Origin of the sequence: Jatrophihabitans sp., assembly GCF_035474675.1 — a bacterium.
GTDB lineage: Bacteria > Actinomycetota > Actinomycetes > Mycobacteriales > Jatrophihabitantaceae > Jatrophihabitans_A.
Window position 1 is genome coordinate 1 of sequence record NZ_DATINC010000158.1, and the last position, 57,671, is coordinate 57,671.

General features: G+C 70.2%; 40 protein-coding genes and 1 tRNA gene (1 of these 41 running past the window's edge). 18 read left to right on the plus strand and 23 right to left on the minus strand.

Going from position 1 to position 57,671, the window contains the following annotated elements:
• From rho to argS, 6 genes are all read right to left on the minus strand, one after another.
• The coding region (rho, locus tag VLJ82_RS18400) for a transcription termination factor Rho (protein ID WP_408664817.1) at positions 1-2,101 on the minus strand (2,101 nt) is incomplete at its 3' end.
• 378 nt (positions 2,102-2,479) lie between these two features.
• Positions 2,480-3,406, minus strand: a complete 927-nt coding sequence (gene thrB, locus VLJ82_RS18405; RefSeq protein ID WP_408664818.1) for a homoserine kinase — start codon at positions 3,404-3,406, stop codon at positions 2,480-2,482.
• Positions 3,406-4,479, minus strand: a complete 1,074-nt coding sequence (thrC, locus tag VLJ82_RS18410; protein ID WP_408664819.1) for a threonine synthase — start codon at positions 4,477-4,479, stop codon at positions 3,406-3,408. Before thrC ends, thrB begins: the two co-directional genes overlap by 1 nt.
• Positions 4,480-4,533: 54 nt before the next feature.
• Positions 4,534-5,874, minus strand: a complete 1,341-nt coding sequence (locus tag VLJ82_RS18415) for a homoserine dehydrogenase (protein ID WP_408664820.1) — start codon at positions 5,872-5,874, stop codon at positions 4,534-4,536.
• Positions 5,871-7,325, minus strand: a complete 1,455-nt coding sequence (gene lysA / locus VLJ82_RS18420) for a diaminopimelate decarboxylase (protein ID WP_408664821.1) — start codon at positions 7,323-7,325, stop codon at positions 5,871-5,873. Before lysA ends, VLJ82_RS18415 begins: the two co-directional genes overlap by 4 nt.
• Before the next feature lie 4 nt (positions 7,326-7,329).
• Positions 7,330-8,982, minus strand: a complete 1,653-nt coding sequence (gene argS, locus VLJ82_RS18425) for an arginine--tRNA ligase (protein WP_408664822.1) — start codon at positions 8,980-8,982, stop codon at positions 7,330-7,332.
• A 175-nt stretch (positions 8,983-9,157) separates the two neighbouring features.
• Here argS and VLJ82_RS18430 point away from each other — a divergent pair, with 175 nt between their 5' ends.
• From VLJ82_RS18430 to VLJ82_RS18460, 7 genes are all read left to right on the plus strand, one after another.
• On the plus strand, positions 9,158-9,898 hold the full coding sequence (locus VLJ82_RS18430) for a DUF3105 domain-containing protein (protein WP_408664823.1): 741 nt from the start codon (positions 9,158-9,160) through the stop codon (positions 9,896-9,898).
• Positions 9,899-9,916: 18 nt separating this feature from the next.
• Positions 9,917-10,612 (plus strand): DUF305 domain-containing protein, encoded by a 696-nt coding sequence (locus tag VLJ82_RS18435; RefSeq protein ID WP_408664824.1) that lies wholly within the window; start codon positions 9,917-9,919, stop codon positions 10,610-10,612.
• 89 nt (positions 10,613-10,701) lie between these two features.
• Positions 10,702-10,776: transfer RNA gene (locus VLJ82_RS18440), tRNA-Arg, on the plus strand.
• A gap of 270 nt (positions 10,777-11,046) precedes the next feature.
• The gene (locus tag VLJ82_RS18445; RefSeq protein ID WP_408664825.1) at positions 11,047-12,291 is read left to right on the plus strand and encodes a hypothetical protein; all 1,245 of its coding nucleotides are present in this window, start codon (positions 11,047-11,049) and stop codon (positions 12,289-12,291) included.
• Positions 12,292-12,376: 85 nt separating this feature from the next.
• Positions 12,377-13,552, plus strand: a complete 1,176-nt coding sequence (locus VLJ82_RS18450; RefSeq protein ID WP_408664826.1) for a hypothetical protein — start codon at positions 12,377-12,379, stop codon at positions 13,550-13,552.
• Entirely contained in the window at positions 13,549-14,301 is a 753-nt protein-coding gene (locus VLJ82_RS18455; RefSeq protein ID WP_408664827.1) for a hypothetical protein, read from the plus strand. Before VLJ82_RS18450 ends, VLJ82_RS18455 begins: the two co-directional genes overlap by 4 nt.
• 924 nt (positions 14,302-15,225) lie before the next feature.
• On the plus strand, positions 15,226-16,518 hold the full coding sequence (locus tag VLJ82_RS18460) for an MFS transporter (protein ID WP_408664828.1): 1,293 nt from the start codon (positions 15,226-15,228) through the stop codon (positions 16,516-16,518).
• Positions 16,519-16,565: 47 nt separating this feature from the next.
• Here the strand turns inward: VLJ82_RS18460 and VLJ82_RS18465 are convergent, their stop codons facing one another.
• The 10 genes from VLJ82_RS18465 to VLJ82_RS18510 all read right to left on the minus strand — a co-directional run bounded on the left by VLJ82_RS18465 (position 16,566) and on the right by VLJ82_RS18510 (position 28,736).
• Positions 16,566-17,282, minus strand: coding sequence for an SDR family NAD(P)-dependent oxidoreductase (locus tag VLJ82_RS18465; RefSeq protein ID WP_408664829.1), 717 nt, complete (start codon positions 17,280-17,282; stop codon positions 16,566-16,568).
• Positions 17,279-18,349, minus strand: a complete 1,071-nt coding sequence (locus tag VLJ82_RS18470; protein WP_408664830.1) for a pyridoxal phosphate-dependent aminotransferase — start codon at positions 18,347-18,349, stop codon at positions 17,279-17,281. The genes VLJ82_RS18465 and VLJ82_RS18470 overlap by 4 nt, the downstream gene beginning before the upstream one ends.
• A gap of 93 nt (positions 18,350-18,442) precedes the next feature.
• Positions 18,443-19,747 (minus strand): APC family permease, encoded by a 1,305-nt coding sequence (locus VLJ82_RS18475; protein ID WP_408664831.1) that lies wholly within the window; start codon positions 19,745-19,747, stop codon positions 18,443-18,445.
• Positions 19,744-21,168: an FAD-binding oxidoreductase gene (locus VLJ82_RS18480; RefSeq protein ID WP_408664832.1), complete on the minus strand. Its 1,425-nt coding sequence runs from the start codon at positions 21,166-21,168 to the stop codon at positions 19,744-19,746. Before VLJ82_RS18480 ends, VLJ82_RS18475 begins: the two co-directional genes overlap by 4 nt.
• Positions 21,165-22,829: a thiamine pyrophosphate-dependent enzyme gene (locus VLJ82_RS18485; RefSeq protein WP_408664833.1), complete on the minus strand. Its 1,665-nt coding sequence runs from the start codon at positions 22,827-22,829 to the stop codon at positions 21,165-21,167. The genes VLJ82_RS18480 and VLJ82_RS18485 overlap by 4 nt, the downstream gene beginning before the upstream one ends.
• Complete coding sequence (locus tag VLJ82_RS18490) at positions 22,826-24,049, minus strand: ABC transporter substrate-binding protein (RefSeq protein WP_408664834.1); 1,224 nt, start codon at positions 24,047-24,049, stop codon at positions 22,826-22,828. Before VLJ82_RS18490 ends, VLJ82_RS18485 begins: the two co-directional genes overlap by 4 nt.
• A gap of 20 nt (positions 24,050-24,069) precedes the next feature.
• Complete coding sequence (locus VLJ82_RS18495; protein ID WP_408664835.1) at positions 24,070-25,167, minus strand: sulfotransferase family protein; 1,098 nt, start codon at positions 25,165-25,167, stop codon at positions 24,070-24,072.
• Positions 25,164-26,141, minus strand: coding sequence for an NAD(P)-dependent oxidoreductase (locus VLJ82_RS18500; protein WP_408664836.1), 978 nt, complete (start codon positions 26,139-26,141; stop codon positions 25,164-25,166). The genes VLJ82_RS18495 and VLJ82_RS18500 overlap by 4 nt, the downstream gene beginning before the upstream one ends.
• Positions 26,134-27,279: a Glu/Leu/Phe/Val dehydrogenase dimerization domain-containing protein gene (locus VLJ82_RS18505; protein WP_408664837.1), complete on the minus strand. Its 1,146-nt coding sequence runs from the start codon at positions 27,277-27,279 to the stop codon at positions 26,134-26,136. Before VLJ82_RS18505 ends, VLJ82_RS18500 begins: the two co-directional genes overlap by 8 nt.
• A 206-nt stretch (positions 27,280-27,485) precedes the next feature.
• On the minus strand, positions 27,486-28,736 hold the full coding sequence (locus VLJ82_RS18510; RefSeq protein WP_408664838.1) for a cation:proton antiporter: 1,251 nt from the start codon (positions 28,734-28,736) through the stop codon (positions 27,486-27,488).
• Positions 28,737-29,538: 802 nt separating this feature from the next.
• Here VLJ82_RS18510 and VLJ82_RS18515 point away from each other — a divergent pair.
• From VLJ82_RS18515 to VLJ82_RS18530, 4 genes are all read left to right on the plus strand, one after another.
• Positions 29,539-32,688 carry a non-ribosomal peptide synthetase gene (locus tag VLJ82_RS18515; RefSeq protein ID WP_408664839.1) on the plus strand — a complete coding sequence of 1,050 codons (3,150 nt, stop codon included), beginning with the start codon at positions 29,539-29,541 and terminating at the stop codon, positions 32,686-32,688.
• A 117-nt stretch (positions 32,689-32,805) separates the two neighbouring features.
• On the plus strand, positions 32,806-39,366 hold the full coding sequence (locus VLJ82_RS18520) for an amino acid adenylation domain-containing protein (RefSeq protein WP_408664840.1): 6,561 nt from the start codon (positions 32,806-32,808) through the stop codon (positions 39,364-39,366).
• A 57-nt stretch (positions 39,367-39,423) separates the two neighbouring features.
• Entirely contained in the window at positions 39,424-40,395 is a 972-nt protein-coding gene (locus VLJ82_RS18525; RefSeq protein ID WP_408664841.1) for an alpha/beta fold hydrolase, read from the plus strand.
• Positions 40,396-40,425: 30 nt separating this feature from the next.
• On the plus strand, positions 40,426-41,067 hold the full coding sequence (locus VLJ82_RS18530) for a class I SAM-dependent methyltransferase (RefSeq protein ID WP_408664842.1): 642 nt from the start codon (positions 40,426-40,428) through the stop codon (positions 41,065-41,067).
• A gap of 6 nt (positions 41,068-41,073) precedes the next feature.
• Here the strand turns inward: VLJ82_RS18530 and VLJ82_RS18535 are convergent, their stop codons facing one another.
• Entirely contained in the window at positions 41,074-41,706 is a 633-nt protein-coding gene (locus VLJ82_RS18535) for a maleylpyruvate isomerase family mycothiol-dependent enzyme (RefSeq protein WP_408664843.1), read from the minus strand.
• 124 nt (positions 41,707-41,830) lie between these two features.
• Here VLJ82_RS18535 and VLJ82_RS18540 point away from each other — a divergent pair, with 124 nt between their 5' ends.
• Both VLJ82_RS18540 and VLJ82_RS18545 read left to right on the plus strand, forming a co-directional pair.
• Positions 41,831-43,396 carry a phenylacetate--CoA ligase family protein gene (locus tag VLJ82_RS18540; RefSeq protein WP_408664844.1) on the plus strand — a complete coding sequence of 522 codons (1,566 nt, stop codon included), beginning with the start codon at positions 41,831-41,833 and terminating at the stop codon, positions 43,394-43,396.
• A gap of 114 nt (positions 43,397-43,510) precedes the next feature.
• Positions 43,511-44,479 (plus strand): hypothetical protein, encoded by a 969-nt coding sequence (locus tag VLJ82_RS18545; protein ID WP_408664845.1) that lies wholly within the window; start codon positions 43,511-43,513, stop codon positions 44,477-44,479.
• 25 nt (positions 44,480-44,504) lie between these two features.
• On the opposite strand, the gene VLJ82_RS18550 is transcribed toward VLJ82_RS18545, so the two are convergent.
• Positions 44,505-45,128 carry a response regulator gene (locus VLJ82_RS18550; RefSeq protein ID WP_408664880.1) on the minus strand — a complete coding sequence of 208 codons (624 nt, stop codon included), beginning with the start codon at positions 45,126-45,128 and terminating at the stop codon, positions 44,505-44,507.
• Between the two features lie 26 nt (positions 45,129-45,154).
• Positions 45,155-46,351, minus strand: coding sequence for a MacS family sensor histidine kinase (macS, locus tag VLJ82_RS18555; protein WP_408664846.1), 1,197 nt, complete (start codon positions 46,349-46,351; stop codon positions 45,155-45,157).
• Between the two features lie 59 nt (positions 46,352-46,410).
• Here macS and VLJ82_RS18560 point away from each other — a divergent pair, with 59 nt between their 5' ends.
• Both VLJ82_RS18560 and VLJ82_RS18565 read left to right on the plus strand, forming a co-directional pair.
• Positions 46,411-46,902 carry a pyridoxamine 5'-phosphate oxidase family protein gene (locus VLJ82_RS18560; RefSeq protein WP_408664847.1) on the plus strand — a complete coding sequence of 164 codons (492 nt, stop codon included), beginning with the start codon at positions 46,411-46,413 and terminating at the stop codon, positions 46,900-46,902.
• 122 nt (positions 46,903-47,024) lie between these two features.
• A complete protein-coding gene (locus VLJ82_RS18565; protein ID WP_408664848.1) occupies positions 47,025-47,471 on the plus strand; it encodes a hypothetical protein in 447 nt (148 codons plus the stop codon).
• A gap of 24 nt (positions 47,472-47,495) precedes the next feature.
• Here the strand turns inward: VLJ82_RS18565 and VLJ82_RS18570 are convergent, their stop codons facing one another.
• Entirely contained in the window at positions 47,496-48,155 is a 660-nt protein-coding gene (locus VLJ82_RS18570) for a hypothetical protein (RefSeq protein WP_408664849.1), read from the minus strand.
• A gap of 203 nt (positions 48,156-48,358) precedes the next feature.
• Here VLJ82_RS18570 and VLJ82_RS18575 point away from each other — a divergent pair, with 203 nt between their 5' ends.
• Together VLJ82_RS18575 and VLJ82_RS18580 are read left to right on the plus strand one after the other, a co-directional pair.
• Positions 48,359-51,799 (plus strand): M36 family metallopeptidase, encoded by a 3,441-nt coding sequence (locus VLJ82_RS18575; RefSeq protein WP_408664850.1) that lies wholly within the window; start codon positions 48,359-48,361, stop codon positions 51,797-51,799.
• A gap of 112 nt (positions 51,800-51,911) precedes the next feature.
• Complete coding sequence (locus tag VLJ82_RS18580) at positions 51,912-52,553, plus strand: hypothetical protein (protein WP_408664851.1); 642 nt, start codon at positions 51,912-51,914, stop codon at positions 52,551-52,553.
• A gap of 86 nt (positions 52,554-52,639) precedes the next feature.
• Here the strand turns inward: VLJ82_RS18580 and VLJ82_RS18585 are convergent, their stop codons facing one another.
• Together VLJ82_RS18585 and VLJ82_RS18590 are read right to left on the minus strand one after the other, a co-directional pair.
• Positions 52,640-54,622, minus strand: a complete 1,983-nt coding sequence (locus VLJ82_RS18585; protein ID WP_408664852.1) for an exo-alpha-sialidase — start codon at positions 54,620-54,622, stop codon at positions 52,640-52,642.
• A gap of 297 nt (positions 54,623-54,919) precedes the next feature.
• Positions 54,920-55,852 (minus strand): FAD-dependent oxidoreductase, encoded by a 933-nt coding sequence (locus VLJ82_RS18590; RefSeq protein ID WP_408664853.1) that lies wholly within the window; start codon positions 55,850-55,852, stop codon positions 54,920-54,922.
• Positions 55,853-55,900: 48 nt separating this feature from the next.
• Here VLJ82_RS18590 and VLJ82_RS18595 point away from each other — a divergent pair, with 48 nt between their 5' ends.
• Positions 55,901-56,164 carry a hypothetical protein gene (locus tag VLJ82_RS18595; RefSeq protein ID WP_408664854.1) on the plus strand — a complete coding sequence of 88 codons (264 nt, stop codon included), beginning with the start codon at positions 55,901-55,903 and terminating at the stop codon, positions 56,162-56,164.
• 41 nt (positions 56,165-56,205) lie between these two features.
• On the opposite strand, the gene VLJ82_RS18600 is transcribed toward VLJ82_RS18595, so the two are convergent.
• On the minus strand, positions 56,206-57,671 hold the 3' portion of the coding sequence (locus tag VLJ82_RS18600; RefSeq protein WP_408664855.1) for a hypothetical protein. Its footprint extends 688 nt past the window's final position; 1,466 of the gene's 2,154 nt are visible here — the last part of the coding sequence; the start codon falls outside the window, past its right edge — the gene reads right to left on this strand; it ends in the stop codon at positions 56,206-56,208.

Genomic DNA, 57,671 nt, shown 5'->3' on the forward strand with positions numbered 1-57,671 from the left:
CGTCGGCGCCCGGCGTGGTCTTGGCGATCTGCATCAGGAACTCGATGTTCGTCCGGGTCTTGCGCAACCGGTCGAGCAGCAGGTCGATGCCCTGCTGCGGGTCCAGCGCGTGCAGCACCCGGCGCAGCTTGATCACCACGGCCAGCTCGTCCGGCGAGAGCAGGATCTCTTCCTTACGGGTCGAGGACTGGTCCACGTCCACCGCCGGGAAGACCCGCTTGTCGGCGATCTTGCGGTCCAGCCGCAGCTCGGCGTTGCCGGTGCCCTTGAACTCCTCGAAGATCACGGTGTCACCGGCGGAGCCGGTCTCGACCAGCGCCGATGCGATGATGGTCAGCGAGCCGCCGTCCTCGATGTTGCGCGCCGCACCCAGGAACCGCTTCGGCGGGTACAGGGCCGTCGAGTCCACGCCACCGGACAGGATTCGCCCGGATGCCGGTGCCGCGAGGTTGTAGGCACGCCCCAGCCGGGTGATCGAGTCCAGCAGCACGACCACGTCGTGGCCCATCTCCACCAGCCGCTTGGCCCGCTCGATGGACAGCTCCGCGACCATGGTGTGGTCCTGCGGGCGCCGGTCGAAGGTCGAGGCGATGACCTCGCCCTTCACCGAGCGCTGCATGTCGGTGACCTCTTCGGGCCGCTCGTCGATCAGCACCACCATCAGGTGGCATTCCGGGTTGTTGGTGGCGATGGCGTTGGCGATCGCCTGCATGATCATGGTCTTGCCCGCCTTGGGCGGGGAGACGATCAGCGCGCGCTGGCCCTTGCCGATCGGCATCACCAGGTCGATCACCCGGGTGGTCAGGATGTGCGGCTCGGTCTCCAGCCGCAACCGCTCCTGCGGGTAGAGCGGGGTGAGCTTGGTGAACTCGACCCGGCTGCGGGCCCGCTCGGGGTCCACGCCGTTGATGGTGTCGAGCCGGACCAGCGGGTTGAACTTCTCCTTGCGCTCGCCCTCGCGGGCCTGGCGCACCGCGCCGGTGACCGCGTCGCCGCGCCGCAGGTTGTAGCGGCGGACGTGGGAGTTGGAGACGTAGACGTCGTCGGAGCTGGCGAAGTAGCCGTTCACCCGGATGAACCAGGAGCCCTTGTCGTCGACGTTGTCGATGATGCCGGCCACCGGGACGAGCACGTCGTCCTCGGAGATGGTCGGCTCGATGTCGTTGCGGCTGCTGGTACCGGAGTCCGCGCGGTCCCGGGACCGGCCGCGCCGGTCGCGGTAGCGGCGGGGACGCCGGCCCTGGCCGTACTCCTCGTCGTCGTCGGAGCCGCCCTGATTGCGGTCGTTGCGGCCGCCGTCCCGGTTGGCGTTGCGGTTGTTGTCCCGGCCGGCGAAGTCGCGGTTGCCGTCCCGGTTCTGGTTGTCGCGGTTCTGGTTGTCGCGGCCCTGGCCGTCGCGGGTCTGGCCGTCGCGGGTCTGGCCGTCGCGGGTCTGGTTGTCGCGGCCGTTGACCTGCTGGTTGTCGCGGGTCTGGCTGTCCCGGTTCTGGCTGTCCCGGTTCTGACCGTCGCGGGTCTGGTTGTCGCGGGTCTGGCCGTCGCGGCCGTTGACCTGCTGGCCGTCTCGGCTGCTGCCCTGCTGACCGTCCCGGTTCTGGCCGTCGCGGTAGCGGCCGCCGTCCCGGGTGCGGGTCCGCTCGGGCTGCCGGTCGCCGCCGTCGGTCCGGGAGGCGCCCTCTGCCGTGCCGTTGCCGGCCGGCGCGGTGGCCGTGCCGTTGCTGGCGGAGGTCTCGGCGGCCGGCGGGGCGGCGGCCGGCTCGATGGTGGTCACGGCGCGGCTGGCGGAGCGGCGGCTGCGGGCAGCCGGCGGTGCCTGGGTGGCGGCCGGAGCAGCGTCAGCGGCGCTCGGGGCCGGCTGGGCCGCGCCGTTGGCGCTGCCCTGCGGGCGCTGGGCGGTCTGGATGGCGGCGATCAGGTCGCTCTTGCGCATCTTGCCGGTGGCAATGCCCATCGAGCTCGCCAGCGCCTGCAGCTCGGGGAGCAGCATCGAGGTGAGCGAGCCGGAACGGCGCTTGGCGCGTTCCTGGGCGGCATTGTTGGCGCTCGCGTCCGCGGACTCGGCGCCGGGCAGGACGATGAGTTGGTCCTGGGTGTCTGTCACAGTGGTTTCGGATCCTTCCGAGTGGTCGTACGTCTCTTTTCGGTCAGACGCACACCGGTGTTAGTTCGGCGGGGACCGCCGGGCCTGATCGAGCTACCGATCAGGGGAACTCGCAGTCGAGGTCGGAGCGGACTTTTCCAGGGGGTGCCCAGCTCGAAGTTCAGTAGGTGCTGACTGAGATTTCGACTTCTGGAGCGTCCGCGCAGGCTCTTCAGGCTGCTTCGTCGCGAGGCTGGACAACCGTGGTCACGCGAGGAATGAGCTAAGAGTAGACGCAAGCTGCTTACTGCGCCAACACGGGGGTGGGTGTGTCGTATTCCGATTTCGTCGCGACCCGCCCCGCCGGATGGCCGCCGGCTCCCTGCGGGGCGGCCGGGCTCACTGTGCGACGGTGCCGGCTCCGGCCGAGACCGGCAGCGCCGTGCACTCCCAGCCGGCCGGCGCCAGCTCGGCGGCCGCCATCGACTGGCCTCCTGCCTCCCCTCCGGTGACCAGCGCGAGCACCGCGGACCCGGCGCCGGACAGGGCCGCGGCGATGCCCCGCTGCCGCAGCGCGGCCACCAGCCCGGCGCTGGCCGGCATGGCCGCGGCCCGGTAGTCCTGGTGCAGCCGGTCCTCGGTGGCCGGCAGCAGCAGCTCCGGGCGGCCGGTCAGCGCCAGCACCAGCAGCGCGGCCCGGCCGGCGTTGAACGCCGCGTCGGCATGGGGCACCCGGTCGGGCAGCGCGGCCCGGGCCACCTCGGTGCGCGACTGCTCGGCCGGCACGAACAGCACCGGGCAGATCCCGCCGGCCGCCAGCTGCTCCGGGGTGGCCGCCTGGACCGCCCGGGCCCGGCCACCGGCCAGCCAGGCAACGCTCAGGCCGCCGAGCAGGCAGGCGGCGACGTTGTCGGGATGCCCCTCGATCGCGGTGGCCAGCTCCAGGGCGTCGGCGTCGCCGAGCCGGGCCCGGCCCTCGACGGCCAGGCCCCGGGCGAGCTCGATGCCGCTGACGATGGCCGCCGCCGACGACCCCAGGCCGCGGCCGTGCGGTATGCCGTTGGCGCACTCCAGCGCCAGCCCCGGCGGCTGGCCGCCGAGGGCGTCGAAGGCGGCCCGCATCGCCCGGACCACCAGGTGCCGCTCGTCGGTGGCCAGCTCGCCGGCCCCGGCACCGCTGACCCGGACCTCCAGGCCGGCGGAGCTGACCTGGGCCCGCACCTGGTCGTAGCGCCCCAGTGCCAGCCCGAAGCTGTCGAAGCCCGGCCCGAGGTTGGCGCTGGTGGCCGGCGCCCGGACGGTGACGGCGCCGGCGACGAACTGCATCAGGCCAGCCCCAGCTCGACCGCGGCGGCGTGCCCGTCCACCGGGATGGTCACCGGCGCCGGCGCCCCGGAGATCGCCCACTCCGGGTCCTTGAGGCCGTTGCCGGTGACCGTGCAGGCCACCAGCGCGCCGGCCGGCAGCCGGCCCTCCCGCGCGGACCTGATCAGCCCGGCGACGCTGGCGGCCGAGGCCGGCTCGACGAACACCGCCTCCCTGCGGGCCAGCAACCGGTAGGCCTCCAGGATCTCCTTGTCGGTCACCGCGTCGATCAGCCCGCCCGAGGCGTCCCGGGCGGCCTCGGCCTGCTGCCAGGACGCCGGGTTGCCGATCCGGATCGCGGTGGCGATGGTGATGGGCTTGGCCACCGGCCGGCCGAGCACGATCGGAGCCGAGCCGGCCGCCTGAAAGCCATACATTGCAGGGGTATTCTCGATCAGGCCGGCGGCCAGATACTCCTGGTAGCCCTTCCAGTAGGCGGTGATGTTGCCGGCGTTGCCGACCGGGATGCAGTGCACGTCCGGAGCCCGGCCGAGCCAGTCGCAGATCTCGAACGCGGCGGTCTTCTGGCCCTCGATCCGGTCGGGGTTCACCGAGTTCACCAGCGCGACCGGGTAGTCGATGGCCAGCTTGCGCGCCAGCTCCAGGCAGTCGTCGAAGTTGCCGTCCACCTGCAGCAACCGGGCGCCGTGCACCAGCGCCTGCGCCAGCTTGCCGAGCGCGATCTTGCCCTGCGGCACCAGCACCGCGCACACCAGGCCGGCCCGGACCGCGTAGGCGGCCGCCGAGGCTGAGGTGTTGCCGGTGGAGGCGCAGATCACCGCCTTGGCGCCGGCCTCGACGGCCTTGGAGATGGCCACCGTCATGCCGCGGTCCTTGAACGAGCCGGTCGGGTTGGCTCCCTCAACCTTGAGGTACACCTCGGCGCCGACCAGGGCCGACAGCTCCGGAGCCGGCACCAGCGGGGTGCCGCCCTCGTACAGGGTCACCACCGGGGTGCGGTCCGAGACCGGCAACCGGTCCCGGTAGGCCTCGATGACCCCGGGCCACCCGCTCGCGTGCTGCCGTCCGGCCATCCCTCGCCCACTCCCCTTGCCGCTGGAACCGTTGCCCGCCCGGGCGAACGCCGCTCAGTCCGGTGGCAGCCCTTCGACCCGCATCACGCTGCGTACCCGGCGGATGAAATCGTAGGACGCCAGCCGGTGCACGGTCGCCGCGAGCGCGGCGTCCGGCGCGAGGTGGGTGACCAGCACCAGGGTCGCGGCGTCGCCCCGGCCCTCCTGGCGCACCGTGGAGATGCTCACCCCGTGCTCGGCGAAGGCGCCCGCCACCGCGGCCAGCACGCCCGGCCGGTCGGCGACGTCCAGCGCGACGTGGTAGCGGGTCAGCACCTCGCCGATCGGCTGGATGGCGAGGTCGGCGTAGGCGCTCTCGCCGGCGCCGCGGCTGCCGCTGAGCCGGTTGCGGGCCACCGCAACCAGGTCGCCGAGCACGGCGCTCGCGGTCGGCTCGCCGCCGGCACCCCGGCCGTAGAACATCAGCGAACCGGCCGCCTGGGCCTCGACGTAGACGGCGTTGTAGGCCTCGCCGACGCCGGCCAACGGGTGGGCGGACGGGATCATCGCCGGGTGCACCCGCACCGCGACCGACTCCCGGCCTCCCGCGCCGGACGGGGAGTCGGTGCCGAGCGAGGAGTTCGGGCCGTGCCGCTCGCAGATCGCCAGCAGCTTGACGGTGCAGTCCATCGCCGCGGCGCTGGCCACGTCCGCGGCGCTGACCTCGCTGATCCCCTCCCGGTGCACGTCGGCGGCGGTGACCCGGGTGTGGAAGGCCAGCCCCGCCAGGATCGCGGCCTTGGCGGCGGCGTCGAAGCCGTCGACGTCGGCACTCGGGTCGGCCTCGGCGTAGCCCAGCGCGGTGGCCTCGGCCAGTGCCTCGGAGAACCCGGCGCCGCTGGCCGCCATCCGGGACAGGATGAAGTTGGTGGTGCCGTTGACGATGCCGATCACCCGGGTGATCCGGTCGCCGGCCAGCGACTCCCGCAGCGGCCGCAGCAGCGGGATGGCGCCGGCCACCGCCGCCTCGTAGTACAGGTCCAGGCCGGCGGCGGCGGCCGCGGCGTGCAGGCTGGCGCCGTCCTCGGCCAGCAGCGCCTTGTTGGCGCTGACCACACTCTTGCCGGACTTCAGGGCGGCCAGCAGCAGGCTGCGGGCGGGCTCGATGCCGCCGATCACCTCGATGACGATGTCGACGTCGTCGCGGGTCACCAGGGCCTGGGCGTCGGTGGTCAGCAGGGCCGGGTCGATGCCCGGGTGCCGGTTCGGCCGGCGGACCGCGATGCCGGCCAGTTCCAGCGGCGCCCCGACCCGGGCGGCGAGCTCGGCGGACTGCTCCGCCAGCAGCCGGACCACCGCGCTGCCCACCACGCCGCAGCCGAGCAGCGCCAGCCGGAGGGGCCGGGGCCGGCTCATCCGGCCCGTCCGGGCACCGGCGCCGGCTCCGGACCGGCCGGGGCGACCGCCCAGCCGACGTCGTTGGCCATCAGCTGCTCCAGGGTCTCCCGGCGCAGCAGCACCTCCGACTCCCCGTCGACCACCGCCACCACCGGCGGGCGCGGGATCCGGTTGTAGTTGCTGGCCATCGCGTAGCAGTAGGCGCCGGTGGCCGCGACCGCCAGCAGGTCGCCCGGGGCGACGTCGGCGGGCAGCCAGCAGTCGCGCACCACGATGTCGCCGCTCTCGCAGTGCTTGCCGACCACCCGGGACAGCTGCGGCGGGGCCTCGGAGGTCCGGTTGGCCAGCACCACGGTGTAGCCGGCGTCGTAGAGCGCGGTGCGGATGTTGTCGCTCATCCCGCCGTCGACCGAGACGTAGTGGCGCACCAGGCCGCCGTCGAGCTCGACCGGCTTGACGGTGCCGACCTCGTACAGGGTCAGCATGGACGGGCCGATGATGGCGCGGCCGGGCTCCACCGCCAGCCGCGGCACCGCGAGGCCGGCCAGGCCGCACTCGCGCTCGACGATCTCGCGCAGCCGGGCCGCCACCCGGGCCGGCGGCTGCGGGTCGTCGCCGTCGACGTAGGCGATGCCCTGGCCGCCGCCGAGGTCGATCTCGGGCAGCTCGATGCCGTGTGAGTCCCGGATCCGGGCCAGCAGGCCGACCACCCGGTGCGCGGCGACCTCGAAGCCGCCGGTGTCGAAGATCTGCGAGCCGATGTGGGAGTGCAGCCCGACCAGCTGCAGCTCGGGATGATCCAGCACCCGGGCCACCGCGGCGGCGGCCTGCCCGCTGGCCAGCGAGAAGCCGAACTTCTGGTCCTCGTGGGCGGTGGCGATGAAGGCGTGGGTGTGCGCCTCGACGCCGACGGTCACCCGGACCAGCACCCGGGGACGGACGCCGAGCCGGGCGGCGAGCTCGGCCAGCCGCTCGATCTCGAGGTGGCTGTCCAGCACGATCCGGCCGGCCCCTGCCGCCAGCGCCTGCCGGAGCTCGTCGACGGACTTGTTGTTGCCGTGCAACGCCAGCCGCTGCGGGTCGACGCCGGCCCGCAGCGCGATGGCCAGCTCGCCGGCGGTGCACACGTCGATGCCCAGGCCCTCCTCGGCCAGCAGCCGGGCGACGGCGGTGCACAGGAAGGCCTTGCCGGCGTAGAAGACGTCGCCGCCGGCGAAGGCGGCTACGTAGTCGCGGGCCCGTTGCCGCAGGTCGGCGGAGTCCAGCACGAACACCGGGGTGCCGTGCTCGGCGGCCAGCTGGCCGGCGGGCAGGCCCGCCACGGTCAGCTCGCCGTCGGCGGCCCGGTCGACGTTGGCCGACCAGATCCGGCGGTTGAGCACCGTCAGGTCGGGCGGCGCGACCACCGGCTCGCCGCCCGGCAGCGGGTGGCCGTGACTGGGGCCGGCGGGATGGGCGGAGTGGCTCACCGGGTTACTTCCGCTCGGGTGCCGACACCCCGAGCAGGGCCAGGCCGTTGGCCAGCACCGTCCGGGTGGCGGCGTCCAGCCAGAGCCGGGTCCGGTTGACGTCGGTGATCTCCTCGTCGCCCTTTGGCAGCACCCGGCAGGTGTCGTACCAGCGGTGGAACTCCCCCGCCAGCGCCTCCAGGTAGCGGGCCACCCGGTGCGGTTCGCGAAGCTCGGCGGCCTGCGCCACCACCCGCGGGAACTCGCCGAGCGAGGTGAGCAGCGCCGTCTCGGTCTCGGCGGTCAGCAGGTCGGGAGCGAAGATGTCGAGGCCGATGCCCACCGCGGCGGCGTTCTTCATCACGTTCACAGTGCGGGCGTGGGCGTACTGCACGTAGTGCACCGGGTTGTCGTTGGTGGCCCGGACCAGCAGGTCCAGGTCGATGTCGATCGTCGAGTCGGCCGACGAGCGGGTCAGCTGGTAGCGGGCGGCGTCCACCCCGACCGCGCCCACCAGGTCCTCCAGGGTGATCACGTTGCCGGTGCGCTTGCCCATCCGGACCGGCTCGCCGTCCTTGACCAGGTGGACCAGCTGCCCGATCAGGATCTGCAGGTTCACCCCGGGGACGTCGCCGAAGCAGGCGCACATCGCCATCAGCCGGCCGACGTAGCCGTGGTGGTCGGCGCCGAGCATGATGATCACCCGGTTGAAGCCGCGTTCCCGCTTGTCGAGGTAGTAGGCCAGGTCGCCGGCGATGTAGGCGGGCTCGCCGTCGCGCTTGATCACCACCCGGTCCTTGTCGTCGCCGAAGTCGGTGGTGCGCAGCCACACCGCACCGTCGGCCTCGTAGATCCGGCCCTGCTCGCGCAGCCGGGCCACCGCCCGCTGCACCGCGCCTGCCTCGTGCAGCGAGTTCTCGTGGAAGTAGACGTCGAAGTCCACCCCGAACTCGTGCAGGCTCTGCTTGATCTCGTCGAACATCAGCTCGACCCCGGTGGCCCGCAGCAGCTCCTGGGCCTCCTGGCGCGGCAGGCTGGTCACCTCGGGGTGCTCGGCGACGATCCGGCCGGCGATCTCGCCGATGTAGCTGCCGGCGTAGCCGTCCTCGGGCACCGGCTCGCCGAGGGCGGCGGCCAGTAGCGAGCGGGCGAACCGGTCGATCTGGGCGCCGTGGTCGTTGAAGTAGTACTCCCGGCTCACCTCGGCCCCGCTGGCCTGCAGCACCCGGGCCAGCGAGTCGCCGACCGCGGCCCACCGGACGCCGCCGATGTGCACCGGGCCGGTCGGGTTGGCCGAGACGAACTCCAGGTTCACCTTCTGCCCGGCGAGGGCCTGCGAGCGGCCGTACTCGGAGCCCTGCTCGACGATGGTCCGGGCCAACGAGCCGAGGCTGGCGCTGTCCAGGGTGATGTTGAGGAAGCCGGGACCGGCCACGTCCACGTGCGCGATGCCCTCGGTGTCGAGCAGCGCCTTGGCGATGGCCTCGGCGATCTCGCGCGGCGGCCGTCTGGCGGCCTTGGCCAGCCGCATCGCGACGTTGCTGGCGTAGTCGCCGTGCGCCCGGTTCTTCGGGCGGTCCACCACGATCTCAGCGGGCGGTTCGGCGTTGAAGGCACCGGAGTCGACGGCACGCCCGATGGCGGCGCGGAGGGCTGCGCTGAGGTCGGCTGGCGTCACCGGGCCCATCCTAGTGCCGGGGAGCTACCGGGTTTCCCTGCTCGCCCCGGCCCGGCAGCCCCCGGCCGGGGCCCGGCTTGTCCGGCTACCGAAGCAATCCACAGCTCGGAGACCCTAGACTGGGCGGCAAGGACGCCAGCGTGCGCTGCGCGCCAGAGAGAACGAAAGCGACTCGATGACCAATCCGACGAAGCCGGCGGCCGGTGGCCCGAAGCGCAACCAGCCGGCGGGCAGCGCCGCTGCTCCCAAGGTGAGCACCGGCAAGACGGCTGCCGGCAAGCCCGCGCCCAACCGCGCCCAGTCCAAGAAGATCGTCAACCAGCGGCAGACGCCGTGGGGGCTGATCATCGCCACCGTGCTGATCGTGGCACTGGCCATCGGGGTGATCGGCTACGCGGTGAGCCAGAACAAGAAGAAGAGCGACGCCTCCAACCCGGACAAGATCGCCGGCATCGTGCACAAGGAGTTCTCCAGCGGCGAGCACAAGACCGAGGTGATCTCCTACGACGAGTCCCCGCCGATGGGCGGCCCGCACTCCCCCATCTGGGCCGACTGCGACGGCACCGTGTACCCCAACCAGATCGCCAACGAGAACGCCGTGCACGACCTGGAGCACGGCGCGGTCTGGATCACCTACAAGCCCGGCCTGCCCGCCGAACAGCTCGACGTGCTGACCAAGCTGGTGTCCGGGCAGCCGTACACCCTGCTCACCCCGTACGAGGGGCTGAAGACCAACGTGTCGCTGCAGGCCTGGGGTTACCAGCTGTTCGTGGACTCCGCCTCCGACCCGCGGGTGGAGCGGTTCATCACGGCGCTGCGGGTCAGCCAGAAGAACACCCCGGAACTGGGTGCCAGCTGCAGCAACCCGACCTTCAAGGCCAACCCGAGCACGCCGGGCCACCCGACGGTGTCCTGACGATCATTCGGAGCTGACATGGTGGTGAGTACCGAGCCGGCGAGCGTGGTGGTCTCCGACGAGCCCCAGCGGCCGGCCGGCCGGTCGCTGCGCACGCTGCTGGCGGCGGTGCTGTGCCTGGCCGCCCTGGTGGTGGCCGGCGGGGTGGGCTACGTCGCCGGTCACCGGGCCGGTTCGGCCACCCCGGGTGCCTCGTCGGTGGACGCCGGCTTCGCCTGGGACATGTCGACCCACCACCGGCAGGCGGTGATCATGGCCAGCTACGTCCGCGACCACAGCACCGACGGGGTGGTCCGGACGCTGGCCTACGACATCGAGACCAGCCAGTTCAACCAGGTCGGGCAGATGCAGGGCTGGCTGGACGCCTGGGGGCTGCCGCCGGAGAACCCCGGCACCCAGATGAGCTGGATGTCCGGCGGTCACGACATGAGCATGATGAGCTCCGGCGGCCTGATGCCCGGCATGGCGACCCAGGCCGAGGTGGACAAGCTGCAGACCATGACCGGCAAGGCGATGGACGTCTACTTCCTGCAGCTGATGCTGCGCCACCACCAGGGCGGGCTGCCGATGGCCCGGTACGGCGCCGAGCACGCCTCGGAGGCCTACGTGCGCAACTTCGCACAGAAGATCATCAACGGCCAGAGCGCCGAGGTGGTGCTGATGGAGCAGCTGCTGCGCGAACGGGGCGCCAGCCCGCTGCCGCCGCCGGCTTGACGGGTGCCGGCCGGGGCGTTGCGCCGCGGCTGATAGCATTCTCGACGGTCAGCGGGCGGCGTTCGCCGCATGCCGGCCAGGGCCGTACGGCCCCCGTAGCTCAGGGGATAGAGCGCTACCCTCCGGAGGTAGAAGCGCAGGTTCGAATCCTGCCGGGGGCACCAGCACAGCGATCCTTACTGGTCTTAGGTGCCTCAAGTGGTGTCATTGCGGCGCCTCCCCCACAACGACAACGCAACACAATCGTGCCCTCAAACGCAGATCAGGTAACGCTGTCTCATGCGCCTACTTAGCAGCCGCAGCTAACAAAGATTTTAACTTCACATCGATTTGATACCGGTCGATCCTCTTCCCCACAAAGCTATCCCTCCGCCTTGAGTGCCAGGAGTATGGTATGCGCCAAATGGGGGGAAGCGTTGAGTTCACTAAGCCGGGTGCATAGAACGATTACTACCAAAAAGAGGGGATCTTCTAGCAGTCCCAGCAAGCTATTTAGGATTGCGCTGACCCTGCTTCTCTCTTCAATAGCTACTCTGACGGGCTGCGACTCAGGCTCTACGCCATGCTGCAATTCAACGCCTCCAGAGTGCGCGAATAGAGTTGCCATTGTCGCTGCACAACGTGCCAATCAGCCTAAACTCGAAGTTAAGGGTAAACTGTCTACAATCATCAACTGCGCAGTTGAGCAGCACTCTACGGTCGCTTTTTTCCTTGCAGACGGTAATCCTGACGGGCCCTACAAAATTATTCATTTAACTAATAACGGTAACAATAGTGGCAGTCGCGACACAATCGATGATCAGAATCGCACCAACGTTAGGCAGGTCTTACAAATTTTAAAAGCCAAAATAAGCCAGTCAAACCCGCTTCAGGCCATAAACCTTGCCGCTGATTGGTTGGCCGAAGAGGACGCGACAAAACAATTAGTTATTCTAGACTCTGGCCTGCAAACAGTTGCGCCTTTACGCTTCGAGGACAATCTTCTGAATCCGAAGACTAACGCCAAGAACGTAGTCTCAGCAATAATCGCTGCGCAATCGATTCCCCATCTTGAAAATATCGACGTCATATGGTTGGGGATGGGGCAATCGACACCACCCCAGCAGACATTAACAAGTAGCGCAAGAAACAAAGAGCTCGAAATTTGGCGTGGCATTCTGAGTCAAGGCAATCCCAAAAGTTTAGATCTTAAGCATCAAATAAAACAACAGCCATCCGTAAGTGGGTTACCTGAAGTATCAACTGTTCCAGTAACATTTGATGCGTCTGCGACAGGACCATCATGTGCCCCCTTCACAAGCACAGTTACTTGGAAAGATGTCAGCTTCAAGGGAGAGACTGCGGAACTGGTCGATCCAGCAGCAGCAAAGAAACGGATCACCAAGCTTGCTAGCGAGCTAGTTACAGGAAATTATCACTCAATTAGCCTTAAGGGAACTACTGCTGACTGGGGCGATTTACCGGGACAAAAATCACTGGCACGGCTGCGCGCCATCGTAGTTGAGCGCTTATTGACAATCAGTGGCGTTCAACCAAAATACATAGCTTCTGTTGAAGGCTTGGGATCCGAATTCGCTGGTCACGTAAATGAGTATGACTCGCATGGGAAATGGAATGAAGAGCTTGCTGCGCTGAACCGCCAAGTCATTGTCCTGGCTACCGCTCAGCGGTGCCAATGAGGTCCCTGAGAGAGGCCTGATGTCACTGAGTCGCTGGTATGCGCTTCGTTTCCGGAGCCGTCGAGAGGATGATGTCTGGGATTTCGTGGCCAAGCTCGCCAAGCAATCTGCGGTATCAGACCAAACTCTGGCCCTTTCACAGGCAATTGAGGAAGCACGTCTAGATGCAGGCAGTTACGACACTTTTACCATGGGCGTCGATCAGCCTTTAGCATACCGGATAGAACTTGAAGCAAAAAGCCGCAAATGGTTGGCCGACCTACATTTGCAGGAGTCTTGGAGGCAAATTCGAACGGAACGGAAGTGGGCTCAAACCATTGAAGAAATCGTCGAAGAGCGCGAAAGGGCTGCCAATTTCGAGACTCAGCTTAGCGACGCGAATATAATCGCAACAGAACAAAAAGAAACGCTTCAAGGGGACGGACCGTATGCCGACCCGGCGCGAGTATACGAATCTGCTGCTATATCGTTACTGAAAGAGCTAGCACCTTCAACTGTTGTAGGCTCTTCGGAAGTAAGCCTTAACTACCTAGTTTTTGAAGGTTTTAACTTTACTACATTCGAAACCTGGGTGCTATCTATAACAATCAGCATTGCATGCGTATTCGGCGCACATTTGATTGGAGTATGGTCTCGAAAGCGGCGCGGTGTGGCAGATAATTGGCGACAGAAGGCACTGCGCTTCTTACTTCCCGCGGCACTGGCAAGTCTTCTATCTCTCGTACAAGTTATGGTTGCAGTTCTCCGAGGCGGTTTCCTTAATAAGCCGCAAACTAATGACGATGGTGATCAACTCCCATCTCTTCTTGCTGGTATGCATATTCCTCTATGGTTAATAATTGTCGGGTGGTGGGCTTTACAAGCGGCGCTCACGATGTATATTGCCTCACACGTTGAGGAAACCCACAATCCTCATGTGCAAGCCCATCGCAAGGCACTTCGCCAAACGGAATTAGCGTCACAGACATTGACGCGCAGTCGTTCGCGTATCGCCAGCTTGGAAATGACGGAGATCACGCTTTCCAAGGACCTCGAGCGTATTTCATTGGCATTCGCGGAACAAAGAAACGCCATGGATGCATTCACGGATCAGCTGATGGCCGTATACATTCGGGCTCTGAGCCGCACTAAGCTCGATCCAGAGTTCACTGCGGTTGCCGAACAGCGATTAGCCCGCGACCATCGCGCTTCATCTCCACCCGAGGTTCCCACTGAACTACACTCAGTACCTCCGGAATATGACGAGGAAAAACCCGCATGACGCGGATCGCGAAAGGGGATGCAGCGGCCAGCGCAGACTTCATCCTCAGGGTTCCCACGGCACGCCCTGTGGACTTTTGGGCATTATTTAAAGCGACCCGTGCGGGACGACGAGACCGGAAAAGTTTTTTTATAGATGAATCTGGACGCGCCCCTTATATTGCGTACCTTGAAGGTATTACTGCCATCTCCGAAGCCACTGTAGGACAAGCTTTATATGGAGCCGTCTCTAAGCTCGATCAAGAATTCGTTTCATTATGTGCCGCGATCGCACAGCACCGGCAAAAGCTCACGCGAGCCGCTCCTAATAGTGATGACGCCTCCCCAAATGCCCCTACCTTAATGTTGCCATACACTATCAGAACAGCGACCATAGCTCGCCGGCATGCATTGGTCGACTTGCAGCTACAAAACGATACACAGCGCATAGCCGAGCTAATCGAATTGTTACCGGCTAAGCTAGTAGCGCGACGGTACCTTATAGACAGAGCTAGAGCTATTGTTGCCGGTTATATCGGCCGGTTTTCTTCATTAGCAGCCGCGCACAGCCGCGGCTTACTTACTCCGACACGCCGCGGAGCATCGCCTAGAGGCCACTTAACTAACATCTCTCTACCTCACTATACGCCTATTTCTCCATGGATGAACGGTGACCTCCCTATCCTTGTGGCACGCATTGATTTTGCAACCCAAGAGGTTATTACCTGGGCTGTGCAGAAGTTTGACCGCTCCGACAGCAGCAAATTGTAGCCAGTCCGGAGTTAGAGTGTTCGTGAACCAAGGTTGGTATGGTTGATGCGCGTGCGACGCCCTTGAGGTGATTGAAGCCCGTCTGCACCTCTTAATCCGGAACACGACAGGGTTAGGTGCTGGCTTGGGCGACGTTCTGTGGAAGTCGCTATTTTGTGTTCGTGCTAGCCGAGCCGTGGGGCGTGCTGTAGGGCTGGCCGAGGCTTTCGCATTTCATATCGCGTACGGGTGGGTTCGCCCGTCCTGTATAAATCGGGATAGGGTGGGACTCTGACAACGAGCTTTCCTATTATCTAAGATCAATCAATCATCCGCGGCAGCCAGGCACTCGACCGCCTCATGCCCAAGTTGCCCGCGAGGTTTGGGCGACTAGGACTCCCGTACAAGTCGTGCCGCGTCCCGGTCGCAGGCATTACGGAGAGGCTTCGCCGCGGTTCAAAGATGTGTTGTACTGTAGTGACTTGTCCAGAAAAAGTATTATTCGTTTAATTGATAAGTTTGTAAGATGCGCGATCAAGGGCTCCGAAGTACTCATCGGTCCCCGACCGGCTGCGACGCGGCAGTGCCGGCCGAACTTCCCGAACCCGATTGGCTTCGACAACCGCCCAAACGGCCGAAGGCCGCCCTGGAGCCGGAGACCGCCCGGGAACCAAAGGCGCGCCCGGGAGGGTCGGTAGCGTGGCGGGGCCGGGTGCGATAGCCTCCCCTCCGCCTCAAGGCACCGGCACCGCGTAGGCAGGCGGTATCCGCGATCGCGAATACCACTGAGGGCGCTCGTGCGCCCGCTGCCGAAGCGGCGCTCGGAGATCAACCCGCGGCTAGCATCGTCGACCGTGGCGCCATCGGACGGACGGAGACAGTCCCATATCCAGTGACACGCAGCCGCAGAGTGCCGGCATCTGGCAGACCTTCAGCGAATCGCCGATGGCGGTCAAGGCCATCTTCGCCGGAGCGTTCGTCAACCGGCTCGGCGCCTTCCTAAGCATTTTCCTGGTGTTGTTCGTGGCATCCAAGGGCCACTCGGCCGCCGCCGCCGCGGCCACCCTCGGCGCCTACGGGGTGGGCGGGGTGATCGGCACCCTGATCGGAGGGGTGCTGGCCGACCGGCTCGGCGCTCGGACGGCCACGGTGTTCAGCATGGCCAGCTCGGCGGTGCTGACCGTGTCGCTGCTGTACCTGCCGAACTACGCCCTGCTGTTCGCCGTGACCGCGGTGCTCGGCCTGGTCAGCCTGGTCTTCCGGCCGGCCTCGGCCACCCTGCTGTCGGAACTGACGCCGGAGAGCCGGCAGGTGATGGTCTTCGCGATGTACCGGTTCGCGGTCAACGTGGGCACCACCGCCTCGCCGCTGCTCGGCTACGCGCTCTACGCCGCCGGCGGCCACCGCTACACCCTGCTCTTCTGGGGTGAGGGGCTGGTCGCGGTGGTCTACGGCATCCTGGCGCTGTACGCACTGCCCCGCAAGGAGCGCGCGCCCCGCACGGACGCCGCAGGCGATGCCGAGCCGGCCGACAGCTTGCTGGACGTGTTGCGCAACCGGCGCTACGTGATGTTCCTGATCGCGGTCTTCTTCAACACCGTGGTGTACATGCAGTACCTGAGCACGCTGCCGCTGGACATCAAGGCCCAGGGCGTCGCGTTGATCTGGTACACCGTGGCAGTCGCGTTGAACGGGGCGATCGTGATCGCGTTCGAACTGCCGCTGACCAAGATTTCCCAGCACTGGCCGGTCAAGGTCTCGATCTGCTCGGCATGCGTGCTGGTCGGGTTGGGGATGGCCAGTTACGGCCTGCCGCTCGGCCCCGCCGTGGTGGTGCTCGGCACGTTGATCTGGACGACCGGTGAGATCGTCGGCGCGCCGGCGATGTTCGCCTACCCGGCAATCGCCGGGCCGGCTCAGCTGAAGGGCCGCTACATCGGCACCTTCCAGTTCATGTTCGCCGCGGGCTCCGCGCTCGGACCGGTGATCGGTGGCCTGCTGTTCACCGCCCTGGACCACCGGGTCTGGCCGGTGGTCTCGGTCGGTTCGTTCATCGCCGCGCTGCTGGTGGTGATCGCCGTCCGGCAGCCGGCCGCCGAGGCCGAGCAGGAGCTGGCCGAGGCCGAGCTGGCGGAGGTGCCGACCCCGCTCGTGCCACCGGCCGTCGAGTCACCACCAGCACTCGAGATTCCGCCGGGCACGGCGGCCGGCGAGGTGACCGGCGCCGAGCGCCGGTGAGGATTCCCGCTCCGCGCGCCGGCGGGTGGCGCCGGTCGAACCCGGCGCTAGGCGAGCCCCAACCCGCCGGCCAGGGTAACCACCTGTCCGGTGAGCGACGGTCCGCTGCCGGCGATCAGGTGCCACACGGTGTCGGCCACCTCGTCCGGGGTGACCAGCCGACCGAGCGGCACCCGGGACAGGTACCGGGACAGCGCGTCGTCGAGATCGGCGGCCACCGTGCCGAGCACGTCGTCGCGCAGGCCGGTGTCCACCAGCGCGGGCGCCACCGCGTTGCACCGGATCGGCAGGCCGGCCCGCGCGCAGTGCAGCGCGATCGAGCTGGTCAGGTGCCGCACCGCGGCCTTCATCGCACCGTAGGCAATCATCCCGGGGGTAGCCATCTGCCCCGCCGTCGAGGACACGTTGACGATCGAGAACGGATGCGGCCAGGCCCGGCTGATCACTTCCCGGCAGCCCAACCAGGCCCCGACCACGTGGCTGTCCAGCAGCTCGTGCCAGGTCTGCGGTGAGGTCGACAGCACGTCCTGCGGGGTGTCGCCCAGCCCGCCAGCGGCGTTCACCAGCGCATCCAGTCGACCGTGCCGGTCCAGCACCGCGTCGACCACCTGCCGCCAGCTGGCCGGGTCGCAGACGTTGTGTTCCAGCCCGCCGGGGCCGGGATGGCGGCCGGTGCGTACCGCGGTCGCCCCGGCCTGCTCGGCCCGCGCGGCGATCGCGGTGCCGAGGCCGCCGAAGCCGCCGGTGATCAGGACGACGGTCATGCCGGGGCTCCGGTGCCGAGTCGGGCCTGTAGCCGCCGGCTGGCTTCGGTGAGGGTGTTGGGTTGTTTGCACAGGGCGAAGCGGACCATGCTGGCTGCTTCGGGGACGGGGTGGGAGTAGAACACCGACAGGGGTAGGCCGGCGACCCCGTGGTCGAGGAGCATCCGTTCGCACCAGGCGGTGGCGTCTTGGCCGACGTCGGCGAGCACGTAGAAGCCGGCCTCGGGCACCCGGGTGGGGATGCCGAGGCTGGTCAGGGTGTGAACGAACCCGGTCACCTGCTCCGACAGCGCGGTCACCGTGCTGGCCATCAGGTCGTCGAAGTCGGGGCTGTCCAGCACCCGGGCCACCGCCAGTTGCAGCGGGGCGGCCGGGCAGAAGGTGACGAACTGGTGCGCAGCCCGAATCCGACGGGTCAGGGCGGGCCCGGCCAGCGCCCACCCGACCCGCCACCCGGTCACGGCCAGCGTCTTCGACGCCGAGGAAATCTTGACCCGCAACTCCGGATCGGCCACCCGCTCCAACACCCCCCGATGCGGCCGGCCGTCCAGCACCAGGTGCTCATAGGTCTCATCCGAGACCACCACCACCCCCCGGGACTCGGCCAACTCCACCACGGCCTGCCACTCCAGGTCATCCAGGCACCGCCCGAACGGATTCCACGGACTGTTCACCACGATCACCCGGGTCGCCGGGCTGGTCACCGCCGCCAACACCGCCGCGTCCAGCCGATCCCCCGGCCCGGTCAACCGGACCGGGCGGACGATGCCGCCGAAGCCGGTGATCACCGGCGCGTACTGCTCATACGCCGGCTCCACCACAATCACCTCATCCCCCGGGCGAATCAGCGCCGCCATCGTGCTGTAATACGCCTCCGTCGCACCGGCACACACGGTGACCTCGGTGTCCGCATCCAACGGCCCGTACCGGCCGGCCAACGCCGCCCGCAACACCGGATGCCCGGCACTGGGCGCGTACTGATGCTCCGCCCCCGCCCCCACCCCGGCCAACGCCGCCAACACCTGCGCCGGCGGCCCATGATCGAACACCCCCTGCGCCAAATTCACCGCACCATGCCGCACCGCAGCAGCCGGAATCCGAACAAACACCGACTCCACCGGCACGGCGGCCGGCTGAGCAACGTGCACCATCAACACTCCTTACGAGGCGGAAGCTGCCGAGGCAAGCCGGCGGCGGCGGACGAGTTGCACGGCCAGGGCCACGGCCAGCACCGCCACACCGTAGACGGCCCGCCAGCCCGACTGGAACAGGCTGACCACCATCACCACCAGCAGCAGCAGGTTTGCCGCCGAGCGCAGGGTCAGGCCCCTGATGCGGACGTAGGACACGATGCTGAGCAGGTACATCAGCAGGAAGATGGCGCTCGCGGTAGCCACCGCATCCACCAGCAAGCCGGGGTAGCCCACCAACACCGCGGTGCTCACGGCGAACAGCGCCGCCAGCAGCAGCACGGCCCGGCGCGGCACCCCCTTGGCGGTCGTCCTTGCCAGGCCGGCCGGCAGGATCTGGTGGGTAGCCGCCTCCGCGACCAACCGAGACACCCCCCAGATCCAGGCCACCGCGTTGAGGGTCATGGCGAACAGCGCGATGGCCGTCACGCAGTAGGTGACGAGCCGGTGCGGCCTGATGGTGCCGGCCAGCTGCAGCAACCCGGCGACCTGGTCGACGTCGGCGCGGTTCACCCGAACCGCGATGGCGACGGTGAGCAGGATCGTGAACAGGCCGTACGCGCCCAACGCGATCGCGCTGACTGGCAGGAAGTCCCGCTCCGGCCGCCGGAACTCCCGGCTGAGGAAGGTCAGGTTCTCGAACCCCGCGAAGGTCCAGAACGCCAGCACCACCGCGGGCAGCACCGGGCCCGGGTTGCCGAGGTCCGGGCTGAGCATGTGCAGTCCGGACCGCGCGGTCGGCAGCGCGAAGATCAGCAACACCGTCGCCATCGCCACCAGCGCCCAGGTGGTGGCACCCTGCAGCCGGGTGTTCGTCTTGACCCCGAACAGGTTGGAGGCCAGCGCCGCCAGCAGCACCACGATCGCCGCGACCACCTCGGCCGGCCGGCCGGCCTCCAGCGCGTTGCCGACGTAACGGCCGGCCACCAGCGCACCGGCTGGCAACCCGATGATCACCAGGGCCAGGAACAGCACCGGCACGCACCGGGCCACAGCATCTCCCAGGCCGTGCCGGATGAAGGCCTCGATACCGCGACCGTCGGGATGGCTGCGCACCATGTCCTCGAACATCAGCAGCATCGGCAGGCACAGCAGGGTCGCCAGTATCCACACCAGCAGGCTGTTGCGGCCGGCCGCGACGTAGACCGCCGAGGGCAGGAACAGGATGCCGGAACCGGCCACCGAGCCGATGGCCAGCGGGATCGCCTGGCGCCGGGTAAGCCCGATCCCGGCCGGCCGAGCCTGTCGTTCCCGCTGCCCGCGGTCTGAGCTCATGCCGGATCGGTCTCGTTTCCCCAGGTCAGCACCCGCCCGCGGTTGAGGATGCCGGCCGGGTCCAGCAACGCCTTCAGCGACCGCATCAGTTCCATTTCCTCCGGCGAGCGGGTGTAGCCGAGATACGGCCGCTTCTCGAACCCGATCCCATGCTCTGCCGAGATTGAACCAGAGCTCCTGGACACGCACCCATACACGATGTGCTCGACTTCGGCCTTGCGCTTGCGGGTCTGTTCCCCAGTGACCACCGCGATGTGGACGTTGTCATCGCCCAGATGGCCGAACACCAGCAGCTTGACCTGCGGCCACCGCTCGGTGAGTTCGGCACGCATCCGCTCCAGGCAGTCCTGCAGGTCGCGAGCCGACACGCTGACGTCGAAGCCGAACAGCGGCTGCATCCGCAGGATCTCGCTCGGAATGCGCTCGCGGGCCTGCCAGAACACCGCCAGCTCCGCTGCCGTGTCGGCCACCGCCGAGTCCAGCAGCACGTGCTCGATGCTGGCCAGGCAGGCCAGCAACGCCTCGCTGTCCGCCTCGGGCCGGCCGCCCTGCACCTCGGCGAGCACGTACACCGGATACCCCATCGGCAGCGGCAGCCGCAGGTCCAGCCCGTCCAGGACCGCGTAGGCGTCGGCCCAGACCACTTCGAAGGCGGTCAGCATGCCGGGCAGCTGGGCCCGGATGGCGGTGAGCAACTCCAGCGCCCCGGCGACGTCGGCCACCGCGCAGAATACCCCGGTCCGGGTGCGCGGCGCCTGGCGCAGCGCGAGCGTCGCTGCCGTCACCACCCCGAGGGTGCCCTCGCTGCCGATGAACAGCTGCTTGAGGTCGAAGCCGGCGTTGTCCTTGACCAGCGGGGTGGACAGCTCCAGCAGCCGGCCGTCGGCCAGGGCCACCTGCAGCGACCGGACGTGCTGGCGGGTCATGCCGTAGCCCACCACGTTCACCCCGCCGGCATTGGTGGCCACGCACCCGCCGATGGTGGCGCTGCCCTTGGACGCCAGGTCGATCGGCACCACCAGCCCGTGCCGGGCCGCCTCGTCCTGCAGGTCGGCGAGCGTCACCCCGGCGCCGGCAGTCACCGTGGCGATCGCCGGGTCGATCTCGCCGATCGAGTCGAGCCGCTCGGTGGACAGCACCACCTCCTCGGGGCCGGGAACCCCGCCGGACACCAGCCCGGTCATGCCGCCCTGCACCACCACCGGCTGCCGGTGTTCGGCACACAGCCGCAGCACCCGGGCCACCTCGGCCGGCGTGCCGGGGCATACGACGACGCTGGCCACGCCCTTGCGGTCGCTGCCCCACAGGTCCTGGACGTGCCGGGCCGGCACCTGCTCGCCCACCAGCACATGCTGGCGGCCGACGACCTCGGCAAGCGCGTCGACGTGCCGGAGCACCTCGGGTGCGGCGGGCGCGGTCATGCCTGCCGGTCCCGGGGCAGCTCGTGGTTGGCATGCACCGCCTGCAGGCTGGTGCGCACGTGCACCAGGTAGCCGTCCGGGCTGTCCAGGGCCCGGCCGAGCGCCGGACCGACCTGCTCGGGCCGCTCGACCCGCTCACCGGGGACTCCGAAGGCACCGGCCCAGGCCACGAAGTCGGGATTGGCCAGCCCGGTGCCGCAGTCGGAGTCCGGGAAGTAGCGGGCCTGGTGGTCGCGGATGGTGCCGTAGCTGGCGTTGTCGGCCACGATCACCACCGGCGCCCGGCCGGCCGCCCGGGCCACCGCCAGCTCGTTGCCGGTCATCAGCAGGCCGCCGTCGCCCACCACCGCCACCGCCGTCGCGGCGGGGTCGCGCAGCACCGCCGCGACGGCGGCCGGCACGCCAAAGCCCATCGCGCCGCTGGCCAGTGCGAGCAGCCGCTGGCCCGGACGAAGCCGGACGTAGCGATGGACCCAACTGCTGAAGTGGCCGGCGTCCAGGGTGAGCACGGCACCGTCGGGCAGCCGGGCGTCCAGCTCTCGGGCCACCAGGGCGAAATCCAGGCCGTCGTCGGTGGTCCGGATTCGGGGCGTCGCCAGGTTCGCGGCCAGCTCCTGCCAGCCGGCCTGCCAGTCCCGGGAGGCGGCGGGCCACTGGTGGCCGGCCAGCTCGCGCAGCACCGCCAGCGGGTGCTCGGCGTGGACGGCCAGCTGGTGGCCGGCGTACCAGTGGGCCAGCTGCACCTCGTCGGGGCGGCCGCCCAGGAAGACCACCAGGTCGGCCTGGGCCAGCCTGTCCCGGAGCTGCTGCGGGGAGCCCAGGTGCAGGTGACCGGCGTAGCCGGGATGCCGGTTGTCCATCAGATCCTGCTGCTTGTTGCCGGCCAGCACCGGAACCGCGCTGTGCTCGGCGAACCGGGCGAGCAGCTCAGCCACCTCGGGCCCCGGCCCGCCGGCCACCCGCAGCAGCTGCCCGGCGATCAACACCGGACGCTGGGCCGCGGTCAGCGCCCGGACCAGGTCACCGGCTCCGGTGCCGCCGGGTTCGGTGCCGCCGGCGGGACGGCCGGCCACCGGTTCCCGGTCGCCGTCCGGTTCGGGCACCTGATCGGCGAAGACGTCCTCGGGCACGATCAGCGACACCGGGCTCGGCTCCGGCCGGGTCAGCAGCGCGGCCACCTGCTCGAGCACACCAGCCAGGCCCGGTCCGTCGGGCACCGTGAACACCGGGGCCAGGCCGCCGAGGAAGCCGGTGAGGTCGGTGCCCTGGAATCCGGTCACCGGATCGGTCCCCCGCCGCGGGCCACCGACGATCAGCAGCAGCGGCGTCGGGTCGGCCCGGGCGGCGTCCAGCGCGATGCTGGCGTTGGTCGCGCCGGGCGACCGGTTCACCGCCACCACCGCCGGCCCGCCGCGCAACCGCGCATCGGCCACCGCGCACAGCGCGGCGCCGGCCTCGTGCCGGGAGGTGACCAGCTCGACACCGGCCCTGCCGGCGTGGCCGAGCAGTGGCAGGAACGCCTCGCCCGGCACCGTGAACAGCCGGTCACAGCCGAGCGTGTCGTGCAGGAACGTCAGCAGCTGCTCGGCCACCGTCCGGCCGGCGGAGCCGGCCGCCGGAACGGGCGTGGTCGCCACCGCCGCGGCCGCGCCGGAGGTCATCGGCCGCCTCGGGGGTCGAGGTACTCGCCGGTTGCGGCCTCCGGCGGCCAGACGATGACCGCGTCGTCGGCGCTGTCGCCCACCGCCCGGTAGTGCTGCAGCACCAGCTCCGGCGGCTGGTGGTACCCGTCCTGCTCGGACCAGCCGAAGCTCACCGGGCCCCGCCAGGTGTCGAAGGTGCCGCTGGTCAGTGCCGCGTGCAGCGCGGCGCGCTCGCCGGTGCCGGCCGTCTTGGCGGCCTGGGCCAGGATGGTGACGTCGGTGAAGGAGTTCAGGGTGTTGTCCGGCGGGTAGCTGCCGAAGTCGCGGTGGTAGGTCTCGACGAACCACCGGCCGATCGGGGTGAGGCCCTCCCAGCTGGGACTGAACCGGGTCGCCGGCCACACCACTCCGGCCCCGGCCTCGCCGGCCAGCCGCCAGTAGTCGGCCGAGCGCATCGGGAACGGGAAGCACACCATCATCGGGATGCCCGGCAGCAACCCGGCTGCCCGCGCTCCGTCGATGACCAGGTAGTTGGTGCGCACCACGCCGGCGTTGAGCAGCAGGTCCGGCCCGAACTGCGCGGCCTCGCCCAGCTGGGCGTCCAGGTCGGCCACCCCGTCCTGGGCGAAGTCGATCCGGTGCAGCTGCACTCCGGGCACCGTGCTGGCCAGCTCGTCGCACAAGGTGTCGGCCAGCATCTGCCCGAACACCGTGTCGGCCGCCAGTACCGCCACCCGCCGCCAACCCCGGCTGGCCACGAACGCCGCCATCATCGGCGCCCGGTCGGCGATCGAGAAGTAGGTGCGAAACACCTGGCGCCGGCCGCGGGTGACGGTGTTGTGGCCGTTCTCGACGAAGATCGGCAGGCCGATCTCCTCGGCCACCTCGGCCACCACCGGAGCGGTGCGCAGGTGCCACTGGCCGACCACCGCGCTCACCCGGTCCAGGAAGGCGAGCTTGGCCAGCCCGCCCACCGCCGAGCGGGACATGTGCTCCACCGTGGCGCTGCGCTGGTCGTTCTCCAGCAGCAGCCGGACCTCGACGCCGAGGTGCTCGGCGGCGTACCGGGCGCCGAGCACCGCGCCGCGCACCACCAGTTCACCGGCCACCGGGTCGCCGGGTCCCGACAGCGGTGTCAGCACCCCGATCGGCAGCGCCGACTCGCCGGCGTCGCGGTTGTGGGTCGCGACCAGCTCCCGGGCGCGGGTTTCCTCATCGGTCAGGACGGCACCGGACAACTTCTGCTCCTCCTGGGTGTCTAGACGCCGAAGCGGCTGCGGTAGTCGGACGTGCTGGCCAGGATGCCTTCGGCGGTCAGGCCGAACTCCTCGGGGGTGTAGCGGTGGGCACCGTGCGCCCCGGCCCGGTGCCGCTGCAGGTGGCCGGAGATCGCCGCGTGGTACTGCTCGGTGTAGGGCAGGTCGAGGAACTCGCAGGCCCGGCGCATCGTCGCGTGCGGGTCGGCGACCAGCTCCCGGTAGCGCACGTCCAGCACCGGACGCCCCGCCACCAGCTCGTCCCTGGCCTCGGCCAGCTGCCGGGACCGGGTGGTGATCCGCCGCTGCCACAGCTCGCCGATCTCGGCCAGGTCCTGGCTGTCGCTGCGGGCGCCGCGCACCGTCCGGCACAGGCTCGCGGTGGAGACCACCGACTCGACCGGATCGCGGTGCAGGTGGATGAACCGGGCCTCGGGATAGGCCCGCACCAGGTCGGACAGGAACCAGGTGTGGAACGGGCACTTGAGCACCGGCACCGGCACGCTGCCGTCGTCGCGGCGGTGCGCCGACATCAGCGCGTTGAGCTGCCGGCGGTGCCAGCGGTAGGGCTCGGTCAGGTCCTGGGCATGCAGCCACTCGCCGTAGGAGGGCACCCGGTAGCGCATCTCCAGCACCATGCTGGAGAAGGTGTTGGCCAGCAGCCGGTGGCACTCGTCGGGCATCCCGGCGTCGATGAAGTGGATGCTGGGCAGGCTCGGCGCCAGCCGGAAGTACTCCTCGACGTAGGCCTGGGCCTGCTTCTCCAGCAGCACCCGCTCCTCAGGCCCTGCCAGCGCCGTCTCCACCGGGTTGGCCAGCTCCCACAACAGCGGGCTGTGCACGTCCGGGTGCAGGCCGAACAGGTTGTGCACCAGGGTGCTACCGGTCCGCAGGAAGCCGATCACGAAGACCGGCGAGCCGAGATCCAGGGCGGCGATGTCGGGCCGGCTGTGCTCCAGCGCCTCGGTGTCGGCGATCACCTGCAACCCGCGCAGCAGCGAGCGCCGCACCGGTTCGGCGTCGGCCGGCCGCAGCCGGGCCTCGGAGTCCAGGGCGGCGCAGAACTGCTGCAGTCCCGCCAGGAACGGCAAAGTGGTCAACCCAGGCTCCCTTCCAGCAGCCAGCCGGCGCGATCCCGGGGGGCTTGGCCGCGGCGCAGGTCGTCGAGATTGTCGAGGAAGGCGGCGGCCACCGCGGCCGGCTCACCCGGGAAGCGGAACGCGCAGTGCGGCGAGACGACCAGCCCGGGCACCTGCCAGGCCTCATGGTCGGCCGGCAGCGGCTCGACGTCGTGGACGTCGAGGAAGGCACCAGCCAGCCGGCCGGCCCGCAGCGCCTCGTACAGCGCCTCGGTGTCGACGGTGCTGGCCCGCCCGACGTTGACCACCCGGGCGTGCGCCGGCAGCCCCGCGAGCACCTCGCGGCTGAGCGCGTACACCGTGCCGGGACCGCCCGGCAGGCAGCCGATCACCGCGTCGAGGCCGGCCGCCTCGGCGGCCAGGCCTGCCAGGCCGATGGTGCGAGCGGCTTCGGCCACCGGGCTGGCGCCGTCCCGGGTCACCGCCACGGTGCGCGCACCGAGTGCCGACAGCCGGCTCAGCACCGCACGGCCGATCCGCCCAGCTCCGAGCACGCCGACCGTGCTGCCGGCCACCAGGGTGGCCGCGGAGGAGAACCAGGCCCGCCGCTGGCCACTCGCCAGCCCGGCCAGATCCTTGGTGAGCAGGAACAACCCGGCCACGGCGTACTCGGCGACCGCCGTGACCGGCACCCGGCTGGAGGTGGTGACCAGCACGTCCGGGCCCAGCCCGGCTGGTTGCAGGTGATCGACCCCGGTGCCGGTCAGGTGCAGCCAGCGCGGCCCGGCCAGCCCGCGCAGGCTGCCCGGGCCGAACTGGTAGCCGATCACGGCATCCGGGCGGTAGTCGCCGAGGCCGGCCGCCACCGGGTCGGCAGGCTCGGCGCCCTCGACCACCCGCAGCCGCAGGCCGGCCTGCCCGTCCAGCGCCGCGACCAGTTCGCGAGCCATGCCGCAGTGCGTGACCAGGACATCGAGGCAGTCCCAGTCAGACACCCGCACTCTCCGCACGGCGAGCCGCGAGCAGTTCGGGCACCGGGTCGGCGCCGTGCTGGGAGGCGATCTCGAGGACGTCGGAGGTGTTGCGCCGAACCTGCTGGCCGACCCAGTCGAACATCCAGCGCACCAGTTCCTCGGTGGGCACGTCGGAGGGAGCCAGCCCGGTCAGGATGCAGCCGGTGACGGCGGCCCCGCCCACATTGGCCACCACGTCGGGCACCACCACGGTGCCGGCCGACCGCAGCGCCTCCTTGGCGGCCGCGGTGCAGCACAGATTGCCGCCCTCGACCACCACGTCGGCGCGCAGCCGGCTCAGGTTGTCCTCCCGGATGGCGCCGCCGCCGGCGGCCAGCACCAGCACCTCGGCATCGACGTCCAGCCATCCCTCGGGCTGGTTGAGCACGGTGACCGACTGCGGCAACCGGGAGCGGTCGATGGTGCCGGCCGCGTCGGTGATCTCCAGCAGCTCCGACACCGGCAGGCCGTCGGGATCGCTGATCGTGCCCAGCACGTCGGCCACCGCGACGATGCGGTGCCCGTATGCCTGCAGGTTCTTGGCCACCGACCGGCCCACCGTGCCGAAGCCCTGGATGGACACCCGGCGCTGCCGCTCGTCCGAGCGCAGCCGCAGGGCCGCGATCGCGCTCTCGGCCACCCCGTAGCCGGTGATGTCCTTGAGGTGTCGCCACAACTCGGTCCAGTCCGCGCGCATCTCGGTGATGCCCGGCCGGCGCCGCACGTCGTAGCCGGCCTCGACGAAGAAGACGTCCCGATCGTCGTGGGTGGTGCCCTGGTCGCACCCCAGGTACACCCCGCCGTGCAACAGCGGCGCGACCGAGCGGCCGAAGGCACGCAACACCTCGTCGCGATGCTCGGGTACCGCGACGATGCCCGCCTTGGCACCACCGATCCGCAGGCCGACCAGCGCCAGCTTGACCGTCATCGCGGCGGCCAGGTCGCACACCTCCTGCTCGGTGACCGAGGCGGTCATCCGAGTACCTCCCATGGCCATGCCGTCGACGAGCGAGTCCACGACCACCCACCCGGTCAGGTGATGGGCCTGGTCGCGGATAGCAGTCGACAGCAGTGGCGAGTGCTTGGCTGAATGCAGCCGGTCGTCAAGTAGCTGGGTCACGCAATCCCCCAACGTCGATGAGTAGGGCGATTCTCCCTATCGTGGGTAGCCTCGGGCAAGGCGCACACATTCTGGCAGATCAGGCGGTCGCTGTTGACTGCCCCCCGGCCCATTTGCGGTCTCGCAGTCGCCTCGTCCCGACCGCAAAACCGTGCTCGGGTCAGCCCGTGCGGCTCGTCGCCCGCGGCTGACCCGCAGTCCTTGGCCTAGCTCGGGCTGGCGGTGGCGGCGAACTCGGCGGCGTCCTGCTCGACCTGCCGGCGGGGGTAGAGCCAGGCCAGCAGCGGGCCGGCCATGGTGGTGGTGATGACGGCCATCACCACCATCAGGGAGTACAGCTGTCCGTCGAGGAAGCCCAGTTGCAGGCCGACGCTGAGGATGACCAGTTCGGTGAGGCCGCGGGTGTTCATCAGGGTGGCCAGCACGGCGGCGTCCCGGTTGCCGGCTCCTTGCACCCGGGCGCCCAGGTAGGCGCCGACGGTCTTGCCCAGGATGGCGACCAGCATGATGAGCACCAGTTCGCCCCAGGCGGCCGCTCCCAGGTCGGACAGGTCGACCTTGAACCCGGCGACGATGAAGAAGATCGGCAGCAGCACCAGGGTGGTGACCGGTTCGATCCGGGCCACGATCTGGCGGCGGGCGCCGTGCAGGCCGTCGCGGGGCATGACCGCGCCGAACAGGAACGCCCCGAAGATCAGATGCACGCCCATCCATTCGGCGGCCCAGGAGGACAGCAGTAGGCCGACGACTACCGGTACCAGCAGCTCGGCCGGCGGGGTGCCCCGGTTGCTGCAGGCCGTGACCAGCCAGGCCAGCAGTGGCCGGATGACGGTGAACATGATCACCACGAAGACCGGCAGCAGCAGGGTGCGCCACTGCCCGGACCCGCCGCCGCTGACGGTGACCGCCACCGCCAGCAGGCCCCAGGCCAGCACGTCGCTGATCGCGGCGCTGGCCAACGCCACCGCCCCGAGCCGGGTCTGGGTCATCCCCCGGTCCGACAAGATCCGGGCCAGCACCGGAAACGCCGTCACCGACATGGAGGCGGCGAAGAACAACACGAAGCCGAGCCGGCTGCCGTGCTGGTGGTCGGTGTAGAGGTAGAGGCCGAGGCCCGAGCCGAGCAGGAACGGCAGTACGGTCGAGCCGACCGACACGCTGATCGGCATCAGCTTGCGCTCGACCACGGTGGCGTGTTCCAGCTCACACCCGACGATGAACATGAACAACGCCAGCCCCACATTGGCCAATGCGGCCAGCAGCGGGCGGATCTCGGTGGGGAACAGCGTCGAGGCGATCTGGCCCCCGAACAGCGTTGGGCCCATCGCGATCCCGGCAATGATCTCACCGATCACCGGCGGCTGACCCAACCGGGCGGCCAGCCAGCCCAATACCCGAGCCAACACCAGAATCGCGGCCAAACCCAGAAACAGCGCCTGGATCTGATGGGTGGGCACAGGCAACTCCTTCGTCGCCGCGGGTAGAAAAAGACATTAACCCATCCTCGGCGCACCCGGCGGAACTCCTAATCCGGGCGCTCGGTCCGGCACCGAGCCGAGCCGGCAGCCCGGGAACCGGCTCGGCCGGCCCCGCGGTGCGGCTGCCCGGCGCGCCAAAGCCCGGACGGGCTCCGGTCGCAGACACCGGACTCGCAGACACCGGACTCGCAGACACCGGACCTCTTCGAAGCCATTACCGATCCGCGGCGCCGCGATACCGGCAGCGCCTTTCGGGCCGCACTGAATTATCTGGTCCCGTCAATTCGCAGGAATCGAATTTCGAAATACCACTCACTATGTGCCGTTCCCGTCGCGGCCGGAACCGCGGCAGGCACCGGCCGGCATTTCCGGTACCGGTTCCACCGGACGCCGGGCGAGGCAGCCCGTCGGCCCGCGCGACGAGCCGGGCCGGGCCGCAACCCCGCTTCCAGGGCAATCCTGGAGTGGCATCGCGGGCTGAAGGCTGCTACCGGACGAGGCTGTCGAGCGAGGTGAGGGAGGCAGGCACGCCGCCACCTCTTGCCCTTCGGGATATTCTGACCCAAAACCTTGTTCCACCCATTTCCGCAAGCGGATGGCGAGTGCACACCTGCCAGGTACGCATTGTGGGTCCCGCGGCCGGCGTACCGCTATTCGGGAATTTCTCGGCAATGGCCAGGAGGGTCTGCCACCGTGTCCGGGGCAGTTTGAACGCTATACGATGCTTCGGCCCGGTCCCTTCGTCCGCCCCGGTCGCCGGTTCTTCTAGGAGCGCAAGCCTGTGTACGAGACCAGCAGCAGCACGCTGTCGGCGAGCCAGGAGCGGCTGTGGTTCATCGATCAGTACATCCCCGCGCCGGTCAACACGCTGGCCGGTGAGTTCCGGGTCAGCGGACCGCTCGACCAGCGCCTGGTGCAGGACGCCTTCGGTCAGGTCGTCGACCAGCTCCCCGGCCTGCGGCAGGTGATCGGCTCGGTGGACGGCCGTCCGGTGCCGGCGATCGCCCAGCATCCGGGCCTGCAGCTCATCGATGTGAGCGAGTTGCCGCGCGCCGAGCTGACCGGCCGGCTGGAGGCGCTGCGGGACGAGGCGGCCGGCCACCGCTTCGCGATGGGCGAGACTCCCATGGTGTCGGCGACGCTGGTCCGGCTGGCCCCGCAGGAACACGTCCTGCTGCTCAGCGCGCACCGGGCGGTCCTCGATGAGGCCAGCCTGTTCCGGCTTCCCGAACTCATCGCCGACAGCTACCGCGCGCTGCGATCCGGTCAGCGGTGGCAAGCCCCGCCCAACGACCTGGAGCCCTGCTACGCAGCGGTCGCGGAGTTACGGACCACGCCGGCGGTCCAGCAGCGGCTGGCCGAGCTGCAGGCTCAGCTCGTCGACCTGGCGCCCCTGGAGCTGCCGACCGACCGGGCTCGGCCCGCCCAAGCGGGCTATGCCGCCGGATCGGTCAGCCAACCGCTCGGTCGCAGGCTTGCCGACCGGCTGCGGCAGGCCTCCGACGAGCTGCAGGTTCCGGCCGCCACCTTGCTGCGCTCGGCGTTCCAGGCCTTGTTGCATCGCTATACCGGCCAGCGCGAGCTGGCCATCGGCACGCTGGGCGGCCGGCCGCGGCCGGGATTCGCCGAGCTCCTCGGCCCGCTGAACTCCTGGCAGCTCGAGCTCTCCGGGATCGGGGACCGGACCACCTTCCGCGACCTCGCGCTCGCCCCGCCGGCGCAACCGGTCGCCTTCGAGTGGCTGGTGGAAGCCGTGCAGCGGCCTCGCGATCCCGGGCGCAGCCCCCTGTTCCAGGCGTGCCTGCGCCAGTTGGACGGCACCCCGGCGGCGGACTTCGAACTCGCTCGGCTCACCTCGGCGCGGCTGCTGCCGCCCGCGGCGACCCAGTTCGACCTCGACCTGCTGGTCGAGCCGGATCCCGCCGAGCAGTCGCTCACCCTGAGCTACCGGCAGGACCTGTTCGACCCGGCCACCGCGCGGCGCATGCTCGGCCATCTCGTCGGAATGCTGGCCGCGGGGCTCGATCAGCCGGACCAGGAGGTGCTGTCGCTGCCGTACCTGGATCCCGACGAGCGGCTCCGGATCGAGGTCGACCTCAACCGCACCGACGTGCCCTACGCCTCGACCGCCACCATCCAGCAACTGTTCGAGGAGCAGGTGCTGCGCAGGCCGGATGCCCGCGCGCTGACGATGGAGGGCAGGCATCTCAGCTACGCCGAGCTGAACCGCCGGGTGAACCGGCTCGCGCACTTCCTGCGCGGTCAGGGCGCCGGCCGGGGAACGCTGATCGGGCTGTGCCTGGACCGCTCGTTCGACATGATCATCGCGATGCTGGGCGTGGTGAAGGCCGGAGCCGCCTACGTGCCGCTGGATCCGGGCAATCCGCCCGACCGGCTGCGGTTCATGATTGAAGACACCGAGCTGCGGCTGATGCTGACCAGCGAGAAGCTGGACGGCACCGTGGCGCTGCCCGAGGGCGGCACCGTCGTGGTGCTGGACCGGGACAGCGATCAGCGCGCCATCCAGGCCCAGCCCGAGAGCAACCCGGCGAACCTCAACCAGCCCGAGGACCTCTGCTACGTCATCTACACCTCGGGCTCGACCGGACGACCGAAGGGCGTGCTGACCCCCCATCGCGGCATCGTCCGGCTGGTCAGCAACACCGACATCCTGGAGCTGGACGACCAGACCAGCTACATGCAGACCTCGCCGCTGTCCTTCGATCCGAACAGCCTGGAGATCTACGGCCCCCTGCTCAACGGCGGCCGGGTGGTGCTGCTGCCGCCGGGCGTGCCGACACCGGCACTGGTCGGCCAGACCGTCCGGGAGCAGGGCGTCGACACGCTGTGGCTGGCAGCGCCGCTCGCCGCGCTCACCATCGAGACCAACCTGGCCGACCTGGCCGGGCTGCGCCAGTTCATGGCCGGCGGCGATGTGGTGTCGCTGCCGCACATGCGCCGGATGCTCACCGAGCTGCCGCACGTCCGCCTGGTCAACGGGTACGGGCCCACCGAGGTCGCCGCGTTCAGCGTCAGTCACAAGATCACCCACCTGGATCCGGACTGGCCCTCGGTCCCGATCGGGCGACCGTTGCACAACACCACCGCCTACATCCTCGACGACCGGCAGCAGCTGGTACCGGTGGGCGTGTGGGGCGAGCTCTACCTGGGCGGCCCGGGGGTCGCCGTCGGCTACCACAACCGGCCGGAGCTCGACGCCGAGCGGTTTATCGCCGATCCGTTCCGGCCGGCACCCGGTGCTCGGCTGTACCGGACCGGTGACCGCTGCCGCTGGCTGCCGGAGGGCCTGATCCAGTTCCAGGGCCGGCTCGACACCCAGTTCAAGATCGACGGCGTGCGCATCGAACCGGGCGAGGTGGAAAGCCTGATCACGGCCGACCCCACCGTCCTCGCCGCCGTCGTCGCCGCCCCCGTGATCGAGTCGCGGCGGTCCCTGGTCGCCTACATCGTGCCGGCCGGGCCGGACTTCGACGTGGCCGCGCTGCGCGGCAGGCTGCGGTCCGGCCTGCCCGCCATCATGGTGCCGGCGCACTACGTGCTGCTCGACGCGATTCCGCTGACGCCCAACAACAAGGTCGACTACGCCCGGTTGCCGACGCCGGCGGCCGTCCGGGGCAGCGGCCACGCACCGAGCACCCCCACCCAGATCCAGCTGGCCGAGATCTGGCGCGAGGTGCTGGGAACCGAGGAGATCGGCGAGGAGGACAACTTCTTCGACCTCGGTGGCCAGTCACTGCGCGCCATCCCGGTGCTCGCCGCCATCAGCGCCCGGTTCGGAATCGACCTGTCCGTCCAGGACGTCTTCGAGATGCCGACGCTGGCCGGGCTCGCGCAACGGATCGAAGACCGGATGCTGGCCGCGGTGGACCCGCAGGAACTGGCCAGGTTGCTCAGCCAGGCCCTCGACTGAGCCGGTGGTCGCGGCGTCCCTTCCCGGCCGCCGCGGCCGCCGTCAGCCGGACATCCCGCAGCACCGCAGTAGACCACCAGCCGGCGCCGACCCGCCGGCTCTTGGAGGAGGAGAGAGATGGAAGACCTCGCGCAACGGCTGGCAGGCCTGTCCGCCGACCAACGCGCCGCCCTGCTCGCCCGGCTCAGCCGCAAGCTGACCGAGGAGCGCCAGCCGGCCGCCGAGATCCCGCGACGGGTCCAGGACTCCTCCCCCATCCCCCTGTCCTACCAGCAGGAACAGCTCTGGTTCCTGGAACGGCTGGCACCCAGCCAGCCGACCTACAACATCCCGATCGCCTTCCGGTTGACCGGCCCGCTCGACGAGCCGGCGCTGCGGCAGGCGCTGCAGCACATGGTGCGCCGGCACGACGCGCTGCGGACCCGGTTCGCCGAGGTCGACGGCGTACCGCAGCAGATCGTGGAGCCCCCGGAGGACTGCCAGCCGGAACTGGTGGTCGAGGATCTGCGCGGCACCGATCCGGAGCTGGCCTACCGCCGGCTCTCCGAGGACGTCCAGCGGCCGTTCGACCTGCACGCCGGGCCGCTGTTCCGGTCGCTGCTGCTCCGCCTGACCGACGACGAGCACATTCTGGCGATCACGATGCACCACATCTGCTCCGACGGCTGGTCCTCGGCGATCGTGAAGGCCGAGCTGTCCAGCTGCTACAACGCGTTCCGCGAGGGACGGCAACCCGAACTGGCGGAGCTGCCGGTGCAGTACGCCGACTATGCGAGCTGGCAGCGCGAGCAGTTCGGCAAGGACGCCTTCGAAGAGCAGCTGGACTACTGGCAACAGCGACTCGCCGCACTGTCGACGCTGGAACTGCCGACCGACCGGCCCCGGCCGGCGACGCTGTCCTACCGGAGCAAGTCGGTGACCAGCGTCGTGCGTCCGGAGCTGCTTGCCGAGCTGCGGGCGCTGGCGGCCAGCCGCAACGCGAGCTTGTTCATGGTGCTGATGGCGGCCTACATGACGGTGCTGGCCAGGTACAGCGACGCCGAGGAGATGGTGGTGGGAACGACCACCACCGGCCGCGACCAGGCCGAGCTACGGCCGCTGATCGGCTACTTCGTGAACATGATCGTGCTGCGCACCGAGGTGGGCGGCGACCCGTCGTTCCTGGAGCTGCTGGACCGGGTGCGCACCACCGTGTTGGAGGCGTGGCGGCACCAGCAGGTGCCCTTCGACATGGTGGTGCAACGGGTGCAGCCGCCTCGCGAGGCGTCCCGCAACCCGTTCTTCCAGGTCGCCTTGCAACTGCTGGGCAGCGAGACCGAGGGCAGCGAGCCGGCGCTGTCTGGCCTGGACGTGGAGTCCGTCGAGATCAATCCGGACGGGCACCCCTTCGACATGTCGATCACCGCCTCGGAGAGCCGGGACCAGCTGCGGCTGCTGCTGGAGTACTCGACCGACCTGTTCGACGAGCCGCGGATGCGCCGGCTGCTCGGCCACCTGGAGACGGTGCTGGCCGCGGTGGTGGCCGAGCCGGACACCCCGCTGTCGGCGATCCCGCTGCTCACCGAAGCCGAGCTCGGCTGCCTGCTGGACAGCTGGCAGGGGCCGGCGGCGCCGCGTTTTCCCGATCCGGTGCACGTGCAGATCCACAACTTCGCGGTCAGTCATCCGGACGTCATCGCCGCCAAGGTGGGCGATCGGGAATTCAGCTTCGCCGAGCTGGACGACCGCTCGCACCAGCTCGCGCTAGCGCTGCGGGAGCACGGCGTCGGGCACGGCGACATCGTGGCGCTGTTCGTCCAGCGCGGCTTCGACCTGCTGGTGGGCCTGCTCGGCGTGCAGAAGGCCGGCGCGGCCTTCGTGGTCCTGGACATCACCCATCCGAGCAACCGGCTGGAGTACATCCTCGACGACACCGCCGCCAAGGTGGTGCTGACCAACGGCGAGCTGGTCGACCGGTTGCCTGCCGAGCAGGGCTGGCACCGGCTGCTGTTCGAGCAGGTGCGGGCCACCGATCACTCCGGAGCCGAGCTGGTCGAGCTGGCCGACCAGCACAGCCTCGCCTATGTGCTCTACACCTCCGGCTCGAGCGGCCGGCCCAAGGGCGTTCTGGTCGAGCATCACGCGCTGAGCACGTTCATCCACTGGCTGCGTGGGTTGTTCGACTTCGGCCCGGGCGTCCGGATGCTCCAGCACATGGCGCCGGGCTTCGACTTCGCGGTCGGCGAGTTCTTCACCTCGATGGCCTTCGGCGTGACGATCGTTTTCGTGCCGGAGGGACACCGGGTCAATCCGGAGGTCATCGGCGAGCTGCTGGACAGCGAACGGATCAACTACCTCGGTGGCCCGCCGACGATCCTCGGCCGCATCCCGATGCGCGAGTACCCCGACCTGCGTTTCCTGATCGGCGGCGGTGAGGCGCTCACCGGCGAGCTGGTCAACCGGTGGAACACCCCGCAGCGCCGATTCATCAACGGCTACGGCCCCACCGAGGCGACCATCGGCTGCAGCTTCTACGAGTGCGAGCACCGGGTGTGGACCGGCCAGCCGCCGATCGGCCGGGCGATGCCGAACCGGGTGGCCTACGTGCTGGGCCCGTCGAACACGCTGCAGCCGGTGGGAGTGCCCGGTGAGATCGTGGTGGGCGGCGAGGGCCTGGCCCGTGGCTATCTCAACCTGCCCGAGCTGACCGCGGAGAAGTTCGTGCTGAACCCGTTCCGGCCGGGCGAGCGGATGTACCGGACCGGGGATCTGGGCGTCTGGACCGAGAGCGGCCAGATCCAATTCCTCGGCAGGGTCGACACCCAGGTGAAGCTGAACGGCCTGCGGATCGAGCTGGAGGAGATCGAGTCGGCGCTGACCGCGCACCCGCTGGTCAGCGAGGCAGCGGTCGCCGTCCGGGACGGCGCCGGCGGGCTGGCGACGCTGATCGGCTACGTGGTCCCGGCCGGCTCCGAGGAACCGGCCGGCGAGCAGTTGCGCGAGTACCTGCTGCGCGAGCTGCCTCCCTACATGGTCCCGCTCACCTTCCTGGTGCTCGAGGAGCTGCCGCTCACCACCGTGGGCAAGGTCGATCGCAAGGCGCTGCCCACCCCGGGCGCCCCCAGTGACGCGGCGAAGCCCTTCGTGGCGGCCGAGACCGCGACCCAGCGGCAGGTGGCCGACATCTTCCAGCAGGTGCTGGGTGTCCCCCTGGTGGGCGCCGGCGACAGCTTCTTCGACATCGGCGGCAGCTCGCTGGACGCCGCCCGGGTGCTGTCCCGGATCACCGAGGCAACCGGCGCGGAGCTCACCATGCGTGATTTCTACGCCAATTCCAGAGTGGACCAGGTGGCGACGCTGCTCGAGCAGCTGGCACCCGCGACCGAGGACGACGAGGTCGACTCCGAGATAGCGGAGCTGGAGGCGCGCCTGGCCGAGGCACGCAACCGCCTTGCCCACCGGAAGAACCCGGCGGCCCGGCCGGCTAAGAGGTTCCAGCCCGGTGAGCATGCCCCGCTCTCGCCGGCCCAGGAACAGCTGTGGTTCCTGGACCAGCTGGCCCCTGGTGAGCCGACGTACAACCTCGGGGTGCCGATCCGGCTGACCGGCCCGCTGGATCTCGAGCTGGCCGAGGCGGCGCTGGAGCGGTTGCTCACCCGGCACGACGCGCTGCGCACCAGGTTCGGCTCCGATGCCGAGGGCCCGTACCAGACGATCGTCGAGGCCCCGCCGGTGCGGTTGCCGGTCACCGATCTCAGCCAACTGGCGGCCGGCGAGCGGGAGGCGGAGCTGGAGCGCGAGCTGCGCCAGGACGCCCGGCAGCCGTTCGACCTCAACGCCGACCTGCCGTTCCGGGCCCGGGTGATCCGGCTCGGGCCGGACGAGCACGTGCTCAGCATGGTGATGCACCACATCTGCTCCGACGGCTGGTCGGTCGGCGTCCTGATGCGTGATTTCGCCGAGATCTACGACGCGTTGCGCCACCGGCGCGCGGTGGAGCTGCCGGAGCTGACCGTGCAGTACGCCGCGGCGGCGGCCCGGCTGCGGGAGCAGGCTCGATCCGGTGAATGGGACGCGCTGGTCGACTACTGGGTCGGCCGGCTGGCCGGTTCGACACCGCTCGAGCTGCCCACCGATCGCCCCCGGCCGCCGATCGCGTCCAACCGCGGCGCCCTGCTGGTGTACCGGATGCCGCCGGCGCTGCTGGATCGGCTGCATGCCTTCAGCAGGTCCGAACAGGTCAGCTCGTATGCCACGTTGCTGACCGGCTTCGCCTCCCTGTTGCACCGCTACAGCGGCCAGGACGACCTGCTGGTCGGTACCAGCAGCAGCGGCCGGGACCGCCCGGAGCTGGAGGACCTGATCGGGTTCTTCGTCAACATCCTGCCGCTGCGGATCGACCTGTCCGGCAGCCCTACCTTCCGGCAGGCGGCGCGGCGCACCATGAGCACGCTGCTGGAAGGCTGGGAGCACCAGGCCGCACCGTTCGAGCAGGTGGTGCAACGGCTCAACCAGCCACGCGACCCGTCCCGCAATCCGGTGTTCACGGTCTCACTGGACATGCTCAACGCCAACCTGATCGACCTCGCGGTCCCGGGCCTGGCCGCCGAGTTCCTCGACGTCGACCCGCTGGTGTCGCGCTTCGACATGGCGATCAACGCCTACGACGGCGCGGACGGCCTCACCTTCCGGGTCGAGTACTCCACCGACCTCTACGACGCCGAGCGGATAACGGCGATGTTCAGCCACCTGGAGCGGCTGCTCGCCGAGGCGCTGGCCGACCCGGATCACCGGCTGGACACGATCGCCCTGCTGACCGAGGCCGAAACCGCCCAGCTGCTGGCCTGGGGCGACGGTGCTGCCGGGCCGGCCGGCGCTGCCGACCTGTGCCGGCTGTTCGCCGAGACCGTCGACCGGTACCCGGATCGGGTCGCGGTCCGGCAGGACGGCCAGGACTGTACCTACCGGCAGCTTGCCGGACGGGTCGCCGGGCTGCTGGCCGAGTTGCAGCAGGCGGGGGTGCGGGCCGGCGACATCGTGCCGGTGCTGCTGCCGGGTGGGCTGGACGAGGTGGTTGCCCTGCTGGCGATCCAGCACGCCGGCGCCGGTTACCTGCCGCTCGCCCTCGACAACCCGCCGCATCGGCTGGCGCTTCAGCTGTCGGACGCCGGCGCCCGGTCGCTGGTGACCACCTCCGCCCACGCCGGGCGACTGGCCGGGCTGCCGACCTCGCCGGTCCTGCTCGACCGGCTGACGCCGGCCGGCACGGAGCAGGCACCGGAATCGACGCCGGAGGTGGACGGCCGGTCGCTGGCATATGTGCTCTACGTCCCGGGTCCCACCGGCGAGCCGACCGGGCTGCCGATCGAGCACGCCATGGTGACCAACTACCTCGCCTGGCTGGGCCAGGAGATAGGGCTGGGCGCCGAAGACCGGCTGCTGCACTGCGGCGTCCCCGGTTCCGACACCGCGATCGCGGAGGTGCTGGGCGCAGTCTGCACCGGCGCCACCCTGGTCGTCGCCGCGCAGGACGAGCTGGATGACCCGGCAGCGCTGGCCGGGCTGGTGCGTCGCGAGCGGGTGACGCACATCTTCGGCACCTCGACGCTGGTCGGCCTACTGCCGGCCGGCGACTGTCCGGACGTCCGGGTGGTGGTGCTCACCGGCGAGCGGGCCGATCCCGAGGTGGTCAACCGGTGGACGGCCGATCCCGGCCGCCGGGTCTTCACCCTCTACGGCCCGGCCGAGACCACCATCGCCTGCTCCTGGTTCGAGTGCGCCTCCGGCGAGCGGTACCAGACCGAGCCGCCGATCGGCCCGATGATGCCGAACCGGCACTGCTACCTGCTCGACCCGGCGGGCAACCTCGTTCCGCCGGGGCTGCCGGGTGAGGTGGTGATCGGCGGCACCGGGGTCGCCCGCGGCTACCTGAACCGTCCCGAGCTCACCGCGGCGGCATTCGTCGCCGATCCCTTCCGGCCGGACGGCATCGTCTACCGGTCGGGTGACCTGGCGCTGTGGAACCCGCGGGGCCAGCTGGAGTTCGTCGGCCGGCGGGACGGCCGGGTCACGCTGCAGGGGTCGCGGATCGAGCCCGGTGAGATCGAGCAGGTACTGCGCACCCATCCGTCGGTCAGCGATGCCGCGGTCGCGGTGCGCGGCACGGGCACCGGCGAACCCGCCCTGGTCGGCTACGTGGTGACGGCCGAGCCGGTGCCGGAGCCGGCCGTCCTGGGCGAGTACCTGGCCGAGTTCCTGCCGCCCGCCATGATTCCGGGCAGTTGGCTGGTACTCGCCGAGCTTCCGCGCAGCAGCAACGGCACGCTCGACCGCAACGCACTCCCCGACCCGGGGCTCAGCACCGGCTCCGGAACCCGGACGGCGGCCGAGACGGCCACCGAGAAGGTGATCGCCGGGGTGTTCGCCGACCTGCTCGAGGTCAGCGATATCGGCGTCGGCGACGAGTTCTTCAGCATCGGCGGCAACTCGCTGCTGGCGATTCGAGCGGTCAACCGGATCAACGAGGCCTGCGACGTCGAGCTCTCGGTGCGGGAGTTCTACTCCGGCGCGTCGGTAGCCGGGTTGGCCGTCCTGATCGACCAGCGGGCCGACCAGCTGCGGCTGGAGCAGGAGCGCCTGCTGGCCTCGGTGGAGGACATGACGGAGGAGGAAGTGGAGCGGTTGCTCCGCGGCGAGTGACCGGGCCGCGCCGGTTCAGGCACGGGTAGCCGATCCAGACACGGATGAGGGAATCGCATGTCCGAAGAATTCGATGCACGGGTTGCACAGCTCTCCGATCGCAAGCAGGAACTGCTGCGCCGGCTGGCCAGCCAGGCGGCGGCTCGCGGCCCGGCCGGCCAGCCGTCGGCAGCGGGTGGGACACCGGCCGGCCCACCGGCCGCTCAGCAGCAACCGGCCGGGGCGTCACTGGTCCTGCTCAGCGAGGGCGGCAGCGCCGCGCCGCTGTACTGCCCGCACGCCGTCTCGGGTTCGCCGTACTCCTACCACGCCCTAAGCCGGGCACTGCGGACGGAGCGGTCGGTGTACGGCTTCGAGGCACCCGGCCTGGAAGGCGGGGCCGACCTCATCACCGACGTGGTCGAGTTCGCCCGCCGGTACAGCGCGGAGCTGCTGCGGCAGCAGCCGGAGTCATGCCACCTGCTGGGCTGGTCGATGGGCGGGTACGTGGCCTTCGAGATGGCGCGTCAGCTGACCGAGGCCGGCCGGCCGCCGGCCACCCTGATCATGGTGGACAGCCACGATCCCGGACCGTGGGAGATGCCTCCCGAGCCCGAGGTCCAGCTGGCCTTCCTCAACGAGCTCGCCGCGATGGCGGGCCGGCCGGCGATCCCCTGGGAGAGCGCCGCTGACGTGCTCACCGAGCCCGAGCTGGACGGCATGATCAAGCTGGCCACCACCGCCGGGCTGATCGCACCCGACGTACCGGCCAGCTTCGTCCAGAACCGGTACCGCGTCTTCCGCGCCAACATGCGGGCCATGTACGGCTACCAGGCCAAACCCTTCCCCGGCAGGCTGGTCATGCTGGAAGCGGCCGAGGGAGCCGACCTGCTCGGCTGGGCTCCGTACGCCGAAGGAGGATTCGAACGGGTGAGCGTGCCGGGCAACCACTACACGATGTGGGCGGAGTCGAACCTGCCGACGCTCATCGAGGCCGTCCGCACCATCCTGGCCAGGGACAACCCGGCGCCCGGAAAGGATTACCGCTAGCATTCCCGCCCATGACGAGCTGGTTCCGCGATGAGTGAGCTGGCGCAGACCTCCAAGGACCGGTGGGGCAACCTGCCGGTCAGCTACGACGAGCACAATCTGAAGATCTCCCAGTACCACGTGATGGCGGACTGGGAACGGCCCTACATGGAGCGACTGGCCGAGATCGCCACGTCCAGGGGCGGGACCGTGCTGGAGGTGGGCTACGGCATGGGGATCGCCGCGTCCGCCCTGCAGGCCCGCAATGTCGACCTCCACCTCGTCATCGAGTGCCATCCGGACGTGATAGCGCGGTGCGTGAGCGCACATCGGACGGCGCTGGCATCCGGTTCGATGCACCTGCTGACCGGGTACTGGCAGGACGTCACGCCGCTGCTCGCCGCCGCCTCGATCGACGGCATCCTCTTCGACACCTTCCCGGTCTCTGCCCAGGAATGGGTCGGCACGCACATGTTCTTCTTCGAAGAGGCGTACCGGCTTCTCAAGCCCGGCGGGGTGCTGACCTACTTCTCCTCCGAGCCGACCACGCTCGGCGAGCCGCATCTCGAGCGGCTCGAGCAGGCCGGCTTCGAACGCGGCAACATCTCCTTCGAGGTGTGCCCGGTACAGCAGTCCGAGGACTCCAAGTACTGGGACGCTTCCTCGATCGTCGCTCCCATCGTCGTCAAGTAGCCCAGCTCAGAACGGCCAGGACGGGATCTCCGGCAGGTCGGGGCGGGTCGGCCGGCCGACCAGCCAGGCCAGCACCTCGTGGTCGGGCAGCTCGGGCACCGCGACGTCACCCACTGCCTCCTTCAAGGCAGGCAGCTCGGTGGTCAGGGTGGCCGCGACGAACTCGGCCGGCCAGTCCGCCGGGGTGTGACCGAGGTCGAGATCGAGGTGGTGGATCTCCACCTCGCGCCACCGCAGGGTGACCAGGTCCCGGGCCGCCACCGGCTTGCGCCAGCGGACCGGAGTGTCGAGCGCGTCCTCGGGAAGCAGCCGCAGAGTCGCCAGCGCCCGCGACCCGGCGAAGTCGTGGTCGGCCGCCAGCAGGGAGGCCGGCCGGCCGGCGCCCTCCTCGATCGCGGCGTTGCGCGCGTCCGGACCGCCCGGGTACATCTCGGCCGGTTCCCTACTCAGCACCCCCAACGCCAGCCGGCGGATCGCGTCGGCGTTGCGGCACAGGTGGGTGGCGACGTGGCCGCGGCTCCAGCCGGGCAGCCTCGACGGTTGCCGAGCCTGGGAGTCGGTGAGGCCGGCCAGGGTCTCGGCCAGCCGGGCGTGCGATCGTCCGAGCTGGTGCAGCAGCTCGGCATGGTCAGCCGTCATGGCCGAGATCCTAGGCACCGGCGGCGGCTGGCGCGGGCGCCCTGCCGGATGAGCTCTTCTACTCATCCCCGGTCGAGTAGTTGTCGCGATCCGCCCGCGGCACCCGAGGGCCAGGCTCGTCGGCATGGATCTCACCCTCTCCGGCAGCACCGTTGCGACCGTGCGCCTGTCCGGCACCGTCCGCGTCCTGCTGCAGTTCCTCCGGGGCCTGCTGGCCCTCGCGCTGGTCCGCCTCGCCCGGGCCACCATCGGCCGGCGGCCGGCCGGGCTGGCCGTCCTCGGCCGGCACGGCGGCACGCTGGTCGAGCTGGCCGGCCCGGTCGCCGCGGTCCTCACCGCGATGCATGCCCGGCGCACCGTGCCGGCCTACCGGTCGGCGACCGAGAGCGCCAGCCCGTGGCGCTCGGCTCTCGAAACCGGCCGGCTGGCGGGCTACCTCGATGCCCTGCCGGTGCTGGACAAGAGCAGTTACATCGACCGCTACCCGCTGGCCCAGCGGTGCCGCGGCGGCCAGCTCCCGGAGAACGGTGTCGAGCTCGACGAATCCTCCGGCTCGTCCGGCCGTCCCTACCAGTGGCTTCGCTCGCGTGCCGAACTGGACCAGATCGAACGGGGCCTGGCCGTCCAGGCGCGGGGGATGCTGCGCAGCCGCGCGCACGACCGGGTCGTGGTGCTCAACTGCTTCTCGATGGGAGCCTGGGCCACCGGCTCGTCGGTGACGGCCGCGTTGCGGAGCCTCGGCCTGATCAAGTCGTGCGGACCCGACGCCGACAAGGCGCTGGCCGCGATCGAGCTGATCGGCCCGGATGCCTGCTACGTCGTGTGCGGCTACCCGCCGTTCCTGGCCACGCTCCTCGACGCCGCGGCCGCGCGCGGGAAGGACCTGCGCGGCTACGAGCTGTGGGGGTTCGTCGGCGGCGAGGGCATGACCGAGGTGCTGCGCAGCCGGCTCGAACGGGTCTTCTGCCGGGTCCGGTCCGCCTACGGCGCGTCCGACCTGGACATCGGCGTGGCGGGCGAGACGGAGCTGGCGGTGGCCCTCCGGCAGGCAGCGGCCGCGAACCCGGACCTGGCCCAGGCGCTGTTCGGCCACACCGGGCGGTTGCCGATGGTCTTCCAGTACGACCCGTCGACCTATTCCGTCGAGACGATCGGCGGCGAGCTGGTCGTGACCGTCACCCGGCGGCTGCTCTCGCCCCGGGTCCGCTATGCCGTCCACGACGCCGGCGGATCGCTTTCCTACCGCACCGCGCTGGCGATCGCCCGGGCCCACGGCGTGGAACTGCCTCCCGGCGGCGCCCGGCTGCCGTTCCTCTACGTGGCCGGGCGGGCGGACTCCACGCTGTCCTACCTGGGCGCCAACCTCTACCCCGAGGACGTGGACGCGGCCCTCGGCGCGCTGGCCGAGGAGCATCCCGAACTCGGGCTGGGCGCCTTCTGCCTGGAACTGGCCGACGCGGCAGACGGCACCAGCGTGCCCCGGATCCATGTCGAAGCGCGGCACACCGCGGCGGCGGAGCAGATCCGGGCCGGCATCGCCGGCTGGCTGGTCGCCCACAACCGGGACTGGGCGGCCGCCGCCACGGAGAACGCGCACGCCCTGGCCTTCGAGATCCGGCTCGCCGCCCCGGGAAGCGGGGTGTTCCAGGCCAACGCCCACCGCATCAAGCGCCGCTACGTCCTGCACTGACCAGCACCAGCCCACGAACCGCACACTCGAATGACCTTGCGAAGAAAGGCGATTCCGATGACTTCAGCTACCGCCCCGACGACAACCGCCGGACAGACAGCAACCGCCGGGCACATGACGACCGCCGGGCACGCCCTGGCCGCGACGCTGCCGGCCGCTCACCGGCGGGTGCTGAGCGCCGCACTGCGGGCCCCGAGCGCCCACAACGCCCAGCCCTGGCGCATCTCCGTCAGACCCGGCCGGTACGAGCTGCACTACGACCACCACAACTACCTGCCCGCCGACCCCGAGGACCGGGACGCCTACCTGTGCATGGGCGCGTTCTGCGAGACCCTGGTGCTCGCGGCCGTCCGCGAGGGACTGGTTGCCGAGGTGCGCCTGGTGCTGCGACGCACCGGCACCGACCTGCACGTCGCCGACGTCGAGCTGCAGCCGGGCGTGGTCGCCGACCCGCTGGCCGCCAGCGTCGCCGACCGGGCGACGAACCGGTCCCGGTACACCGACGAACCGCTCCCCGCCGCCCTGACCAGCGCCCTGCGCGACCTGCGGTGCGTGCTCGTCCCGACCGGCGAGGTGGCCAGGATCGTCCGGCGCGCCTCGGTGCTGTCCTGGCGCGACCGGCGCTTCGTCGGCGACCTCAGGGCGTGGATCCGGGCCGATGCCGACCGGCCGGACGGGATGACCCGGCGGCAGCTCCGGCTTGCCGGCTACGAATGGCTGGCACTGCGGGCCGCGTTCGTGCTGGGCCGGCTGCCCGCGCCACTGGCCCGCGCCTACAGCGGGCGCGACATCCGGTTGCTCGGCGAGGCACCGGCGGTCGCCGTGCTGTGCGCGGACTCCGACAGCCCCGCCGACCTGGTGGCGGCAGGCCGCCGGCTGCTGCGGGCCTGGACCACGATCTGCGCCCACCGGTTCGGCTACCACCCGATCTCGATCGCCATCGACCGTCCCGAGACCCGGCCGGACGTCGCCGCGCTGGCCGGCGGCCACGGCACCCCGGTCGCGCTGTTCCGGATCGGCCGGCCAACCGAGCCCGCCGGCGAGAGCAACCGGCTCCAGCTGGCCGACGTGCTCCGCGGCTGAGGCGACACCCAACGGGTGCCCAGCGCTACTCGGCCATCCCCTGCTCGATGGCCCACCGGGTGAGCTGCACCTTGTTGTGCAACTGCAGCTTGCGCAGCGTGTTCTGCACGTGGTTCTGCACCGTCCGGTGCGAGAGCACCAGCCGGTCGGCGACCTGCCTGGCGGTCAGCCCCTTCGCCACCAGCCTGAGCACCTCGGTCTCCCGCTCGGTCAGCCGCGCCGGGTCGTCGGCCGGCCCTGCAGCCAGCCGCCGGAACTCGCCGAGGACGAGGGCAGCCAGGCCCGGCGAGAACACCGCCTGGCCGGCCGCCGTCCGGTGCACCGCCTCGATGAGTTCCTCGGTGGCCGCCGACTTGACCAGGTAGCCGCGCGCTCCGGCCTTGGCGGCGGCCAGCACGTCGGCGTCCTCACCGGAGGAGGAGAGCATCAGGACCCGGATCGACGGATCGGCCCGCACCAGCTCAGCCGTCGCCTCGACACCGGTGATGCCCGGCAGCTGGAGGTCCATCAAAACCACATCCGGTCGGGTCGCCGGGGCCAGCCGGACCGCGGCCTCGCCGTCGGCCACGCAGGCAACCACCTCGAAGCCCGCCTCGACCAGGTCACGCTCCACCGCCCGGCGCCAGATCGGATGGTCGTCGACGACCATCACCCGGGCCCCCGCCCCCTCCTCGCTCACCGCGCGGCTCCCCTCGACGTGCCGGCCGGGACGACGATGTCGACCTCGGTGCCCTCGCCGGGTACCGAGCTGATCCGGACCCGGCCGCCGAGCTCGGCGACGCGTCCCCGGATGGACTCGGCCACCCCGACACGGCCCTCCGCGGCGGCCTCGTCCAGCCGGCCCGGCCGCAGGCCGCCGCCGTCGTCGCGCACCGTCACCGCGACCTGGTCGCCGAGATCCTCCAGGAACACCCAGGCCGTGGCGCCGGCTCCCGCGTGCCGTTCGACATTGCGCACCGCCTCCCGGGTCGCGGCCAGCACCTCGTCGGCCACCTGCCCGGCCAGCAGCACCGGCGCGTCCGGCACCGAGACGGTCACCCGCGCCGAGCGCAGCGTGACGAGGTCGGCGGCGACATTGCGCTGCCCGGCCGGGGTCGGCGCCAGTGCCTGGCTGGTGATCAGCGCTCGCAGCGCCGCTTCGGAAGCCGCGGCCTCCCGGGCCAGGTCGGCCCACTCGCCACCCGCCGCGGCGCCGCGGCGATGGACCAGTCCGAGGACCTGCAACACCCCGTCGTGGATGGAGCGGGTCAGCCGATCGCGCTCGGCCAGCCGGGCACGCTCGGCGGCCGCCTCCGCTCGCTCCTGCTCGGCCCGCACCGCCGCCGTCGCCAGGTAACCGACGACCCCGCCGACCAGGACGAGCAACACGCCGTTGGCCAGCGTCCGGCCGTCGTAGCCCTCACGCACCAGCACGCTCGCCCCGAGCTGCAGGAGGCCGGCCAGCACGCCGGCGGCACCGCCGAGCAGCAGCCCGACCTCGATCGCCGGACCGGCCGCCCAGATCGAGGTCAGGGTCGGCATGCTGCCGTGGTACTGGCTCGGCTGCTGGGCCAGCCGGGTCAGGATCGTCAGGCCCGCACAGGCGATCGTGTCGGCCAGCACGAAGCCGAGCCGGTGCGCTCGACCCGGCCACGCCACCAGCACTACCGCCCCGGTCACCAGCACCATCGCCGCACCCACCCCGAACGCCACCGCCGGTTCGGCGTACAGGTCCCGCCAGCGGAGGATCAGGTATCCGCAGAACGCCAGGGCAGCGATCCGGAACACCGCGGCAGCCCGCCACAGCGACAGCAGCACGCCCGTCGCCACACCGGGCCCGACCGCGCCCGGGAGCCGGTGCCACGGCACCCGCCACCAACCCCGATCGGTCATCCGGTTTCCCGCCTGCCCAGCACTGCCTGCCATTCCGCGTCAGAAGCTACTATCCGGCCATGGTGAGCTGGGCCGACTTCGCCGAGGGCGCGCCACGGATCGCGGCGATCTTCACCCGCCGGCACGCGGCGACCGGCAAGCTGTGCATGCTGGCCACCCTGCGCGCGGACGGCTCGCCCCGGATCAGCCCGATGGAACCGCGGATCTTCGAGAGCAGGCTGTGGCTGATCGGCATGCCGGACACCACCAAGTTCCGCGACCTGGCGCGGGATCCGCGGTTCTGCCTGCACACCGCCACCGTCGACACCCAGGTCGGCGACGGCGACGCCAAGCTCTGGGGCGTGGTCCGCCACGATCCCGACCGGGACCTGCACCAGCGCTTCGCCCAGGACCTGTTCGACGACATCGGCCTGGACCTGCGCGGGGCTGAGTTCGACCACTTCTACGAGGCGGACCTGACCAGCGCCTCGGCCGTCGAGATCGTCGACGGGCATCTGGACGTCACCGTCTGGACGCCGGGCCGGCCGGAGCGGGTGATCCGCAAGCACTGATCCCCACCCGGGGGCAGCCGGATTCCGGTTCGGTCACCGACCCGGCTCAACCGGGCGTGGGCCAGACCGATAGAGCTAGAGTCCGGCGCTACCGACGTCGCCTCTCGAAGGGCCGCCCAGCTATGCAGCACCCGACCTACGGGCCGCCACCGCACCCGGCAGCGCAGTGGTATCCCCCGCCGCCGGCTCCGCGTACCGGCGGCCGGGGCCTGGCCATCACCGCCCTGGTGCTGTCCGGCCTCGCGCTGCTCGGCGTCCTGATCGTGGGAGTCGGGTTGCTGGTCATGAACGCGCCGTCCGACGAGGGGGACTCGGTCACCGGACCGCTCACCGGACAGCTGACGGCCTCTCCGCACGGCGGTCGCGTTCTCGGCGCCACCCTGGCCGAGGCGGTCACCGACCGGATCACCCAGGACGGTGGCGAGGTCTCCCGGATGGACTGCCCCGTGACTCCGAAGGCCGGCCAGGGCATCGTGACGGTCTGCCACGGCGTCATCAGCATGTCGGACTGGGCCGTCATCGTGTACTTCGAGGACACCGACGGTCGCTTCACCCTCGAACCGCTCTAGGCGCAGCGGGCCCGACCCGCGGGCTCAGTACTCGTGGCTGAGCAGGTCGGCCAGGATGAGCAGCCGCCGGACGGTGCCGGTATCGCCCCGGGCGGCCTCGGTCGCGTCGACCAGCAGCCGCTGGGTGGTTTTCAGGTCGGCCGTCGCCGCGAGCCTGGCCAGCCGTTCCAGGTCGTAGGGCTGCACCGTGCTGTCCTTGAGCGCCTCGGAGAACGACGCGACCACCAGCACCGGGTCCAGCGCGGTACTGAACTGCCGCCTGCCGTAGGGGTCGGCGACGGTGCGGAACAGCAGCTTGTCCCCCTCGGTGAAGTCGAGCTTGAACTCCCAGTGCAGCTGGTACACCGCGCGTTCGAAGTCGTCGTCGTCGGCGAAGCGGAAGTCGCGCCCGCAGTACGCCTTGCGCTCGGCCCTGCGTTCGGGCCGTTCGAACTCGCTACGCAGCTCGGCCGGCGCGATCGGTCCCCCGCCGCCGGCATGCCGCTCGCGCAGGATCTTCAGCAGCAGCCGCAGCGCGCCGCTCTCGGCCTCCCGGCGGGAATCGCGGCGCCACTCCTTGACGGTCTTGAAGGTCCAGCCGACCAGGCCGGCGACCAGGGTGACGAAGGTGAGGAACATGCCGATATCGACCGTGTGGTCCAAGGTCAGCCCGAACGGGTCGAGACCGGCGGCGAGGCTTGGCATGGCCACTCCCGGCAGCGTCCTGAATCGGACCAGGATAGCCACCGGCGACCGGGCGCGTGCCGGGTTTCACCCGAACTGTGGCGACGCACGGTGCCACCGCGGTCTCTCCGCGTCACCTTTCCGCCAGCTTGACGTTGGTAGGTATTCAGTAAGAGAAATGCTCCCCCGCCTGCACCGCTATCGGTCCCGTCCGTGGAGGCTCCATGACCCAGTACGTCCGCACCAGGCGGCGCAGCGCCGCCGCCCGACTCGGCGCCGGCGCGCTCGCCGCCGGTCTCGCCGTCGCCATGACCAGTGGCAGCGGGGCGTCCGCCGCCCCGGCCGCGGCCCCGACCGCCGCGGCCGGCAGCAGCCTGTCGCTGCTCGGCATCCCGATCGGCTTCTCCGACCTCGACGCCCGGGTCGGGCAGGTCGCCCCGACCGCCGCCCAGCAGGACCGGGTCTCAGCCCTGGGCGCCGTGGCCCGGTTCACCCGGTACGGCACGGTTGGCTCCCTCATCTCCTACGGCGGCTATCTCGGCACCGGCTACTCCGGCGACGCGGTCGCCGTGGCCCGGGCCTGGCTGAAGGACAACGCGTCGCTGTTCCGGATGACGCCGGCCGAGGTCGACGCGCTGCCCCTGCTCAACGACCAGCGAACCGCCGGTGGCGCCGGCCACGCGGTGCTGTTCCGCCAGCAGTACGGCTCGCTGCCGGCCGCCCAGGACGGCCTGATCGACGTCAGCGTGACCGGCGACAAGGTCGTCTACGTCTCCTCCTCGGCGACCGGGCCGCAGACCGCACCGCCGGCTGCCACCCTGTCGGCCACCGCCGCCTGGCTCAAGGCCGCCGCCAACGTCGGTCGCGGCCTGGCCGGCACCGGCCTGTCGGTCCCGACCGTCTCCGACGGCTGGAGCGTCTTCTCCGCACCCGGCTTCGCCCAGCAGCAGCGGGCCCGGCTGGTCGCGGTGCCGACTCCCGCCGGCCAGGCCCGGCCGGCCTGGGAAACCGTCGTGCTGGACGTCCAGGGCGGCGCTGCCCAGGCCTACACGGTGTTCGTCGACGCGGTCACCGGCGACATCCTGATGCGCTACAACCGGGTCCAGCACAGTGCGGCCAGCAACCAGTTCAGCGCCACCTTCACCGAAGCGGCCTGCGGGCCGGCGGTACCGGGCGGCACGGTCGACGCCGCCACCAAGCAGATCGTGGTGGCCGCCACCTCGACGGTGCCGACCAACGACATCGTGGTCCGGCTGGTGTTCGGCGGCATCACCGTCGCCTCCAGCAGCGATGCCGGCGTCGGCCAGGAGGAACTGACCTACGCCCCCGCCGGCGGGGTGCCGGCCGGCGACTACTTCGTGCAGGTCTGCCCGTCACCCGCCCCGGCCGGGCCGTTCGTCGCCCCGCTCACCGCATCGGGTGTCTTCCTGTCCTCCGACACGGCCGATCCCGCGGGAGCCGGCCTGCCCTACCCGCCGAAGTGGAAGTACTTCTTCAACGCCCCGCCGCTGGACTACTCCGCCACCGACAACCGCAAGACCGGCTGCTGGGAGACCACCAACCAGACCGGCTGCGACCGCAAGGAGCAGAACCTGGCATCCCGGGCACCGTGGGACGTCGACCCGCACACCAACCTGCCCACCTTCACCACGTCGGGCAACAACGCGGTGACCGCCGAGTCGTGGCTGTCCCCGCTCACCCCGGGCCCGCTCGGGCAGCGCCCGCTGGCCGCCGACCGCAACTACAGCTTCCCCTGGACCAACACCTGGAACACCTCCAAGTGCAACCCCACCAGCCTGACCGGAACCGCTCGCAACGACATCGACGCGGCGGTGACCAACCTGTTCTCAGGCCACAACCGGTTCCACGACTTCGCCTACTTCCTCGGTTTCACCGAGGGAAACTACAACGCCCAGCTGAGCAACTACGGCAACGGCGGCGCGCAGGGCGACCCTGAGATCGGCAACGTCCAGGCCGGCGCCGTCAGCGGCGGCGCGCCGTCCTACGAGGGCCGCGACAACGCCAACCAGGTCACCCTCAACGACGGTGTTCCGCCGATCACCAACCAGTACCTGTTCCAGCCGATCTCGGGTTCCTTCTACGCGGCCTGCTCCGACGGCGACTACGACGCCTCGGTGTTCGGCCACGAGTACACCCACCTGATCAGCAACCGGATGGTCGCCGGTCCGGACGACGGCCTGTCCGGCCACCAGGCGGGCTCGATGGGTGAGAGCTGGGGCGACCTGGACGCGTTGGAGTACCTGCACGAGTTCGGCTACACCCCGCAGAACGGTGAGAACCCCTGGGCCGAAGGACCCTACGTCACCGGCAACAAGCAGCGCGGGATCCGCAACTACGGCCTGAACACCAACCCGCTGAACTACAGCGACATCGGCTACGACATCACCGGTCCCGAGGTGCACGCCGACGGCGAGGTCTGGAATGCCGTCAACTACGACATCCGCCAGGCCCTGGTCGCCAAGTACAACGCCGCCTTCCCCGAGTCCGACGCCGCCCTGCAGCTGCGCTGCGCCCAGGGGACGCTGCCGGCCGACCAGTGCCCGGGCAACCGGCGCTGGATCCAGCTGGTCTACGACGGCTGGCTGATGCAGCCGTCGGCCGACAGCATGCTCGACGCCCGGGACAGCTACCTGGCCGCCGATCTGATGCGCTTCGGCGGCGCCAACCAGGCAGCGCTGTGGACCGCGTTCGCCAAGCGCGGCTTCGGCAAGAACGCCACCACCAACGGCACCGACGACACCGACCCGCAGCCCAGCTTCGTGGCGCTGACCGGATCGCAGGCCGGCACGGTGAAGTTCACGCTGAGCGCGCAGGACAAGGCGGGCGCACCGAAGGTCGCCGGCGCCCGGATCTATGTGGGCCCGTACTCGGCCGGCGTCACCCCGGTGGCCACCTCGGACGCCAATGGCGTAGCCAGCTTCACCGCTGAGCCCGGCAGCTACACCATCACCGTGGTCAAGCCCGGCTTCGGCGTCCAGAGCTTCACCCAGACGGTGACGGCGGCCAAGACCACCGCTCGCGCGGTCGGCCTGCCCACCAACCTGGCCTCCTCGGCCAGCGGGGCCACCGTCACCGGCGACGCCACCAGCACCAACCTGACCGGGCTGATCGACGACGACGAGGCGACCACCTGGACCGACGACACCGCAGTCCCGGTCAACGTCAGCAAGCCGTCGGTGGTGGTGCACCTGGCCAACACCGCCAGCGGCCCGGTGACGGTCCGGACGGTGCGGGTCAGCGCCTTCACCCAGCAGACCGGCGGCCGGTTCACCGCGTTGCGACAGTTCGCGATCGCGGCGTGCACGGCCAGTGCGGCCAACCTAGGCTGCACCAGCCCGACCGGTTTCCAGACTGTCTACACCAGTCCGGCGAACGCCTTCCCGGCCGGCCAGCCGCGCCCGCTGGCACCCGACCTGCTGGTGCGCACGTTCGACATCCCGGACACGGCGGCGACCCACCTGAAGCTGATCGTGTTGAACAACCAGTGCACCGGCGCCCCGGAGTACCAGGGTGACCAGGACAACGACCCGCTCAACGACAGCGACTGCGTCGCGGGTTCTTCCACCACCAACCCGCTGCTGACGCCGCAGGCGCCGACGGTGAAGGCAGCCGAGTTCCAGGCCTACGCCTCCGCCCTGAAGTAGGCCGGCCGCAGGACCTGAACGGGGCGCTGCCGGGGGTTACCCGGCAGCGCCCCGTTCCGTCCGCAACCGCGCTCGCTGTCGCCGAGGCTGGGTCGGGAGTACCTTGCGCGGCATGTCGGCTGTGTTCGAACCGGCGCACGAGTCAGCGGCACCGGCGCGCTACCGGACCGGTGGGAGCTCTGGGCTGTCCACCGGTGTGGCCATGCTCGTGATCGCCGCCGCTGACCTCCTGCTGCTGAGCCTCTACCTGGTGGCCTTCAACCTCGAGCCCACCGGAGCGCCGGCCACTCTGCTCGCCATCGGGACGTGGACCGGCCTGACCGCCCTGGGGGCTGCGTTCCTCACGGCGGTCGTCTGGAGATGGCGACGGCACCCGGGCGATCCCGGTGGCGGGAACGGTGGCGGTGGCGGGCCGCCGGAGCCCGGCGGCTGGTGGCCGATCATCGCCGTCCTGGTGCTGACCGCGGTGGGCATCGTGGTCGGCTTCGCGGTCGCGTACTGGCTCTGCTACCCGGCGGTTGCCGGGGCACGGGGCTATCCGGGCCGGTTGGACGCATTGCATGCGGTGCACGGCAGCCTCAGCACGCTGGCCACCCTGGGCGAGGGCGTGGACCCCTGCCCGCTGACCGCGTGCCTGAAACCTCCCGGACTGCTGGCCGTCGAGATGATCCAGGCCGTGGTCGGGCTGGTCTTCCTCAGCGGTGCGGTCAGCCTCGCGCTGTCCGCGGTGGCCGACCGGATGCGGCCCGGGTAAGCCACTCAGGCAGAGGGGCGCTGCCGGGAAGTCCCGGCAGCGCCCCTGCCCTGCTATCCGATCAGCTGGTGCCGATCAGCTTCCGATCAGCTGCTGGGCACCGCCACGTTGGCGGTCCGCAGCTCCTGGTCGTTGGCCACCGCGGCGTTCGACGCGCTGGCGGTGCACAACTGCGGTGCGCTGCTGGTCGTTCCGGTGCCGGGGCACAGGAACAGCTCCGGCGTCCGGGTGTCCATCCACAGCGGGTTGGCGTTCGACGGTGCCACCAGGCCGGTGTAGTCACCAAAGAACACGCCGTCGAACTGGGTGGGCGGCGGCATCGACGAGGACGTGACCCGCTTGACCCCGTAGTTCACGGTGTCGTTGCTGCCCGACAGGCTGACGTCGGAGAACCCGGTGGTCTCGTCGTTGCCGTACTGCCGGTCGTAGTACGAGGTGGCGAGCTTGCCGGTCTTGGTGAAGTCGATCCACTGCCACCACTGGTCGGTGGTCGCCTGGCCCGGGTCGGTGGTGGCCACCTGCAGCACCCGCGGGTCGGCCGTCGTCCCGGTGAAGGTGTTGCCCTTGTCATTGGAGACGCTGACCAGGATGTCGTTGTTGCAGGAACCCGGCACCTTCACACCGGTGTACAGGTTGAGCCCGAACGGCGAGAAGCCGGTCGGCACGCAGCCGTTGGACTCATTCGAGTGCCGGTTGATGTAGGAGCCGAAGGTCACCACGACCTTGCTCGGGTTGGTCGGGTCGACCGCACCGGACGGGTAGTTGACCGCACGGAAGTAGGAGTTCGTGCTCGGGCCCTTCTCCGGCACGCAGGCCCGGCCCGGGTCCTTGCCACCCTGGTAGGTCGCGCAGTCGGGCAGGTCGTAGTAGTCGCTGACCTTAACCGGCGGCGAGAAGGTGTTGCCACCGTCGGTCGACTTCGACAGCAGCATCTGGTTGCGGTTGTCGGCCGGGTCGGCGGCGTTCAACGCCGCGCCAGCGGCGTCCTCGCCCTCGTCGCCGCCCTCGCCCTCGTCGTCGCCCTCCTCCGGCAAGCCGGCGCTGACCGAGTTGTTGAAGTTGGCGTAGACGATGTAGAGCGTGCCGTCCGGGCCGGTGAACGGCTGCGAGAACTGGTTCTCGTTGCAGGTGGAGTTCTCACCGGTGGTGGCCACGGTGCCGGCGCCGAAGGTCTGCACGCACAGCGAGCTGGTGGTGCTGACCAGGTGCGGCGGCGTGAAGTGCTCGCCGTAGTCGGCCGAGTACGCCTCGTAGATGAAGGCCGAACCATCGGCGGCGAACTCGGTCCAGGACACGTACACCCGGTCCTGGTACGGGCTGCCCACGTGGTTGTCCACCGTCATCAGCTGCTTGTCGAGGAACGGCGAGATGCCGCTGGCGGCGACGTCGGCGCTGGCCCGGACGTAGCGGCCCGGGAAGTTCCAGGAGGCGCCACCGTTCTGGGTGGAGCGGTAGAGCACCAGCGCGCTGGAGATGTCGGGGTTGTTGCTGGTCGGCTCGCCGCGGTTGAACAGCTGGCAGCTGAGGTAGGCGTTGCCCTTGGTGTCGAAGGCCACCGAGGTGTCACCGCCGCCGCCCCAGTACTGCCGTGCGGCGCCGAAGTCCACCACGTCCTCCTCCTCGCCGCGGGTGAAGCTGGTGGGCGGGGTGCTGTCCTGCCAACTCCGGCCGCCGTCGCCGGAGTAGGAGGTGTAGCAGTTGCCGTCACCGGTGCGGTAGTCGTTGGCCGAGGCCACCATCACCTGCGGGTTGTTCGGGTCGTAGGCGATGGAGGTCTCGTTGTTGGCCTGGCCGCGACCGTTGAGGTCGGCGTCGGTGAGGTTGAGGCAGTTGGCGTTGACCTTGACGTTGGAGGACAGGATGTCCTGGCACCCCTTGTCGCCGTTGCCGCGCGGGGTGTAGGTGGGGTTGAAGGAGGAGGAACTCGGGTTGGAGCTGCTGTTGGCCTGCAGAGCCAGGGCGGAGCCGCCGGACAGCAGCCGCTTCTGGATCTTGTTCAGCTGGTTGTAGGAGATCCCGGTGGCAGCGGCGGGACTGCTACCGGTTCCCGCCGAGAGCGAGAACGCCACGAGCGCCAATGCAGACGCTGAGGCGGCAAAGCCAAGTGAACGTTTCACGTGCACCTCCAGGCACCGGACGCCACTCTGCGCCCGGCAAGCGAAGCCGGACGCGGCTGCGCCCGGCGGGTTTTCGGCGCAGGGTCAGGTGTCACTCACAGCACACGGCGCTCGGGGCTGAACGGGGTGCCAACAAGGCATACCTGAGCACATACGCTGAACGGGGACGGCGGCGAACATACTCTCGATATCGCAGCCAGGTAAAGAGTTGCCCAGGACAAATTTCCGCTGCACTCCCCGGCCCTGCCCTCAGTCCAGCAGGCCGACCTGCCGGACCACCTCGCGGGCGCAGCCGTAGGCCAGGGTCACGCCGGCCCCGCCGTGCCCGTAGCAGTGCACCACCGGTCCCTCGGCCTCCAGCCGGACCGCCGGCCGGGCCGGCCGCAGCCCGACCCGGTGGCCGAGGATCCGGGCACCGGCCGCTGCCGGCACCAGCGCCGCGCACCGGGCCAGGATCGCCTCGGCGGTCGCCGGCCGGACCTCGAGGCCGGCGTCGCCCTCCTCCGCGGTGCCGCCGAGGATCACCGTGTCGCCGCGCGGCACCAGGTAGGTCAGCCGCACCGGGTCGGCCTGGTCGAGCAGCCACTCGGCCAGCCCGAACTGCTCGACCACGACGATCTGGCCGCGCACCGGGCTCAGCGTGGCGTCCCCGGCCAGCTCCCGGGCCCCCAGGCCGGTGCAGTTCACCGCGACGTCGACCCCGTCCAGGGCGGCCGTCAGGTCCGCCAGCCGGCCGGCGGCGACCGCTCCCCCGCCCGCGCGCAACCGGTCGGACAGCCAGGCCAGGTGCACCGCCATGTCCACCACCGGCACGGTGAGGCGGTACCCGTCGCGGTAGCCGGCCGGCAGCCGGTCGCCGGGAATCCGGGCCAGGTCCGGAACCGTCGAGCGCCACCACGGGTCGGCGGCGGGCTCGGCGAACAGCTCCCGGCCCGCCAGCAACCGCACCCCGGTGCCCGGCTCGGCCGCCAGCTCCGCCAGGTCGGCGAAGCTGGCGTGCAGCCAGCCGATCACCTGGGCGGTCGGAGTGGCCCGGTAGGGGTACCAGAGCGCCGCGGCGACCGCGGAGGTGGTCGCCTCCAGCAGGTCGGCCGCCACCACCTCGACCCGGTGGCCGGCCTCGGCCAGCCGCAGCGCGCTGGTCAGCCCCACGATCCCCGCGCCGACGACTCGTACCCGCATCTGGCCATCTCACCACGCGCGCCGCCGCCCGCGGTTAGGATGCGCGCCATGAGTGAGGGACGCTGCGGCGTAAACATCAGCCAGGTTCGCGAGATCGTCGGCGACGAGGGGCAGTGGCTCGACAAGTTCGAGGACAGCTGCTGCCTGGACGCCGGCCATGAGGGCCAGCACGTGTTCAACAGCGCGGACGACGACGAGCACCTGCGCTACGACGAGGCCAACAAGCAGTTCGGCTCCTACCGGGACGCTCCGGCGGAGGGTGCGCAGCCGATGTTCAAGCTGGAGCCGGTCGAGGCCACCGGCGCCCCGTAGCCGCGCTTGCGGCCGGGGGTCCCCCGGCCGCTACTCACCGTTCAGCGCTGGACGGACCAGCTCTGGATGGTGATCTGGCGCGCCGGTGGGCTGGGGGTTCCGCTCGGGTCGTAGATCAGCACCCTGGCGCGCAGCGACAGCACGCCGGTCGAGGTGCTGCACGATGCTGCCTGCTGGCAGAGGTAGACGTCCAGGTAGACCACCGTGCCGCCCGGGCCGAAGCCGGGTGAGTCGTCGGGGATCTCGATCACCGGCCCGCTGTAGGTGATCGAGCCGGTCTCCTTGACCCACAGCGACCGGGAGACCACCCCGAAGCGCAGCACCTGGGCGGTGATGTTGTTCAGGGTCAGGTCGATGACCGCCTTGGGCACGTAGGTGGTGCCCTGGATGTAGAAGCGGCCCTTGTAGCTGGTGGGCGTGGACAGCACCGCACATTGCCCCGCCGAACCACCGGTATAGGTACTGGTCAGGCAGTTGCCGCCGGGAATGGTGCTGTCCTCGGAGCGGAACGCCGGCGGGGTGTAGCCGAAGGTGAGCTGGACGGTGTCCACCTTCTCGATGCCGGCGTGCTTGTTTCCTACCGTGTAGACCGCCTTGGCCCCGGAGTAGCCCAGGTTGTGGAAAGCGGTGGCCAGCGCGCTGGTGCCGCCACCGAACAGGTCGACGGTGGCGGTCTGGATGGCCGTACCGGAGGTGGCCGGCAGGGTCAGGTTGATCGGCGTGCCGGCGACCCCGGCCGCGCTGCGCGGGGTCAGCTGCACGGTGCGGGCATCGGCCGAGTCGCCCGCGGTGTTCTGGTACTTCACGGTCAGGGTGGCCGAGTTCAGCACCGAACCCGCCGGCACGGTCGAGGCCGGGGCGAACCCGTCGACGGTGAAGGTGCCGGTCTGGAGATTGGTAGCGGTGCCGGTCCTGGTCCAGGACGCCGACAGCGCGTCGGTGTCGACCAGGTTGGCCACCGAGGCACTGGCACCGAAGTTGGCGTCGCTGGAGGGCACCGAGCTGAGCTTGGTGACCGCACCGGCGACCGGGCTCTCCGAGCCCGACTTCACCCCGTACACCGCGACCGGCGGCCGGTCGGTGTGGTAGCTGGCGCAGATCTCGGCATCGGCGGTGCCGGACAGCTGCAGCTGGCTGTCGCCGCCGAAGAGGAACTGCACCCCGACCGCGGCGTCGTCCTTGATCGGGTTCTGGCAGGCGCCGGGCACCGTGGCCGGCACGGCCGGCTTGCTGATCACCGTGCCGGCGCTGTTCACCGGGGTGCCGGCAACCAGTTGGCCATCGCCGACAGTCCAGACGTCGCTGCCGCCCAGCAGCGGGTTGGACGAGTTGTGGAAGTCGAAGTAGTAGATGCCCGGCGTGAACCACCAGACGCTGCCCTTGCACGGGTTGCTGCCGACGCCGTTCATCAGCGCGCTCAGCGCCTGGGCGTCGTCGTAGTAGCCGGGCTGGAAGGTCACCAGCTTGCCGGGGCAGTTCGCGGCGGTGGCCGCCGGCACCGCCCGGT

Bases quoted from the DNA above. Each gene is read 5' to 3' on its own strand.
- thrB (WP_408664818.1), bottom strand. From the start codon at position 3,406: ATGCAGTTCGTCGCCGGCGCCGTCACCGTCCGGGCGCCGGCCACCAGC.
- thrC (WP_408664819.1), bottom strand. From the start codon at position 4,479: ATGGCCGGACGGCAGCACGCGAGCGGGTGGCCCGGGGTCATCGAGGCC.
- VLJ82_RS18415 (WP_408664820.1), bottom strand. From the start codon at position 5,874: ATGAGCCGGCCCCGGCCCCTCCGGCTGGCGCTGCTCGGCTGCGGCGTG.
- VLJ82_RS18430 (WP_408664823.1), top strand. From the start codon at position 9,158: ATGACCAATCCGACGAAGCCGGCGGCCGGTGGCCCGAAGCGCAACCAG.
- VLJ82_RS18435 (WP_408664824.1), top strand. From the start codon at position 9,917: ATGGTGGTGAGTACCGAGCCGGCGAGCGTGGTGGTCTCCGACGAGCCC.
- VLJ82_RS18455 (WP_408664827.1), top strand. From the start codon at position 13,549: ATGACGCGGATCGCGAAAGGGGATGCAGCGGCCAGCGCAGACTTCATC.
- VLJ82_RS18460 (WP_408664828.1), top strand. From the start codon at position 15,226: ATGGCGGTCAAGGCCATCTTCGCCGGAGCGTTCGTCAACCGGCTCGGC.
- VLJ82_RS18465 (WP_408664829.1), bottom strand. From the start codon at position 17,282: ATGACCGTCGTCCTGATCACCGGCGGCTTCGGCGGCCTCGGCACCGCG.
- VLJ82_RS18475 (WP_408664831.1), bottom strand. From the start codon at position 19,747: ATGAGCTCAGACCGCGGGCAGCGGGAACGACAGGCTCGGCCGGCCGGG.
- VLJ82_RS18480 (WP_408664832.1), bottom strand. From the start codon at position 21,168: ATGACCGCGCCCGCCGCACCCGAGGTGCTCCGGCACGTCGACGCGCTT.
- VLJ82_RS18485 (WP_408664833.1), bottom strand. From the start codon at position 22,829: ATGACCTCCGGCGCGGCCGCGGCGGTGGCGACCACGCCCGTTCCGGCG.
- VLJ82_RS18520 (WP_408664840.1), top strand. From the start codon at position 32,806: ATGGAAGACCTCGCGCAACGGCTGGCAGGCCTGTCCGCCGACCAACGC.
- VLJ82_RS18525 (WP_408664841.1), top strand. From the start codon at position 39,424: ATGTCCGAAGAATTCGATGCACGGGTTGCACAGCTCTCCGATCGCAAG.
- VLJ82_RS18530 (WP_408664842.1), top strand. From the start codon at position 40,426: ATGAGTGAGCTGGCGCAGACCTCCAAGGACCGGTGGGGCAACCTGCCG.
- VLJ82_RS18535 (WP_408664843.1), bottom strand. From the start codon at position 41,706: ATGACGGCTGACCATGCCGAGCTGCTGCACCAGCTCGGACGATCGCAC.
- VLJ82_RS18540 (WP_408664844.1), top strand. From the start codon at position 41,831: ATGGATCTCACCCTCTCCGGCAGCACCGTTGCGACCGTGCGCCTGTCC.
- VLJ82_RS18545 (WP_408664845.1), top strand. From the start codon at position 43,511: ATGACGACCGCCGGGCACGCCCTGGCCGCGACGCTGCCGGCCGCTCAC.
- VLJ82_RS18550 (WP_408664880.1), bottom strand. From the start codon at position 45,128: ATGGTCGTCGACGACCATCCGATCTGGCGCCGGGCGGTGGAGCGTGAC.
- macS (WP_408664846.1), bottom strand. From the start codon at position 46,351: ATGACCGATCGGGGTTGGTGGCGGGTGCCGTGGCACCGGCTCCCGGGC.
- VLJ82_RS18560 (WP_408664847.1), top strand. From the start codon at position 46,411: ATGGTGAGCTGGGCCGACTTCGCCGAGGGCGCGCCACGGATCGCGGCG.
- VLJ82_RS18565 (WP_408664848.1), top strand. From the start codon at position 47,025: ATGCAGCACCCGACCTACGGGCCGCCACCGCACCCGGCAGCGCAGTGG.
- VLJ82_RS18570 (WP_408664849.1), bottom strand. From the start codon at position 48,155: ATGCCAAGCCTCGCCGCCGGTCTCGACCCGTTCGGGCTGACCTTGGAC.
- VLJ82_RS18575 (WP_408664850.1), top strand. From the start codon at position 48,359: ATGACCCAGTACGTCCGCACCAGGCGGCGCAGCGCCGCCGCCCGACTC.
- VLJ82_RS18580 (WP_408664851.1), top strand. From the start codon at position 51,912: ATGTCGGCTGTGTTCGAACCGGCGCACGAGTCAGCGGCACCGGCGCGC.
- VLJ82_RS18590 (WP_408664853.1), bottom strand. From the start codon at position 55,852: ATGCGGGTACGAGTCGTCGGCGCGGGGATCGTGGGGCTGACCAGCGCG.
- VLJ82_RS18595 (WP_408664854.1), top strand. From the start codon at position 55,901: ATGAGTGAGGGACGCTGCGGCGTAAACATCAGCCAGGTTCGCGAGATC.